Genomic DNA, 54,554 nt, shown 5'->3' on the forward strand with positions numbered 1-54,554 from the left:
CCACCACCGTCCGCGAGTTCCTCGAGGCCGACCTCGTCGACACCCTGCACGTGGCGGTCGCGGACGGCATCAAGCTCGGCTCCGGCTCCAAGCTCTGGGACTCCCCCGACGATCTGCTCGACCGCTTCCACCTCGATGTCGTACCGAGCCCGACGGGCGCGGTGCGACACCATCTGTTCTGGCGGAAGTGACACCCGGCGCGCGTGGGGTCACGTACTCACTGGCCGTAAGCCACGTACTCAGTGGCCGCGCGCGTGGAAGGGTTCCGGCTCGATCAGGACACAGCGCGTACCGGTGTAGATGGTGGGCATGCAGCGGTTGCAGTGGATGCACAGCGAGTGCGTGGGCCGGTCCGCGGCGCGGTCCTCGGCGAAGCGGTTGATGAGGTCGGGTTCGCGCAGGAGCGCGCGGCCCATCGCCACGAACTCGAAGCCCTCGGTCATGGCCTGTTCGGCGGTCTCGCGGTCCGCGATGCCGCCGAGCAGGATCAACGGCAGTTTCAGCGCGGCCCGGAACTGGCGTGCCGAGGGGAGCAGGAACGCCTCCTCGTAGGGGTAGGCGCGGATGAACTTCTTTCCGACGCGCTCGATGCCGAAGCGCTGGGGCTGGGGGAACGTCGCCGCGAACTGGCGCACGGGCGCGCCGCCGCGAAACAGGTACATGGGGTTCAGCAGGGAGCTGCCCGCGGTGAGTTCGAGGGCGTCGACGCTGCCGTCGGCCTCCAGCCAGGCGGCGGTGCGCAGGCTCTCGTCGAGCCAGATGCCGCCGGACACGCCGTCGTCCATGTTGAGCTTGGCGGTGATCGCGATCTCGTCGCCGACCTCGTCGCGGACCGCGCGGGCCACGCCCCGGGCGACCCTGGCCCGGTTCGCGAGGGTGCCGCCGTACTCGTCCTTGCGCTTGTTGAGCCTCGGGCTGAGGAAGGAGCTCGCGAAGTAGTTGTGGCCGAGGTGGATCTCCACCGCGTCGAATCCGGCCTCGACCGCGGTGCGGGCCGCGCGGGCGTGGGCGCGGGTGACGCGTGCGATGTCGTCGCGGGTGGCCGGGCGGGCGAAGCGGAAGGACTGCAGGTTCAGGAAGCGGCTGGGCGCGAGCGCGGGCAGCCCGTTGGATACGGGGTCGGCGACGGGTCCCGCGTGGCCGATCTGCGCCGAGATCGCGGCGCCCTCCGCGTGCACGGCCTCGGTGAGTCGGCGCAGGCCCGGAACAGCCTCCGGTCGCATGTGGATCTGGTCGCGTTCGGTACGTCCTTCGGGGGCGACGGCACAGTACGCGACGGTCGTCATGCCGACGCCGCCGGCAGCGGGTCGCCGGTGGTACTCGATGAGTCGGTCACTGACGAGCGCGTCGCGAGTGACCCCCTCGAAGGTGGCCGCCTTGATCACGCGGTTGCGGAGGGTCAGGGGGCCGAGGCGCGCGGGGGCGAGCAGGTCGGGCGTGGACCCGGTGGTGTCGCGGGTGGAGTCTGCTGTGCTCATGGCTGTGCAACTCCTCAACTGTCGGTTCACTGTGGGGCGTTCAGGCCCGCCGTGACGAAGGCAATGACCGCCTCCGCCGGAGGCCGGGGCGTGCCGCCCAACTCGGCGGTGGCCAACTGTGGCTCCCCGTAGAGCTGGAGCAGCAGGTCGAACGTCATGCGCAGGCGGTGCCCGGCCTGCGCCCGGGAGAGGTCGGGCCGCGCGGCACACAGCAGCTGGCGCCACGGCCGGTGCCCGAACCACCGCTCGTCGAAGGGAAGTTCACGGCGGCTCAGCAGGACGCGGGCGAGCAGGTGCAGCAGCATGCGGCCGTGCGGGGTCCGGGTCAGCTCGTCGAGCGGACGCACGAGTACGTCGACGAAATCCTCGACGCGCGGCGTCTCTCTGTCGGCCGTCCTGCGCTCCACGTCAGCGAGCGGCTGCGCCCACAGCGGGCCGAGCCGGCTCTGCAGCAGCGCGGCGACCAGGTCTTCCTTGGTGCCGAAGTGGTAGTGGACCGCGGCCGGGTTCATGCCCGCCGCCGCGTTGACCGCACGGACCGACACCTGCTCGTATCCCTTGTCGAGGAAGAGCCGTTCGGCGGCGTCGAGCAGTGCCGCCCGCGTGGTGTCGGTGGGCATGGGGCACAGGACAGCACGGCGCGGCACACTTTTCAATCAGTGATGGAGATGATGCGGCGCAACATGGGCGCACGCATCGCCGCATCCTCGGAGGTGACGTTCAAGGACCAGGGCTGAGGTGACCTTCGAGCACCAGGGCTCACGGCGGGCGAGATTGGCCATAGACATGGCGCGACCTGCTGTGATCTCATCCGTCTCGGCGGATCGGACACCCTCGACGCCGCTCGACGGGCGATCCCTGTACGCGGCAGGTGACCGGCCGCTCCGGTCGGCTTGTGACCAGGTGGCCGACTTGTGCCAGCCTCCCGTCCAGGCCCGAAAGACGATAGACCCCCCATGCAGAAGACCAAGGCCGCGCTCTGGGAGTTCCTCCAGAGCCTCGGCAAGACGTTCATGCTCCCCGTGGCGCTGCTCGCGTTCTGCGGCATCATGCTGGGCATCGGCTCCTCGCTCTCCAGCGACGCCGTCACCGGCAACCTGACCTTCCTTCAGGGCCAGGGCTTCCACCTGGTCTTCACGTGGATGGCCAACACCGGCCAGGTCGCCTTCCAGTTCCTGCCCGTGATGTTCGCGATGGCCATTCCCCTCGGGCTCGCCCGCGAGGACAAGGGCGTGGCCGCCTTCTCCGGCTTCGTCGGCTATGCCGCGATGAACCTGGCGGTGAACTTTTACCTCACCGCCAAGGGCGTGGACTTCGACGACGCGAAGGCGATCGCCCACTACGGCATCGCCGATGTCATCGGCATCCAGTCCATCGATACGGGGCTCCTCGGCGCGGTCGCCGTTGGCATCGTTGTCAGCCTGCTTCACCAGCGGTTCCGTACGCAGCGGATGCCCGACGCGCTGGCCTTCTTCGGTGGCCTTCGCTTCGTGCCGATCATCTCCGCGCTCACGCTGAGCGTGCTCGGTCTGCTCATCCCGCTGGTGTGGCCGACGTTCAACGGCTGGATCACCGACCTGGGCCGCGCGATCGGTCATGCGGGGGTCTTCGGACCGTTCTTCTTCGGCATGGGCGAGGTGCTGCTGCGCCCGGTGGGCCTGCACCACATCCTCGTCGCGATGTTCCGCTTCACGGACGTCGGCGGCTCGGGCGCGGTGTGCGGGGACCATGTCTCCGGCGCCCTGAACATGTTCTACGCGCAGCTGAACTGCTCCAAGCCGCCCACGGCCGCCGTCACCGACGCCACCCACTTCCTGTCGCAGGGCAAGATGGCGGCCTACCTCGGCGGTCTGCCGGGCGCCGCGCTCGCGATGTACCACTGCGCCCGCAAGAGCATGCGCCCCGAGATCAAGGCGCTCCTGGTCTCGGGTGTCGTGGCCTGTGTCGTCGGCGGCATCACCGAGCCGCTGGAGTTCCTGTTCCTGTTCATCGCGCCGTGGCTGTACCTCCTGCACGCCGTCCTCGTCGGTCTCGGCTTCCTCGCCGCCGCCGTCCTCGGGGTGTTCATCGGCAACACGGACGGCAATGTCATCGACTGGCTCGTCTTTGGTGTCCTTCAGGGCACGACCACCAAGTGGTATCTGGTGCCGGTCATCGCCGCCGTGTGGTTCGCCGTCTACTACTTCCTGTTCCGCTGGGCCATCGTGCGCTTCGACCTCAAGACGCCGGGGCGCGAGGAGGAGGCGGAGGAGGCGGAGCCCGCGGAAGAAGCGGACGAGTCCGGGGCCCCGCGTGAGCTGGTCGCCGGGAAGTACGACGCGGTGGCGATCCTCGACGCGATCGGCGGCGCCGACAACATCACGTCCCTCGACAACTGCATCACCCGGCTCCGGCTGACGGTCGAGGACGCGGAGCGCGTGAACGAGCCGCGCCTGAAGAAGCTGGGCGCCGTCGGCGTCGTGAAGCTCGACGCGCACACCGTGCAGGTGGTCATCGGCCCGCAGGTGCAGTCCGTGAAGGACGCCATCGCCACGATGGTCCCGGTGGGCTGAACCGTGCGACACACCTCACCGGACTCCCCCGGCTACGAGTTCGACACCGTCGTCGACCGGCACGGCACCTGGTGCACGCAGTGGGACTACGTCGAGGACCGTTTCGGCGTGCCGGACCTGCTGCCGTTCACGATCTCCGACATGGACTTCGAGACGGCTCCCGAGGTCCTGGCGGCGCTGCGAGCCCGGCTCGACCACGGCGTGCTCGGCTACTCCCGCTGGCGCCACGACGACTTCCTGTCCGCGATCGTCGACTGGTACGCCACCCGGCACGACACCCCCGTGGACCCGCAGTCGATCGTCTACGGCCCCTCCGTGATCTACCAGGTCGGTCAGCTGCTGCGCCTGTGGTCACGTCCCGGCGACGGCGTCGTCGCGCACGCTCCGACGTACGACGCGTTCCCGAAGACCGTGGCCGCGCACGAACGGCGGCTGCTCACCTGCGCGGTGGACGACTGGGCGGAGCTTGAGCGGCTGCTGTCGCTGCCGGACACCTCGGTGCTGCTGCTGTGCTCCCCGCACAATCCCACCGGTCACGTGTGGACGGCGGCGGAGCTCGACCGCATGGCCGAGCTGTGCGCGCGCCACGACGTGGCGGTCATCAGCGACGAGATCCACTCGGACCTCGCCCACCCGCCCGCCGTCCACCGGCCGTGGGCGCTGCACGCAGGCTCCGGCACCCGCTGGGCGGTCGTCACGTCCGCGTCGAAGTCCTTCAACATCCCGGCGCTGACCGGCAGTTACGGCATCGTCGGGGACCCCGACTCCCGGGACGCGTACCTGCGGCGGCTCAAGGAGGCCGACGGTCTGTCGTCCCCCGCGGTGCTGTCCGTGGTCGGCCATATCGCGGCCTACCGGGAGGGCGGCACCTGGCTGGACGCGCTCGGCACGTACCTGCGCGGCAATCTGTCCTACGTGGCGCAGCGCCTGGCAGAGGCGTTCCCCGAGCTGGGCTGGACGCCACCCGAAGCCGGCTATCTCGCCTGGATCGACCTGCGCCCCCTCGGTGTGGACGAGGAGGCGCTCCAGCGCGAGCTGGTCGAGCGGCAGCGGGTGGCGATCATGCCGGGTACGGCGTACGGCGCCGCCGGCCATGTGCGGCTCAATGTGGGCTGCCCGCGCTCCAAGGTGGAGCGCGGGGTGAGTGCCCTCATCGACGGTGTACGCGCGATCCGCTGAAGGTCAGGTCAGCGGACGAGGGCGTACACCAGCCAACCGAGGAGGAAAAGCACCACGATTCCTGTCAGGATCGCGGTGCCCTTCCCCGGCTCCGTCGAGCGCTTCATCGAGCGCTCCATCTCCTTCTCCTTGATGAAGGCCTTGGTGTCTTCCTCGGTGCGTGTGCGCACCCACCCGTTCCCAGGACCGAACATTCCCCTGTACCTCCCCGTTTTGGACTGATCTTGCGCCTAACCGAATCGGGCCGGATCAAACGCGCACCCGTACGAGCGGTTCAGGCCCCTGCGCCCCGCAGTTCGGCCAGCGCGGCCGCGTTCAGCGGGCGCGGCGCGGAGTCCGTGCCGGTGCCGACGAGGACGACCGTGCACGCGCAGGCGTGGGTGAGGGCGGTGGTGAAGCTGCCGTCGGCGAACTGGGTGAGCGGGCCGCGCGGCGAGTGCCCGACGGCCACGACGCGGGCGCCGACGTCCGCCGCGTGCCGGGCCAGCGCGCGGCCGGCGGCGGCATGGTCCCCGACGCTGTTCAGCACCTGCCCCGTGGCGGCCACCCCCGCACCCGCGAGCCGGTCGAGGTGGTCCCGCACGGCGGCGCGGGCCTGCGCGAGGTCCTCGGCATCGGCGGCCTGGTCGTCGACGACGGCGGTCTGCCGGACGTGCACGACCTCCAGCGGGCTGCCGGTGTCCCGGGCGAGGCGTGCGGCCGCGTCGACGATGGCGGGCGCCCGGTCGTGGTCCCCGACGGCGACGACGACGCGCGGGTCGCTACTCGGAGCCACGGCTCCCACAGGCGTGAGTGACGGCTGCACCGGCTCGCCCCCGCCCAGGTTCGCCTCGGCCTGCCGCAGCAGCCGGTGCCCGCTGGCGAGGACCGGGATGGCGAGGACGAAGGTGAGCGCGGCCAGGTAGAAGGGCACGCTCAGGTCCATGGCGTCGGCCAGCTTGCCCGCGACGTACGGCGCGAGGCCGCCGCCGATGAATCGCAGGAAGCCGTACGCGGACGAGGCGACGGGGCGTTCCACCGGCGAGACCAGCATGACGGCCTGCGTGGTGAGTGTGTTGTTGATGCCGATGAAGGCACCGCTGACGATGACCGCGACGATCACGACGGTCGGCGTCGAGACCCCGGCGGCGATGACCGCCATCACGACACCGAGGCAGAAGAGATTCGCGTACAGGACGGCCGCGGTGCCGTAGCGCGCCTGGAGGCGCGGCGCGAAGTACACGCTGAACAGGGCGACCAGAAGTCCCCAGCCGGTGAAGACGAGGCCGAGTTCGTGGGCGTCGAGCTCCATGGGGTACGGCGCGTACCCGAGCATCGTGAAGAAGCCCCAGTTGTAGAGCAGCGCCATGATGCCCATGGTCAGCAGGCCGCGGTGGCGCAGTGCCTTGAGCGGGGCGATCGGCGACGTGATCTTCTTCGGCCTGGGCAGATCGGGTACGAGGGCGATGGTGGCGACCAGTGCGACGGCCATCAGGACGGCGACGCCGAAGAAGGGACCGCGCCAGCTGATCGCCCCCAACTCGCCGCCGAGCAGCGGCCCGACGGCGATCCCGAGGCCGAGCGCGGTCTCGTAGAGGATGATCGCGCCGCCGAATCCGCCGCTCGCCGAGGCGACGATGACGGCCAGGGAGGTGGCGATGAACAGCGCGTTGCCGAGCCCCCAGCCGGCCCGGAACCCCACGATGCCGTTGATGGAGCCGGTGGCTCCGGCGAGCGCCGAGAAGACGACGATGACGCTCAGGCCTATGACGAGGGTGCGCTTGGCGCCGAAGCGGCTGGAGAACCATCCGACGACGAGCATCGCGACCGCGGTGACGATGAGATAGCTGCTGAACAGCAGGGACACCTGGCTGGGCGTGGCATGCAGGCTGTCGGCCAGGGCGGGCAGGATCGGGTCCACGAGACCGATGCCCATGAACGAGATGACGCAGGCGAACGCGACGGCCCAGACGGCCTTCGGCTGCTTGAAGGGGCTCGCTTTCGTCGCTACCCGCTGCTGCATGCCGCCATCATGCATTTACGTGTACATGGAAACAAGATGCGTGCGGGTGCCGCTCTCCGCCGAGCGGCACCCGGCCCGCCGAAATCAGGCGGCGCGCTTCGGCAGCTTCCAGTTCGGTCGCGGGAAGTGGCAGGTGTAGCCCTCCGGGTAGCGCTCCAGGTAGTCCTGGTGCTCCGGCTCGGCCTCCCAGAAGTCGCCGACCGGCTCGACCTCGGTCACGACCTTCCCGGGCCACAGACCGCTCGCCTCGACGTCCGCGATGGTGTCGACGGCGACCTGGCGCTGCGCGTCGTCCACGTAATAGATCGCGGACCGGTAGCTGCGCCCCAGGTCATTGCCCTGGCGGTCCTTCGTGGTCGGGTCGTGGACCTGGAAGAAGAACTCCAGCAGGTCCCGGTAGGTGACCACGGACGGGTCATGGACGATCTCGATGGCCTCGGCGTGGTCGCCGTGGTTACGGTACGTGGCGTTGGGCGTGTCACCGCCGGAGTACCCCACACGCGTCGACAGCACGCCGGGCCGCTGGCGGATCAGGTCCTGCATGCCCCAGAAGCAGCCACCCGCCAGCACTGCCCTCTCGGTTACCTCTGACATACGCCACTCCCTGCACTACCTGACACGACGAACAGATCCAATGAGTGCAACAGAGCGCGACCCACAGATCTTCCAGCTTAGGCCGAGCCCCTAAAGCGAAGCTATCGACCCCCATAAGGCAGCCTTATGTGCCCATAGACCGGACCCGCCTACTTTCTAAGGCTTGCCTTACTTTAGGCTTCCCTACAAGCACTCGTGGCCCGACCAGCACGTACGGACCGCGGGAACCACTCGAAGGGAACCTGAACCATGCCTCGCCCCCTGAGGGTCGCCATCGTCGGAGCCGGCCCCGCCGGCATCTACGCCGCCGACGCCCTGCTCAAGTCCGAAGCGGCCTCCGAGCCGGGGGTGTCCATCGACCTCTTCGAGCGCATGCCGGCGCCGTTCGGCCTGATCCGCTACGGCGTCGCGCCGGACCACCCGCGCATCAAGGGCATCGTGAAGGCCCTCCACCAGGTGCTCGACAAGCCGCAGATCCGACTGTTCGGCAACGTCGACTACCCGCGCGACATCGACCTCGACGACCTGCGCGCCTTCTACGACGCGATCGTCTTCTCCACCGGCGCGACTGCGGACCGGGCGCTCGACATCCCGGGCATCGAGCTCGAGGGCTCGTACGGCGCCGCGGACTTCGTGTCCTGGTACGACGGTCACCCCGACGTCCCGCGCACCTGGCCGCTGGAGGCCGAGAAGGTCGCCGTCCTCGGCGTCGGCAACGTCGCGCTCGACGTCGCGCGCGTGCTCGCGAAGACGGCGGACGAGCTGCTGCCGACCGAGATCCCGGCCAACGTCCACGAGGGCCTGAAGGCGAACAAGGCCCTGGAGGTCCACGTCTTCGGCCGTCGTGGCCCCGCGCAGGCCAAGTTCAGCCCGCTGGAGCTGCGCGAGCTGGACCACTCCCCGTCCATCGAGGTCATCGTCAACCCCGAGGACATCGACTACGACGAGGGCTCGATCGCCGCCCGCCGCAGCGAGAAGCAGACCGACATGGTCGCCAAGACGCTGGAGAACTGGGCGATCCGCGACGAGGGCGACCGCCCGCACAAGCTGTTCCTGCACTTCTTCGAGTCGCCGACCGAGATCCTCGGCGAGGACGGCCGCGTCGTCGGCCTGCGCACCGAGCGCACCGAGCTGGACGGCACGGGCAACGTCAAGGGCACCGGCAACTTCACCGACTGGGACCTCGGCGCCGTCTACCGCGCGGTGGGCTACCTCTCCGACGAACTGCCCAAGCTCCCCTGGGACATCAAGTCCGGCACCGTCCCGGACGAGGGCGGCCGCGTCATCCAGGAGAACGGCGAGCACCTTCAGTCGACGTACGTGACAGGCTGGATCCGGCGTGGCCCCGTGGGCCTCATCGGGCACACCAAGGGCGACGCCAACGAGGCGGTCGCGAACCTGCTCGCCGACCACGCGGAGGGCCGCCTGCAGACGCCGGTCTCGCCCACCCCGGAGTCCGTCGAGGAGTTCCTCGGCGAGCGCGGCGTCCGGTACACGACCTGGGACGGCTGGTACAAGCTGGACGCCGCTGAGAAGGCGCTCGGCGAGCCGCACGGCCGTGAGCGCGTGAAGATCGTGGAGCGCGCGGAGATGCTCGACGCCAGCGAGGCGTGACATGACGGGTGAGGGCCCGGTCGAACTCGGCCGGGCCCTCACCCGTACCCGCGCGTTCCCCTCAGCCGTACCCGCGCGTTCAAGGCGTGACGTGCGACGGGATAAAGTGGTCGACAGGTAGATGTAAAACCCACCCACCTAGCCCACTCGCCTTGTCCGCCGCGGAGGCGCCGTGCCTCAGATCACCGTCGACTACTCGCCCCGACTCACCGACACCCTCGACCGGGCCGCCCTCGCCACCGCGTTGCACGCCCTGGTCGTCGAGGGATCCGGCTCGCGCGGCACCTGCAAGACGTTCTTCCGCGCCGCCACGGAGACGTACGTCGTCGGCAGCGAGCACGACGACGTGCCGGTCGTGCACGTGGAGGTGGCGCTGCTCCCGGGGCGCAGCGAGCGGACCATGACGCGCCTGTCGCAGCGGATTCTGGCGCTGCTCCTGGAGCACGTGGGCGCGGGCGCCGGTGCCGACGTGGTGTGTTCGGCCGAGGTGCGCCCCCTCGCGGCGTACAGCCTGTATCCGACCCGCCGCGAGTTCAGCGCCACGACGGGGTCCCGTCCCGAGCGCCACGGGTGCACCCCCGCCGCCTAGTTCAGCGGTCGCGCCACCTTTCGGACGTCGAAGGACTCCATCTCTTTCCCCGAGCCGTCGACCACCCGCCAGGTGTTGCCCGAGGCCAGGACGAGTTCGTCGCGGCCGTCGCCGTCGACATCGGCGGCGTCCTTGATCCGGCCCGAGGGCCGCGGCAGCGAGTGCCACGGCCCGGAGCCCAGGCCCGGCGAGGAGCCGCCCCGCAGGATGTCGATCCGGTCGTGCCCGCCCACCCGGTCGTCGTCGCTGCGGACGGCGAGGTCGTCGCAGCCGTCGCCGTTGACGTCCGCGGCCATCAGGTCGATACCGAAGCCGCCCTTGCGGGCGCCGCCGTCGATGATGACCGGGGCCTCGGGCGCCTTGCCGTAACGGATGGTCACCTTGCCCTTGCGGTCGCGCGGTGCGAACTCGTCGTCCATGGGGACGCCACTGTCACCGAGGGCGATGTCGGGCCGTCCGTCGCCGTCGAAGTCGCCGACGGCGACGTTCTCGCCGCGCGGCAGCGGTGCGGGCCGCGCGGCGAGCCCGCTCGCGGTGTCCGCTCCCCCGGCCAACACCCGAAGCGCGTCCGGCGCTCCGGGTTTGTACACCAGCAGGTCGGTGGCCCGGTCGCCGGTCACCTCCGCCGCGATCAGCCGAAGGCCGGTGACGGTGTCGGCCGAGCCGCTGTAGGGGTCGGCGCGTTCGGTGATCCTCGCCGGCTTGCCGGTTCGGGCGAACGGGCCCTGAAGCACCACGAGGTGACGCTCGTGCAGGCCGGTGCGGTAGGTGGCCAGGTCGACCCGGCCGTCGCCGTCGAAGTCCCCTGCCACCGGCGGGTCCTCGTAGACGTCGTTGCCCTTGCTGATCCGTACCGGCTGTCCCTTGCCCATGTGCGGAAGCGGGATGCGCGCTGCCTTGTGGCCGGGGTCCGGGCCTTGTGCGCCGCCCCACTGCACATGGGCGCTGCCGCCCGCCACGAGGTCGAGGTGGCCGTCGCCGTCCAGGTCGGCGACGGTCGGACCGCTCTCCCCGTCGGTCATGGAGTCGTGCTCGGGCAGGTCGAAGTCCGTGGGCGTGAACACCGTGCGCTCGCCGGCCCGGGCACCGTGCAGCAGGGCGATGCGGCCGGTCTGGTAGACGTCACCGTTGCCGGCCGGGACACCGAGCGCCAGGTCCGGGCTGCCGCCGCCGTCGAAGTCGGGAGCGGGGGTGCCCGCGCTCTTCGCCTTCGCGGCCGACGCCGCGCAGGCGCTGTCCGGGACCTGCGGATAACCCTCCTGGTGGCGGGCGCCCGTGGCGGTGCCCAGGACCAGTGCGGTGGCGAGGAGGCCGATGCCCCGTCGCCACCATGGTCCGCGGCGCGGAGGTGCTGTCGGCTCGCATGTCATGTGGCCACTACAACGGATGCACTCGCCCGGTTTCCAGTGCCGAGATCACTCCGTTATGCCCACCCGTGTGTCCGAACCCCCGTCAGCCGAGGCGCTCTTGCAGCCGGGCCACGTTGGCCGCCACGTCGCCGCGCGTGAGGTCGCTGCCGATGCTCACCGAGAAGGCGCCCGCGGCGAGCCACTTGTCGGCGTCGTCCACGCTCACACCGCCCGTCGCCATGATCCGGGCGCCGGGCAGCACGGAGAGCACGGACTTCAGGTAGGCGATGCCTCCGACGTGCGCGGGGAACAGCTTGGCGACGCCCCGGTCCGCCGCGATGCGCAGCTCACTCGGGGTGAGACCGCCCTCGACGAGGAGCCGGCCCGCGGCATCGGCGACGGGACGCACCTCGGGCACCTGGAAAGGACTCACCAGGAAGTTCGCACCGGCCGCCAGGGCGCGTTCGGCGATCTCTGGCGAAGTGACGGTGCCGAGGCCGAGTGTCACCTCGGGGAACTCCTTCACCCAGGCCGCTACGAGGTCCTCCCAGCCGGGTGTGGTGGCGGTGAACTCGAAGGCGGTGAGGCCGCAGTTCACGAGGGTGCGGGCCACCGCGTCGGCGGTGTCGGCGTCGGCCTCGCGCACGGTCGGGGTGACGCGCGCGGCGCGCAGGGCGTCGATGACTTCGGCGTACATGGTGGACTCCGGTCGGGTACGGGCTGTGGTCATGCCGGGGCCGCGATCTCGGCGAGGGCGTCCAGGGTCGACTCGGCGTCGGCCCCGCGGGCGCGCAGCACGATGGCGTCGCCGCAGCGGATGTTGAGTGTCATCAGCGACAGGACGCTGCGGGCGGGGACCTCGTGGCCGTCCTCCCGCGCGACGGTCACGTCGGAGGAGGCGCGGGAGGCGGTCTGGGCGAAGGCGGCGGCGGGGCGGGCGTGCAGGCCGGCCTCCTCGGTGACCACCAGGCGTCGTTCGACGACGGTCATCGGTTGTTCTCTCCGTCCAGCAGTGCGGTCAGCCGGTCCACCAGCTGTTCCTCTTCGTCGGGGTTCATGGGGCGCGGGTCGATCGCGAGGCGTCCCGTGACGGCGTGATGATCCCTCAAGTAGACGCCGACCGCGGCGAGTTCTGCGGCGAGAGTTGCCGCGTCGCGGCCCGCCGTCCCGGGGTCCACGGTGAGTTCGGTGCGGTGGATGTCGCGTCCCGCCTCGTCGCTGACGACGCGGGTGGTGAGGCCCGGCAGGTCCGCGAGGCGCGCGGCGAGCTTCTCCATGCGCGGCCGGTGCCCGCCGCTCTGGGCGCTGCCGTACTCGCGCAGGGCCTGCACGAGGCCGAAGAGGGTCTCCTTGCCGACCTTCATCGGGCGGGCGATGCCGCCGTACTGGGCCCGGCACGCCGCCATGTGCGCGGCGCTGCCGCAGATCATCCCGGACGTCGGTCCGCCAACGGCCTTGCCGCCGCTGTAGATCACGAGGTCGGCGCCGGTGGCGGGCCAGCGGCGCAGTTCGCCCTCGGCCGCGGCGTCGACGATGACCGGGAGGTCGTGGGCGCGGGCCACCTCGATGGTCTCCGCCAGGGAGACCATGCCCTTCTGCACGGCGTGGTGGGACTGGACGTACAGCAGGGCCGCGGTGCGCGGGCCGATCGCGCCGGCCAGGTGGCCGGCGCTCACCTTGTTCGCGGAACCCACCTCGACGGGGCGGCCACCGCCGAGCGCGACCATCTGCCGTACGGGCGCGCCGAAGTGGACGGAGTGGCCGCGCGGCAGGATCACCTCGCAGGGGGCGTCGCCCGCGTCGGGCAGGGCTTCGATGCGGGACAGGTCGGTGCCCGCGACGACGGCGGCGACCGCGATGGCGATGCCGGAGGCGGCGCCGGTGGTGGGACAGCCGTCCTCGGTGCCGGTGGCACGGCCGATCTCGCGGCCGACGGCGGCCATCAGGTCGTCCATGACGACGTGATGGCGGGCGGCCTCGCCCATCGCGGCGACGACGCCGTCACTGAGGACACTGCCGCCGAGCGCCGTCATCTTGCCGCTGGCGTTGATGGCGGGGGGTGTGCCGAGGTCGTGGTGGAGAGATTGCACGGTGCTTCCTCAAGCTCTGAATGGCCCAGGAGGGCGGTCACTTGCCGGGGATCGGGAAGAAGAGGCCCGCGATCATCGCGCCGATGATGGCGCCACCGGTCAGCGGCTTCTGCCACTTGTAGAAGAGCGCGGCGCCGATGGTCGAGCCGATGCCGACGGGCAGCGACGCGGTGGCGGCGGAGATGATGACGAGCGGGCCCAGATAGCGTCCGGCGGAGTTGCCCGCGCCCATCATCACGTCGGCGCCGAACGTGGAGGTGCCGCCCGTCGAGTTCACGGTGGCGCGCCGGATCGCGAGGATCGCGATGCCGATGAGGCCGCCGAGGAGGGCGCCCACCGGGATGGCGAGCCAGAAGTGTTCGAGCGGGGCGGTGAATCCGGCGCCGAGCAGCATGGCGGGGATGCCGATGCCGACGCCGGTCTGGAGGGAGCCGCCGATGTCGAGGATGCCGACCATGGGCCCCTCGATGATGCGGGCGAACAGGAAGCCGGCGCCGAAGGCGGCCGCGGCGCCGTAACTGCCGTTCTCCATACCGGCTTTCAGCATGGAGGCGACCGCGACGTCGCTGAACACGCCGGTCCCGTACGTGTAGTAGAGCTGTGTGCCGGTGAAGATGCCGGCGGCCAGGCAGGCCACGAAGACGGGGAAGGCCCATTCGGAGAGCCAGAAGCTGCCCTCGCCCGGCACCTTGGTCAGGAAGCCGCCCTTGGCCCGCTCTTCGCCGGAACCGGAGCCTGAGTTCTGCGCCGGTATGCCGCCCGTGGCGGAGGTTGATGTGTCGGTCATGTCGGTGCCTGCCTCACTCGGGCTTGGTGCCGGTCACGTCGTGGAGGTGCGTGAGCCAGTGCGGGATGTCGACGTTCAACTGCTGGAGCAGGGTGACGTCGGCCCCGCGCAGGAAGGTGCTGGCCGCGAAGAGCGTGAGCACCACGGCCGCGAGGGACTTGGTGACCTTCGTCCAGCCCAGGTCGTCGACGCCCTTGCCGATGACGATGCCGAGCACGATGCCGGGCACGGCGTTGCCCATCACGAGGTGGCCGAGGCCGCCGAGGACGGTGCCCCAGGCGCCGGCCCGCCGGCCCGCGTCGACGGCGGCCATCCAGAAGATGATCGGCATCACGGGGTTGATCAGCCACTCCGACGCCGGCCCCAGCACCTTGGCCGCGACCTCCTGCAGGGAGTGCGGGATCGAGGCGGCGGTGGTGTTGAGGAGGGTGACCAGGACCATGCCGACGGCCGTGCCGGTGATGGCCATGCGCCGCGGGTTGTGCAGGGTCTCGGCGAGCTTACGGTTCTTGATCATCGCGACCGACGCGGTCCAGTGCGGCACGATGCGGTGGTCCACGTCGGAGGTGAGCGCACCGGTACCGACCGCACTCGACCAGGCGTTGAACAGAAAGCCGAGGCCGAACGAGAAGTGCGCGACCGGGTCGTTCTGACAGGCGTTCAGCTCGCCGAGCGTGCGGAAGGCGCCCATGCCCTGGACCTTCGGCGCGTGGAACATGCGGGCCACGCCCGCGGAGGCGCCGAAGCCGATGAGTCCGCCGATGACGAGGGACTCCAGCAGGACGGTGAGGGTCTCGTTCATCGGGTCACCTCATGTGCAGGGCGTGCTGGACCGGCGAGAGCCGCTCCTCGCGCACCGTGAAGTCGACGGTTTCCAGGTCGAGCGAGGCCACCTGCACCTCGACGCGCAGGGTGAGTTCGAAGCGCTGCCGGGTGCGGGGGAAGAGGAGCCCGAGGAAGCGTTCCGTCCAGCGGTTTTCCACGGCCGAGACGACCTCGAGTTCGAGGGGCTCGACGCGGAAGCACACGCCGTCGGTCACCTTGTCGACCGCGGACTGCACCTGCCCGATGGCGGTGGCGAACGCCTTGTCCCTGGTGGGCCCGGAGCCGGTGAGCCGCAAGGTGTGGCGGGTCTGCTTCACGAGGCGTCCTCCCCCAGCTTCTTGAGGAGCGCCTGGGTGACCTTGAAGCCCAGTTCCTCGCTGTCGAGGAAGCCGAAGCCGAGGACGGTGCGGCCCTGTTCCACGGCGGTCACCCCGGCCTGCGCCGAGCGCATCCCGAACTCGATGTCGTGGCCGTACTTGGCCTTGGCGGTGACCGCTCCGGCGCCACCGCTGCCGCAGAAGGAGATGCCGAGCGCGGCGCCCTCCGCGGCCATCACGTCGCCGACCTTCATGTCGGCGCCGGGGCCCGCGATGAGGACGGGTTCGCCGCCCGCCGCGCGTACGCCGTCGGCGACGGCCTGGCCCTTGCCGAGCCGGTGTCCGATCACGATCTTGACTGTCATGGCGGTGCTCCTTGGTGGGTGGGGTCAGGCCTGAGGGGTGGACTGGGTCTGGAGCTGTGCCGCCGCCTCGAAGTGCAGGGCGAGCAGCAGGACTTCGGTGTCTCCCGCGAGGAATTCGCGCGGGGCGCAGTAGGTGTCGATGAGGGTGCGGGCGGACACGATGCGTTCGGCGCGCAGTTCGGAGGCGAGTTCCGGGTCGAGCGGGTCGAGGTGTTCGGCGGTGCGCACCCGGCGGACGAAGGCGAGCGCGTGCACGGCGAGGGCGAGCACCCGTGTCTCGTCGAAGACGATCCCGGCGACCTGCGCGTGGGCCAGCGCGAGCGGAAGGAACTCCGCCAGGTCGGCCCTGTCCTCGTCCATGACGGGCTGCGTGGTGTCGTGGACGGCCGTCGCGAGCCGTTCGATCAGGGGCGTGCTCATTCACGGGCCTCTCGGTGGTTCGGTGGAGCGGTTGGTGGGTGGGACTCAGCCGGTGGGGGTCCCGGGGGTGTGGAGGCGTCCGGCGCGCACCGTCCGGGCCGCCTCCAGCTGGGTGTGGGTGGTACGTGTGTCGCCGTCGGCGTCGGTCAGTACGGCGGTGCGCTCGACGAGGCGCAGCAACGTCAGATCGGCGGCACCACCGACGCGCAGGGTGCCCAACTCGCCACCAAGGCCGAGTACTTGAGCGGGGTGCAGCGTCGCGCAGCGGATCACCTGGTGCGGGTCGAGGCCGAGCCCGAGCAGCTTGTTGAGCGTGGTGACGAGCGAGTGGACCGGTCCCTCGACATTGCCCACGTGTACGTCGGTACTGATGGTGTGCGGGAAGAAGCCGGCGGCGAGGGCCCGTTCGGCGGTGGCGAAGTTGAGGCTCGCGCTGCCGTGACCGACATCGAGCCGCACCCCGCGCGCCACGGCCCGGCGCGCGGCGTCCTCGCTGCCGAAGAGGCCGCCGGGCTTGCCATGGAAGGCGTGTGTGACGACGTCGCCCTCGCCGAGCAGGTCCAGTACATCGGCGAGGCGCGGCGGCTCGTTCCCGACGTGCACCATGACCGGCCGGCCCACTCGCGCGGCGACCCGCTTCGCGGCCCGCAGGGGTTCGAGGCCACTGTCACCGAGGACCGAGGAGCTCATCCGCACCTTGATGCCGCGCACCCGGTCGGGGTGCTCGCGCAGCAGCTTCTCGGTGGCCGCCTCGTCGATGTCGCCGGGGCCGCCCGCGAGTTCGGTGCGGCCGTGGACGAGGCCGTGCCGGGAGATGTTGAGCCAGCTCAGGACGCGGGTCGCGGCAACGGTGACAACGTTGCCTGCGAAGTCGTCCCAGTGGTCGCTGCCACAACTGCCCGCGTCCACCACGGTGGTGACACCTTGATCGACGCCGACCGTGTCCGCCGGCACACCGAGCGCGGTGCGGGGCGCGTAGACATGTGAGTGGAGGTCGATCAGGCCGGGTGCCACGAGCAGTCCCGTGGCGTCGACGCGCACCTGTCCGGCCAGCGTGCCGGGCTCCCCGATCGCGACGATGCGGCCATCCTGCACGGCGAGGTCACCGGCGAAGGGCTCCGCGCGCAGGGGGTCGGCCAACAGCCCACCCGAGACGACGAGATCGAATCGTTGCGGACCTGCGGAAGGAGCTGAGTGCACAGCCATGGACGGCGACCTTTCCCGGCATGAGAGTAGTGCGTACGACGACGGGCGCAGTGGAGCGCGGCTGGGCGCACCGCTGCTGGACACCCGAGTTGAGGACCCAAGAACGTTCCGTGGAGTAGAATGACGTTCCGTTCTGCGGATCGAGTGGAAACATAGCCCGCGTCTCCTCGGAGGGTCAATGGAAGCGAGCAAGCCCGCGAATTCCGTCGTCAAGGCGCTTCGAGTACTGCACGCGGTGGCGCGTGCGGACGGACCGCACCGGCTCGGCGACATCGCGGAGCGCTCCGGTGTCTCCAAGGCCAGCACGCACCGGGTCCTCGCCACACTCGTCGAGGAGGGATACGCCGCCGCCGACGGCGAGGGCCGCTACGGCTGCGGCAACCACCTGCGCGCGATGGCCGCGCAGGTGCTGGCCGACGACGCGGTCGGCATCGACGCCGTGCTGCGCGCGCTGCAGCAACGCCTGGGCCAGGCCGTGCACTTGGCGGTGCCGAGCGGGGACCACGCCACGTACACGCACAAGGTCGACCCGGGCCACGCCTACCGCATCGCCACCGACGTCGGGGCCCCGCTGCCGCTGCACGCGACCGCCGCGGGCAAGGCCCTGCTGGCCCATCTTCCGCCCGAGGAGGCCGCCGCCGTCCTGGACCGCACCGGACTGCCCGCCCGCACGCCCCACACGCACACCGATCGGGCAGCCCTCGTCAAGGAGTTGGCCGTGATCCGCGATGCCGGGTACGCCACCGACTACGAGGAGGCTGACGCGTCGATCTGCTCGATCGCGGCCCCGGTCCTCGAAGCGGACGGCACACCGGTCGGTGCCGTCTCGGTCTCCTCGCTCACCTTCCTCGTCACCGAGGAGCAACTGGGCGGGTTCGCCCCGGCGGTGCGGCAGGCGGCGGAGGACGTGTCCCGCCGTCTGTGATCAGGTCCCCGACGACACACCGGAGCCCCTCCACACCAGGTGTGGAGGGGCTCGTCCCGGTGGTGTCGCCACCCGGTGTCACGGCGGGACTCAGGCGGCGCACCCGCACTGGCCACAACACCCCAGCCAGCGGCGCAGGGTGGCGTGCACGGCGTCCGGGAGCGCGCTGAGCTGGTCGATCGCCTCCGTGTCGCCGGGCGAGGGCGCGATGCCCGACGCGGTGAGCACAGCGTTCAGTTCGAGGCGGCGCATGTCCTTCGGGTCGATCCGGGAGGGCAGGCGGTGCGCCGGGTTCGGCGGGGCCAGCAGCCAGTCGTCGGCCCAGTCGGTGGCGCAGATCTGCTCTCCGTCCAGCCCGGTCGTGATGGTGTGCATACCGGCCTCCTTCGTGGCGTACGCCGTTGTCTCGAAGGCAGAGAGCGACGGGGGCCGTGCGCCGGTTGCGGCCGGGGCCGAGGATCACACGAAGGGCTCAATGCGCGGGTTATCACGCATTCCCGGCCTCCCCGGGTCGGCCCCTCTCGTCGAGGAACAGTTCCAACTCCCGGTCCATCGCGCCCTGATCGGCCTCCGCCCCGAACGGGACGAGGGCGTGACTGCGCTCCAGATAAGTGAGCAGCGCCCGGTGCCCCATGACGAAGCGCGCCGGTTCGCCGGCGCGCGCGTCGCGGATCTCGATCTCCACGCCGAGGGGCTCGCCCTCCTGCGCCACGGGCCGCACCGTGACATCGCCGATACCGGCCGCGCCGGTGAGTCCCGCGGAGAGCAGATCGCGGGACAGCACCCAACTCCCGCCGCGCGCCGAGCCCTTGGGCACGACGATCCGGACGACCAAGGGGTCGTCCGCGCTGTACTGCAACTGGACCTCGCACGCGAGTCGCTCGCCGTCCGGGTAGGCGAGAACTCCCGTCGCCAGCGCCTCCAGGCGCCCATACGTGTGCCGTTCGTCAGGGCTCACCCTGACCCACCTCATCCCTGCTGTCGCACCTGTGCGGGAGCACTCATCACTCCTTGCCCCGCACCCGGCGGCACTGCCGGACACGTGGGTCGCCCGGCCCATCACCGCTCCCGCCGGACTGTGCTGTCGCCCGACAAGGGCGACATACCAAACCTTAGGCCAAGGGACATACAACCCGTGGCATATGCGCGAATGACCAGGCGGCCTTCACAACCAGTTCGACGTGAGAGGTAGACACCGCAGGAACGTTCGATCACACCGCTCCCCCGCGGCGTCGATCAGACGTCGTCCTCCGCACAGGGCAGGTGGGTGTCACCGTCCGACCAGTGGTTGATCCAGCCACAAGCGCCGCACGCATAGCGTCCGTTGATGCCTGCCACCACGGTTCCGCAGCCACCGCACTGCTTCTCGGTGACCTGCTGCCCGGAGAGGAAGGCGGCAGCGGCCACTGCCGTCTCCACGTTCTGGTCATGCGACACGTCCATGAGCCGCCCCTACCCAGCTTCCACCGGCTCAACATCCCTGGGGCACATTCTGTTCGGTACGACTTACTGTCCGGTATACGTGAACGGCACACGCGTCCACTGTCGAGCCCTGGGAGGCCCCATGCCCACGTCCGCCCGGATCCAAGCCGGATCCGTCGTCGAGGACTTCACCCTGCCCGACGAGACGGGGGCGCCCACTTCGCTGTCGTCCCTGCTCTCCGACGGGCCGGTCGTGCTCTTCTTCTACCCGGCCGCACTCACCCCCGGCTGCACCGCGGAGGCCTGCCACTTCCGGGACCTGGCGGCGGAGTTCGCGGCGGTCGGCGCGCGCCCCGTGGGGATCAGCTCCGACGCCGTCGAACGCCAGCGGGAGTTCACGCAACGGCACACGCTCGGGTTTCCGCTGCTGTCCGACCCGGAGGGCGAGGTGCGCGGCCGGTTCGGGGTGGCGCGCGGCTTCGGCCCGTTGCCGACCAAGCGCGCCACGTTCGTCATCGGCACCGACCGGCAGGTCCTCGAGGTGGTCCGCAGCGAGTTCAGGATGAGCGCGCACGCAGACCGGGCTCTCGAAGTGTTGCGTACGAAGGCGGGTTGAGGAGCTGTCCTCGCCAGGGCTCGTCGTCGAACTCCCGTCGTCCTACGAAGAGCAGACGGGAGTTCGACGACAGGTCCTAACGCCGCCCGCGGACCAGCAGGTACACGAAGTACGGCGTGCCGACGACGGCCGTCATCAGGCCCGCGCCCAGCTGCGCCGGGGCGATCACGGAGCGACCCAGCAGGTCCGCGACGCAGACCAGGGCCGCGCCCAGAAGCATCGCGACGGGCACGACGCGCACATGCCTGCGCCCCACCAGGGCGCGGGCCGCGTGCGGCGCGACGAGGCCCACGAAGCCGATCGTGCCCGCGGCGGCGACGGCCGTGGCGCTGAGCAGCACGCTGAGCACCAGGAAGCCGAGGCGGCCGCGCGCGAGGTCGAGGCCGAGGAGGCGGGGCGTGTCCGCGTCGAGGGAGACGAGGTCGAGCTCCTTGCGCCGGGCGACCGCGATGACGGCGCCGACGACGAGCACGGCCGCGACCGGCAGGACATCCGGGAGGCTGCGCCCGTACGTCGAACCGGACAGCCACACCAGGGCCTTGGTCGCGCTGAACCGGTCGGTGAGCACGATCAGGAGACTGATCAGGGCCGCCGTCCCCGACGCCGTGCCGATGCCGATCAGGACGAGCCGGCTCTGCTGGAACCCGCCCTTGGCCGCGAGACCGAAGACGACCGCGGAGGTGATGCCCGCGCCCACGAACGCCGCCGCGGCGATGGACCACGAACCGGCGCCGGGCACCGTGGTGACCAGCAGGACCGCACCGAGCGCCGCGCCGCCGGAGACGCCGAGGACGCCGGGTTCCGCGAGCGGGTTGCGGGTCACGGACTGCACGAGGGTGCCGGACAGGGCGAGCGCCGCGCCGGCGCACAGCGCGGCCAGGACGCGCGGCACCCGGGTGTCGAGGACGAACGTGATGGCCTGACCGGCCTGCCCGCCCGCCCAGTTGACGACGTCGCCGAGCAGCAGGGTGCTGTCGCCGAGGAGCACGCCCGCGACGGCCGTGCCGACCAGCACCGCCGCCAGGCCGACCACGGTGACCGCGAACACCCTGCGGCTCGGGATGCGCAGCCGGTCCGGGGGCGCGGCGGCCTCCCCGTCCCGCAGCCGCAGCGCCATCACGACCAGGAACACCGCGCCGACGACGCTGGTGACCACGCCCGTCGGCACGGTGACCGCCACCTGGGCGGAGGTCACGGCGCGCAGCAGCAGGTCCGAGCCGAGCACGAGCGCGGCGCCGACGAGGCCCGCGACGGGGATGCGCACCCGGTGCCGTACGAGCGAACGCACGCGGCGGGCCACCGGCCTGACCAGCGCCGGGGCGCACAGGCCCACGAAACCGATCGGTCCGGCCAGGGTGACGGCGGCCGCCGAGAGGAGCGCGGCGAGCACGACGGCGGTGACGCGGGTGCCGCGCACCGGGATGCCGAGGCCGCGCGCCGCGTCGTCCCCGAGCGCAAGACCGTCGACGCGGCGGGCGAGCAGCACCAGGCCGATGAGCGCGACGATCACGAGGGGCGCCATGCGGACCACGCCCGCGAAACCGTTCTGGGCGATGCTGCCCTGGTTCCACTGGTAGAGGCCCTCGGTCTGTTCCGGGAAGAGCAGGATCAGCGACTCGGTGACGGCGTTGAGGCCGAGGGCGAGGGCGCTGCCCGCGAGGACCAGGCGGACGGTGGTGGCGCCGCGTCCGGCGAGGCCGAGCACGACGGCGGCCGCGGCGAGTCCGCCGACGAGGGCGACCGCGGAGGACGCGAACACGGAGACGGTCGCGCCGGTGGCCGCGAGCACGCCGAGCGCGAGGTACGAACCGGCGTTGACGGCGAGGGTGTCGGGCGAGGCGAGCACGTTGCGGCTCACCGCCTGCAGGACGGCGCCGGCCGCGCCGAGCGCCACGCCGACGAGCAGTCCGGCCACCATGCGCGGCAGCCGGGAGGCGACGACGACGGAGGCGTCGCCCGCCTCGGCCTGCCCGGTGAGGGCCTGCCACACCTGGCGCGCGCCGACGTCGGCCGTGCCGTAGGTGATGTCGACGACGGCGAGCACGGCGACGAGCAGCACGAGCCCGGCCGTCACCCCGACGGCGCCGAAGGACGGCGCCGTCAGAGTGCGGGGAGGTGAGGTGACGGCCACGTGCCTACTTCTTCGTCAGGGCGGCGACGACGCCGTCGATGTAGTGCTCCATCGACTTCGGCCCGCCGAACAGCCAGGTGCCGTCGGCCAGTCGGTGCACGTCGCCGGCCTTCACGAAGGGCAGCGAGGTCCACACGGAGTTGTCGGCGAGGTCCTTGGTGAAGACGTCGGAGCCGCCGGCCTTCTTGTTGCCGATGTACGTGAACCGCACGTCGTCGCCGAGTCCGGTGAGGCCCTCGACGTCGGTGGTGGCCAGGCCGTAGTCCTTGTCGCCCTTGACCTTCCAGGCGTTCTTCAGGCCGAGGTCCTCGTTGACGGAGCCGAGCAGCGAGGTGCTGGTGAAGGCGCGCACGGAGACCTGGTTGGAGGCGGAGTAGCCGTCGGCGGTGGCGATCCTCGAGCCGTCGGCGCCCGCGTCCTTGAGCGCCTTCTTGCCCTCGGCGAGCTTCGACTCGTACGCCTTCTTGGCGGCCTTGGCCTCGTCCTCCTTGCCGGTGGCCTTCGCGATGGTGTCGAGGGTCTCGAACATCGTGCCGACCTGGTCGGCGCCGTCGGCCGACTTGACCGTGAGCACCGGGGCGATCTTCTTCATCTGCTTGATCGCGGACGCCGACAGGTCGTTCGTGGCGATGATGAGGTCCGGGGTGAGGCCCGCGATGCTGTCCATGCTGGGCTCGCCCCGAGTGCCGACGTCCTTGGGCGAGTTGGTGAGCGGCGCGGCGGTGTCCCACGCCTTGTAGCCCTTGACGTCGGCGACACCGGCCGGGTCGACGCCGAGCGTGACGAGGGACTCGACGACGTTCCACTCGGTGCCGACGATCTTGGTGGCCGGACCGTCCAGGCTCACCTTGGAGCCGTCTCCACCGGTCACGGTGATCTTCTCGGACTTGGCGTCGGAGCCGGTCTTGGCAGGCTCGGAGGTGCCACAGGCGGAGAGGACGAGGGCCGCTGCGGCGGCCGATGCGGCGACGATCAGGGGGCGTCTCATGAGGTGCTCTGGAGCCTTTCGCTTCTGCTGTGGTGACGGCCTATCGCGCGGGTGCGCAGCCGTCCGGTGAAGGGGTCGGTGTCGACATCGACGCGGATGCCGTACGTCTCGGTGAGGCGCTCGGAGCGCAGTACGTCCCCGGGGGCGCCGTCGGCGATGACGCGGCCGTCGCTGAGCAGCGCGATCCGGTCGGCGACGGCGGCGGCCTGGTCGAGGTCGTGCAGGACGACGCCGACGGCGATGCCGCCGTCGTCCGCCAGGTCCCGCATGAGGTCGAGGAGTTCGATCTGGTAGCGCAGGTCGAGGTAGGTGGTCGGCTCGTCGAGGAGGAGCACGCCGGTCTGCTGGGCGAGGCAGCTCGCCAGCCACACGCGCTGCAACTGCCCGCCGGAGAGCTGGTCGACGCCCCGGTCCGCGAGTGTCTCGACCCCGGTCATCGCGAGGACCTGCGCGACGACCTCGGCGCCGTCGGCGTCGGCCTGCCCCCACCGTCCGCGGTAGGGGTAGCGGCCGAACTCGACGACGTCGCGCACGGTGAGCCCGCCCGGCGTGGGCCGGCTCTGCGTCAACAGGGCGACGCGGCGGGCGAACTGGCGGGCGGTGAGGTCGAAGCCGTCGGCGGCATCGGATGTTCCCGCGTCGAGGCTCAGCGTGCCGTGCCGGGGCTTCTGAAGCCGTGCGATGGTCCGCAACAGCGTGGACTTGCCGCTGCCGTTGGGACCGACGAGGGCGGTCACTTCGCCAGGCTTGAGGACGAGGGCCGCGTCATGCACGACGTCGACTCCGTCATACGACACGGTCACATGCTCGGCCGACAGTTCGTGACCGCGCGGACGAGAGGCGCTACCTGCGCGTTCACCAGATCTCACGTTCTGAAGGTTAGCCTAACCTTACCCCTCGGGGAACCCCGGGTGTCGCCTCCCCGATCCGGGCCGATCATGAATGGATCTCGCATACGGGGTAGTCGGACAGCGCAGCTCATTCAGCCCGAAGTCCGAAGGGAGACACGCACCATGGCTCTGCGGAGCAACCCGAAGTACACCGTCCCCGGCCTCGACGTGACCGAGGCGGGCGAGCTCATCGACATCCTGCAGCTGCGCCTGCACGCGCTCAACGATCTGCACCTCACGCTCAAGCACATCCACTGGAACGTCGTCGGACCGCACTTCATCGCCGTGCACGAGATGGTCGACCCGCAGGTCGACAAGGTCCGCGCGATGGCGGACGAGGTGGCGGAGCGCGCCGCGGCGCTCGGCGGCGTCAGCCACGGCACACCCGGCGTGCTCGTCGCCGCGCGGACCTGGGAGGACTACAGCGTCGGCCGGGCGGACGCGATCGCCCATCTCGGCGCCCTCGACATCGTCTACACCGGCCTCCTCGAGGACGTCCGCAAGGCGGTCGAGCAGACCGGCAGGATCGACCTGGCCACCCAGGACCTGCTGATCGGACAGCTGCGCGAGCTCGAGAAGTTCCAGTGGTTCGTCCGCGCCCACCTCGAGACGGCGGGCGGCGCCCTGCGCACCGGTGACGCCGACACCGAGACGGAGGCGGCACACCAGGCCGTACGGTGAGGCCCACGAGCCCGAACGTGTGACTGCGCCCCGCCGGTGCACCCCGCGCACCACCGCGTGTGCCTACCGTAGGAGTTCGTCAATTGTTGAGTCGACGCGGCACAGCGCCGCGTCGACCGTGAGGAGCTCTCATGTCCGACGATCCCATGTCCGACGAAGAGCCGCAGCGCACACGGAAGTTGGGCGTCGAGATGCGGCAGGTGTCGCTGGATGACGGCAGCGTGATGACGATCGTGTGCGACGCGGGCCTGTCCGAGGCGGATGTGCGCTCGCGCGCCACACGGATCGCCGAGGACAACCGGCGGCAGTAGCGGGCCCGCCGCTTTCTTGAGCAGCGGGCCCGCCGCCTTCTTGCCTCAGAGGCAAGCAAAATGCCAGGGCTTCAACATTCTGTTTATGATCACCGGGCCCCCGCTTCCCCTGCCCGGAGATCGCATGTCCACGCCCCCGTCCGCCGTCCCCCGCCCCCATCCGCTGCACGCCCTGCGGGCGACCGTCTTCGCGATCGGCGCCCTGCTGGTGCTCGTCGGCGTCGGCGTGCTGCTGCGGCAGCCGCTCCTGATACCCCCGCTCGCCGCGAGCGCCGCCCTGGTGCACGGCGCGCCCGGACTGCCGATCTCGCAGCCGCGCAATCTCGTCGGGGGCCAGCTGATCTCCGCCGCCATCGGGTTCGGGACGCTCGCGGTGACGGGGAGCAACGGATGGGGCGCGGCCGTCGCCGCCGGGCTCTCGCTGGGGGCGATGATGCTCACGCACCTCTCCCACTCCCCCGCGGCCGCCACCTCGGTGATCGTCGTGCTGCAGGCCCCGCACCCCGTCCCCTTTCTCTCCCTCCTCGCGCTCGGCACCGCGCTGCTGGTCCTGATCGGACTGCTGCCGGGCCGGATCGGCGGACACCCCGTCCGCTACCCATTGAGCTGGTGACCGGGCGTCCGTAGCTGTTAGTGTTCTTGGACCTTTCGCCTCTTGAGGGGAACGAACATGGCGGTGGACGACGACATCTCCGGGTGAATACCCGGCTCTGACAGGCCAGTGGCCGGTGCGCTGACGCACCGCCTCGGTGGCCTCACAGTCGTCCCCCTTTCCTGTTCCGGGCAGCCGTATCGGCCTGCCCGTCTCCCACGCGAGGTCTGCTTCCGTGTCCGACGCTTCCGTCGTCTGCTCGAACCTGTCCTTCTCCTGGCCCGACGACACCCCGGTGTTCGACGGCCTGTCCTTCTCCGTGCCGTCCGGCCGCACCGGGCTCGTGGCCCCGAACGGCGCGGGCAAGAGCACCCTCCTCAAGCTGATCGCCGGTGAGCTGCGGCCCACCGGCGGCTCGGTGACCGTGCACGGTGTGCTCGGCCATCTCCCCCAGAACCTGCCGCTGGCCGGCTCGCTCACCGTGGCCCAGGTGCTCGGTGTCGCCGAGATCGTCCGGGCCCTGGACTCCGTCGAGTCGGGGGATGTGAGCGAGGAGCACTTCACCGTCATCGGCGACGACTGGGACATCGAGGAGCGCACCCGCGCCGAACTCGACTCCCTCGGCCTCGGCGCCCTCGATCTCGACCGGCGCCTCGACACGCTCAGCGGCGGGCAGATCGTCTCCCTGGGCCTGGCCGCCCAACTGCTGCGCCGGCCGGATGTGCTGCTCCTCGACGAGCCGACCAACAACCTCGACCTCGACGCCCGCCGCCACCTCTACGACGTGCTGGAGCGCTGGAACGGCTGCCTGCTGCTCGTCAGCCACGACCGTGCGCTCCTGGACCGGATGGAGCGGATCGCCGAACTGCACCACGGCGAACTGCGCTGGTACGGGGGCAACTTCACCGCGTACGAGGAGGCGGTGGGCGCGGAGCAGGACGTCGCCGAGAAGAACGTCCGCAACGCCGAGCAGGAGGTGAAGCGGGAGAAGCGGGAGATGCAGCAGGCCCGCGAGCGTGCCGAGCGCCGCGCGAGCAACGCCGCGCGCAACCTGAAGAGCGCCGGACTGCCCAAGATCTTCGCCGGGACCATGAAGCGCGGCGCCCAGGAGTCCGCGGGCCGGGCCGGTCAGACGCACGCGGCCCGCGTCGGCGACGCGAAGGCGCGCCTCGACGAGGCGGAGCGCGCCGTGCGCGACGATCCGCGCCTGGTCCTCGATCTGCCCGACACCAAGGTGCCCGCGGGCCGCACCCTCGTCCTCGCCGAGCACGCACAGGTCCTCCGGGGCGAGCAGGACCTGTTCGCCGCCGGGGGCGTCGACTTCTCGGTGCGGGGGCCTGAGCGCATCGCTCTGATGGGTCCCAACGGAGCGGGGAAGACCACCCTGTTGCGGCTCGTGAGCGGCGATCTCCGGCCGAGCGGCGGCAGCGTGAAGCGGGCCGACGGCCGGATCGCCTATCTGTCGCAGCGTCTGGACCTGCTCGACCCCGAGCGCACCGTCGCGGAGAACTTCGCCGCGTTCGCGCCGGGGCGCCCCGAGGCGGAGCGGATGAATCTGCTGGCCCGGTTCCTGTTCCGCGGCCCGCGCGCCCAGCTGCCGGTCGGGGTGCTCTCCGGTGGGGAGCTGCTGCGGGCCACCCTGGCCTGCGTGCTGTGCGCGGAGCCGGCCCCGCAGCTGCTGCTCCTCGACGAGCCGACGAACAACCTCGACCTGGTCGGCGTCGGCCAGCTGGAGAGCGCGCTCGCCTCCTACCAGGGCGCGTTCATCGTGGTAAGCCACGACGAGCGGTTCCTTGCCCGGATCGGAGTGGAGCGCGGACTGCGGCTCGCGGGCGGCGAGCTGACCGAGGTGGGGGCGCCCGAGATGTGACCCGTCGGCGTGACGACATGGCCCGTCCCGAGGCATACGCCCGACGGGCCCCAAGGGCTCACGTCGAACGGAACACACCTCATGCCCCAACCCGCCCTCATCGCCCACGACCTGACCCGCACCCTCGGCACCCGCCGCGTCCTCGACGGTGTGTCGCTCACCGCCGCTCCCGGTCGCCGCATCGGCCTGATCGGCGAGAACGGGGTCGGCAAGTCGACCCTGCTGCGCCTTCTCGCCGGCGACGACACCCCCGACTCGGGCAGCGTCGTCCGGCCGCCCGACCTCGGCTTCCTCGAGCAGGAGGCGCCGTACGACGTCACGACGACGATCACGGACGTGCTGGACGACGCGCTGCGCGAGACCCGGGCCGAACTCGCCGAGCTCGACCGGCTCGGCGATCAGCTCGCCAGGACTCCGGAGGACTCCGACACCTACGCCGAACTGCTCGACACCTATGGGCAGTTGCTCGAGCGCGCCCGGGAGCACGAGGCATGGGAAGCGGACCGGCGCGCCGAGATCACCCTCGCCGGTCTCGGCCTCGGGACGTTCGCGCACACCCGCACCCTGGGTTCGCTCTCCGGCGGCCAGCGCGGACGGCTCGCCCTGGCCGCGCTGCTCGTACGCCGTCCCACCGCGCTGCTGCTCGACGAGCCGACGAACCATCTCGACGACGACGCCGCGCTGTTCGTCGAGGAACAGGTGCGGGCGCTGCCCGGCGTGGTCGTCCTCGCCAGCCACGACCGGGCGTTCCTCGACGCCGTCTGCACGGACCTCGTCGACCTCGATCCGGCGGTGGACGGCCCCGTGCGGTTCGGCGGCAACTACAGCGCCTACCGCGCGGAGAAGCGGGCCGAGCGGGAGCGGTGGGAGCGGCGATTCGCCGAGGAGCAGGAGGAGTTGGCAGCGCTGCGGCACTCGGCCGGTGTCTCGGCGCGCCGCGTCGCCCCCGACCGCGGGCCGCGCGACAACGAGAAGATGGGCTACGGCAAGCGCGCCAACCGGGTGCAGAGCCAGATCTCGCGCCGGGTCCGCAATGCCACCCGCCGCCTCGAGGAACTGGAGCGCACGCAGGTCGCCGCGCCCCCGCCGCCGCTGCGCTTCCGGCCCGACCGCCTCGCCGACATGTCCGCCGAAGACATGTCGGTCGAGGACATCGACGCACCGCTCGTGTCCCTGCGGGCGGTCGAGGTCCCCGGGCGGCTGACCCTGGACCTGCTCGACGTGACACCCGAGGACCGCCTGCTGGTCACCGGCGCCAACGGCACAGGAAAGTCGACCCTGTTGGCGGTCCTCGCCGGGCAGTTGACGGCGCGGGGCGGCACACATCGACGCCCGGGCCTGTCGGTGGGGCTGCTCGCGCAGGACTCCGTGTTCGCGCGGCCCGAGCGCACCGCCCGGGACACGTACGCGCAGGAACTCGGGTTCGCGCAGGCCGAGACGAGGCCGCTGGCCGGGCTCGGGCTGCTGCGCACGGCCGACCTCGACCAGCCCGTGGGCCAGCTGTCGGTCGGCCAGCGGCGCCGGCTCGCGCTCGCGCTGCTCGTGGCGAACCCGCCGGAGCTGCTGCTGCTCGACGAGCCGACGAACCATCTGTCCCCCACGCTGTGCGACGAGTTGGAGGACGCGCTGGGCGCGGGCCCCGGCGCCATCGTCGTCGCCTGCCACGACCGCTGGCTGCGCGAGCGCTGGAAGGGCCGCGAGATCCGGCTCTCCCGCGAGGGGTGAGCGCGCGACCTACCAGCGGTTCCGGTGCAGCACCTCCTCGACCGGCCTGCGGCGCACCGGGCCGAAGCGGCCGAGCGGCCATCCGACCGGGATGGCCGCGAACGTCCGCATGTCGTCGGGGATGCCGAGCGCGGCCTTCCACTCGTCCTCCAGCATCAGGTGCCAGATGGTGATGTTGGCGGCGAGACCGAGGCCGCGCGCGGCGAGCAGCAGGTTCTGTACGCCGGGGTAGACGCAGGAGCCCTCCGCGAGTGCGGCGAAGCGCTCCTGCGTGCTCGCCAGCGCGGCGGCCGCCGTGGGGCCGAGCGCGGTGACCGAGGCCTGCAGGCCCTCCTCGTCGACGCGGGACGGCGGGAACTGGTAGCAGGGGATGACGAGCGCCGGTGTCTCGGCGAAGTGGTCGCGCTGGTACTCGATGGCTGCGACCATGCGCCCGTACGCCGCTTCGTCCATGCCCTCGGGCGCGTGCTTGCCGGTGGTCGCCAGATAGGCGTCCACACAACGTGTCCACAAAGGTGCCAGTTCCGCCATAACTGCCGGGTCGGTGACCACGACGTACTCGTAGCGCTGCATATTGCCGCCACTGGGCCCCCACACGGCTGCCTGAATCAGCCTTTCCAGCAGCTCGTCGGAAATTGGTTCCGGGCGCAGCCGGCGCATGGCGCGCATCGTGGCCATGGTGCCGAACAGGCTTGCGTCGTCGGCGATTTGGGGTGTCTCGGTGTCTGTGGTGACTTGATTCATGATCGCGAGTCTAGGGGTGTCATTCACGCCAAAACACCCCCATCTTTCGCCCATCCTTCGAGCCGAAACACTCAGTTAACCCACGAGCCACCTTTGCAGAGTTAACCTGGCTCTTGACCAGCAGTTGACCGTACGTTGGCGATCTCTTGGTGAGAGATGCGCGAGGGGGGAACATGTCCCGAGGTGGGAGGAAGCGCACGACGATGGCCTTTGTCATCGCCCTGCTGCTGTCGCTTCCCCTGCTCGCGTCCGGACATTCGTTCGCGTCCGCACATACCTCGGTCGCGACGCCCGCCGACACGAAGGCCTGTCACGGCGACGGGACGGAGCCCCAGGGGCCCGCCGAAGCGGTCCGCACCCGCGACCGTCATCGCACGGCGTCGGGCTCGAGCCAACTGCCCTGCCCCTGCGCCGAGTCACCCGTGCCGGACGTCACCTCCGCGTCGGCGACCGCGCCGCACGCCTCGTACGCCCGCCCGGACAGATCCATCGACGAGCTGACAGCGGCGTCCCTTCAGATCTTCCGCTGCTGATTCCCGACAGTTGCCGTTCCCACCTGTCCTGCCCGTCCGACGCGCCCCTGCCGGCGCGCCAGGAGGAATCACCACACATGCAGCCCCTCATCGACAACGCCCGCACGTTTGGCCAGCGCCCTGAGGAGTTCGCCAGTCACGCCGACGGCCAGTCCCCGCAGGTCCTCTTCATCACCTGCTCCGACTCTCGCGTCGTGCCGGCCCTGATCACGGGCGCGCGCCCCGGTGAGCTCTTCGAGCTCCGCACCGCGGGCAACATCGTGCCCCCGTACGCCGGCGGCACCCCCTGCGGGGAGACCGCCACCATCGAATACGCCGTGGAAGTCCTCGGCGTCCAGGACATCGTCGTGTGCGGGCACTCGCACTGCGGGGCGGTCGGCGCGCTGGTGCGCGGCGACGACCTCGAGGCCGTGCCCGCCGTCCGGGACTGGCTCGCGCACGCCGCGGACGAGCCCGGAGGCTGCGACCCGGCCGACGTCACGGTCTCCTCGGCCGTCCAACAGCACGTCCTCGCCCAGCTGCTGCGGCTGCGCTCCTACCCGTGTGTGGAGCGCCGGCTCGCCGACGGCCGCCTCACGCTGCGCGGCTGGTACTACGAGGTGCACACCGGCGGCGTCCGCGACCACCGTGTCGACACCGACACGTTCGAGACTCTGTGAGCGCCACCATGACTGAAACCACCCCCCACACCCCAACCCCCAAGTTCCCGCATCTCAAGGCGGACTTCACCGCCTCGCTCGTCGTGTTCCTCGTGGCACTTCCGCTGTGCGTCGGCGTGGCCGTCGCCTCCGGTGTGCCCGCGGAACTCGGCCTGATCACCGGCATCGTCGGCGGCATCGTCACCGGCCTGATGCGCGGCAGCAGTCTCCAAGTGTCGGGCCCGGCAGCCGGGTTGACCGTCCTCGTGTACGAAGCGGTGCAGGAGTTCGGCCTTCCGATACTCGGTGTCATCGTCCTGGCGACCGGCGTGCTCCAGATCGCCATGGGCGCTCTGAAGGTGGGCCGGTACTTCCGGGCCATCTCGGTCTCGGTCGTCGAGGGCATGCTCGCGGGCATCGGCCTGGTCCTGATCGCGGGCCAGATGTACTCGGTCCTCGACGCCAAGGCCCCGGAGTCGGGGCTCGGCAAGATAGCCGGGCTGCCGGAAGCCTTCATCGACACGCTCGGCAGCACCCGGGCTCTGGCCTCGCTCGCCCTCGGCGCCGGTACCGTCCTGATCCTGGTGTTCTGGAAGTACATGCCGCGCAAGGCGCGCGTCGTTCCGGGACCGCTCGCCGCGGTGGGCCTGGCGATGCTGGCGGCGTTCGTGTTCAACGCGCCCGTCGCCATGGTCGAGGTCAACGGCCTGATCGGTTCGATCCAGCCGCCGCCCCTCGGCTCGTTCGGCGAGCTCGCCACCGTCGGTGTGCTCGGCACGATCGTGGCGTTCACCCTGATCGCGTCCGCCGAGTCACTGTTCAGCGCGGCCGCCGTGGACCGGATGCACGACGGTCCGCGCACCCAGTACGACAAGGAACTGCTCGCGCAGGGCGCGGGCAACGCGGTGTGCGGCGTGCTCGGCGCGCTGCCGATGACCGCGGTGATCGTGCGCAGCTCGGCCAATGTGCAGGCGGGCGCCAAGACGAAGGCGTCGCGGGTCATGCACGGCGTCTGGCTGCTGCTGTTCGCGGCGCTGCTGCCGGCGCTGCTCGCCTACATCCCGATCCCGGCCCTCGCGGGCGTGCTGGTGCACGCCGGGGCGAAGCTGGTGCCCGTACGGGCCCTGGTGAAGCTCTGGCGCGACCATCGCGGTGAGGCGCTGATCCTGGTCGTCACCGCGGTGTCGATCGTGGCGATCAGCATGTTCGAGGGCGTGCTCATCGGCCTCGCCCTGTCGGTCATCAAGACCGCCTGGGACGCCTCGCACGTCAAGCTGGAGGTCATAGACAAGGGAGCGGGCCCGATCCAGGCACACCTGACGGGTAACGCGACCTTCCTGAAGCTGCCGAAGATCCTCGACAGCCTGGAGGCGCTCCCGCAGGACCGTCCGGTCGAACTGAACCTGAGCGGGGTCCACCACCTGGACCACGCGTGCCGCACGGCTCTGGAGAACTGGGCCGAACGGCACAGCTCCGCGGAGACGGAGCCGGTGAAGGTCACCTCGGCCTGATCCAATTCAGACGCATCGGCCCCGACTCCCGTGTTCCGCACGGGAGTCGGGGCCTTCGCGTGTCTCAGTCGACCACCGCGGCGACCGCCTCGACCTCGACGAGCTGGTCGGCGTAGCCGAGCACGGTGACACCCATCAAGGTGCTGGGTACGTCGTGGTCGCCCAAGGCGTCACGCACCACTTCCCAGGCCTTGACCAGGTCCTCCTGCCGCGTCGACGCGACGAGGACGCGGGTGCTGATGACGTCCTCGAGACCGGCGCCGGCCGCGTCGAGGGCGAGGCGCATGTTCGCGACACACTGGGCCGCCTGACCGGCGAAGTCGCCGACCGCGACGGTCGAGCCGTCCTTGTCCAACGGGCAGGAACCCGCGAGGAAGACGAGCCGCGCCTCGGCCGGCGCGGTGGCCGCGTAGGCGTACTCCGCGACATCGGAGAGGGCGTCGGAGCGGATCAGGGTGACGGCACGGGGCACGGGGTTCCCTTCGGACGGGTGCGGTGGTCGTCATCGTGCCACGGCACCCGCCCGTACGGTCAGCGCTGCGCGGGGAGTTCGCCACAGGTGGACGTGGCCGGCTCTCCCGAGAGGCGGTCGGTGAGCCAGTTGATGGCCGGTCCCTGGTCGGTGAGCAGCGGGGCGAAGTGGTTGATCAGGGCGCGGCCGACGTCCGGGATGTTCACCGCCTTGTACGTGACCTGGGCACCGCGGCCGCACCAGTCGACGGCCAACTGGCGTGCCTGGCCGTGCGGGACGAGGTTGTCGCTCACACCCGTGGCGACGCGCACCGGGCTCTGCGGCTCGATGGTGCCGATGCGCTGCTGGGCGAGGAACTCCTGGAGGCGCGGTTCGGCCTTGATGATGTCCTCGAGGCTCTCGCCGTCCTTCGTCCAGGTCGAACTCTTCTGGGACGAGTAGCCGAGGATGGCGTCGCCGACGCACGCCGTGGAGAGGTCCTTCAGGGCGGCCCGACCCTTGTCGTTCAGGTGCTTGTCGGCGATCGCCCGAAGCTCCGGGTCGGACTGCAGGAACCCGTTGAGCGACCAGCCGAGCGCCCCGACGAGGTCGGTGCCGTCGATGGCCTTGGTCGTCTCGGTCAGGTCGGCCGGCGGCGCCCCCGCGTACGTTCCGGAGAGCGTGACATCCGGTGCGTAGGTCGGCTGGAGTTCGGCGGCAGCGGCGGTGGCGCCGCCGCCCTGGCTGTAGCCGAAGAGACCGACCCGCGAACCGCTGGTGACGGTGGCGTCCTTGAGGGCGCGGGCGGCCCGCACGGCGTCGAGCACCGCGTGGGCCTCGTCCTGCCGGTTCACATAGGTGTGCAGGCGGTCGGTGGCGCCCAGGCCGATGTAGTCGGTGACGACGACGGCGACGCCCTTGGCGAGGAGCCGGTAGATCGCCAGGTCCTCGTAACCGGCCACCAGCGTCTGCCCGTTGAACACGATCGGGTGCTCGAGCCCCATCGACGCGGCGCACTGGTCGCCCTGCCCCTGCGTGCCGGGGGCGAGCGCGACGAGCGGACGAGGCCCGGAGCCGCGCCACTTGGCGCTGGGCTCGATGTACGCGCCCGTGGACGCCGCGGGCTTCCCGTTGGAGTCGGTGGTCTTGTACATGATGCGGGTCGCCTTGCCGGGCAGCGGTCCGTGCAGGCCGGGCAGGCTGAGGGCGAGCGGGAGGCCCTCGCTGCGCATCAACGTTCCGTTGGCGGCGGGCAGTTCGGCCGGCGGGTTGTAGAAGGCAGGGATCGTGACACCGCGCGAGACGGTGTCGCCGGAGGCGTCCGATCCGGTGGCCGCCGCGGCGGGCACGGCCTGGGCGCCGACACACGCGGCGACGGTGACGGCAGCGGCCAGCAGGCGGGTGGGAGCGGTGGGCATGGCGAACCTCCGGTCTACGGGCGGGGGTCGACCCCCCGCCTGGCGGCTGTCGGCCGGAACATCGGGCAGGCCGACGGCGCGTTCGGAGCGGTCGTCCCACCGCCACCACACGCCTTGCCGGACGCTATCCAGAACACCGTTACCGCGAGTAGCACCGGGAAGGTTACGGTTCAGTAACTTACGGCTGCACCGCGAGCCCGAGGAGGTCGCTCACCGTGCGGACGACACCGTTCTCGGTGTTGGCCGGGGCGCGCAGCCGGGCGCGGTCGAGGACGTCGGGGTGGGCGTTGGCCATGGCGTAGGACCAGTCGGCGGTGTCCAGCATCTCCAGGTCGTTGCGGTAGTCGCCGAACACCACGGTCTGCGCGGGCGTGACGCCCAGGGCGTCCTGGAGCCTGCGGACGGCGGCGCCCTTGTTCGCGGCCGGGTTCATGACGTCGATCCAGTGCCGGCTGGAGACGACGACCTGGTGCGAGTCGGTGAGCGGGGCGAGGAGCGGGGCGGTGGTGTCCTGCGCGTTGCCGAAGTCGAAGAGCGCGACCTTGACGAACTCGTCCTCGACGGCGGTGGCGTCGGCGACGATCTCGTGGGCGGCGTAGTACTTGCGGACCTGCTCCATGAACGCCTCGTCGGAGCGCTCCACGTAGGCGGACCGCTTCCCGCAGACGACGACGCCCGCGTCGGCCCCGCCCTCGTCGACGAGAGCGCGCACCGCCTTGACGATCCACTCGACGACGGCCGGCTCCAGCGGATCGGAGCTGATCTCGGCGCCGCCGCGCACGACGTAGGCGCCGTTCTCCGCGACGTAGACCATGCCGCCGTCGTCCACGGCGTCGAACTGGGCGGCGAGCGTGGCGTACTGCCGGCCGCTGGCGGGGCAGAAGGCGATGCCTCGGCGGTTCATTTCGGCCAAGAGCGGCCAGAGGGAATCCGGGATCTTCCCGTCGCCGTCCAGGAGCGTGCCGTCCATGTCGGTGACGACCAGGCGGATGTCGGGCGGGGTGGCGGCGGTCGCCTGGTGCTGGGTGTTCACGGTGGTTCCTGGTTCGGTGGTGCGGGCTGCGGGCCACGGGGCGAGGACGCAGCACCACCAGTCTAGAAGGGCCGTCCCGGCCGCTCTGACCGGCCAACACTCTTGATCATGCCCACGCCCGCGCCGTACGGTTCCGGCACTCACCCCGCGCGGGTCCGACCCAACCTGGAGCACTCCATGCCCCGATTCACGCAGGACGGCACCGTTTTGCGGTACGACGACCTCGGTCCCGCGGACGGTGTCGCGATCGTGCTGATCCACGGGCATCCGTTCAACCGGACCCTGTGGGCCACTCAGGCCGACGCGCTCACGGCGGCCGGGTACCGGGTGCTCCTGCCCGATCTGCGCGGGTACGGCGAGAGCGATGTCACTCCGGGGCAGGTGCTGCTCTCGCGCTTCGCGGACGACGTCGTCGCGCTCCTGGACGAGCTGGACATCGACACCGCCGTGGTCGGTGGTGTGTCCATGGGCGGCCAGATCGCCATGGAGTTCCACCTGCGGCACCCGGACCGCACCCGCGCGCTCGTCCTGTCCGACACCTCGGCGCCGCCCGAGACCCCCGAGGGCAAGGTCCACCGCAACCGGCTCGCGGTGCGGCTGCTCGCCGAGGGCATGAGCGCGTACGCGGACGAGGTCATCGACAAGATGCTCGCGCGGTACAACGTGGCCGCGCTGCCGGAGGTCGCCGCGCATGTCCTCGGCATGATGCAGGTCACCGACCCGCGCGGGGCCGCGGCGGCGCTGCGCGGGCGGGCCGAGCGCCCCGACTACCGCGACAGCCTCGCGGCGGCCCGGGTTCCCGCGCTCGTCGTGGTCGGCGCGGACGACGCGTACACGCCGGTCCCGGACTCCGAGGAGATCGTGAAGCTGGTGCCGGACTCGCTGCTGCGGGTGATCGACGGGGCCGGGCATCTGCCGGGCGTCGAGCAGCCCGAGCTGTTCAACTCCGTACTCCTGGACTTCCTCCGCGACCGCTGTCCGACCGGGTAGGGCGGGATCGTGACCCGCTCCGCGAGCGACCGGCTGCTCGACGCGCTCGGCGCCTTCGACCAGGACCACCCGTCGCTCACACTGACCCAGCTCGCGCATCGCGCCGAGCTTCCGCTGCCCACCGCGCACCGGCTCGTCGGCGCGCTCTCCCGCTGGGGCGCCCTGGAGCGCGACGAGGCGGGGAACTACCACGTGGGCCTGCGCCTGTGGGAGATCGCGGCGCTCGCCCCGCGCGGCCTCGGCCTGCGTCAGGCGGCCCTGCCGTTCCTCGAGGACCTGTACGAGGCCACGCACGAGAACGTGCACCTCGCGGTGCGCGACGGCCTGGAGGTCGTCTACATCGAGCGCCTGTCGGGCCGCTCGGCGGTGGGCGTGCACTCACGGGTCGGCGCGCGCTGGCCGCTGCACGCGACGGGCGTGGGTCTGGTGCTGCTCGCGCACGGCGACCTCGACCTCCAGGACCGCTACCCGCAGGGCGGGCTCGACCCGTTCACCCCCTACACCGTCACCGATCCGGTCCGGCTGCGCCGGATGCTGGCCGAAGTGCGGCGCAGCGGCGTCGCGGTGAGCGACCGTCAGATCACCGACGACGCACTGTCGGTGGCGGCTCCGGTGCGCGGGCCGCGCGGGGATGTCGTCGCCGCGGTCTCCGTCGTCGTACCGGTCGAGGGCGCGCGGACACCTGCGCTGATTCCGGCGGTGCAGCTGGCCGGGCGGGGCATTTCGCGCGCTCTGGGCTGGCAACCCGCCTCGACCGCACCCCCGGCTTCCGTCTGACGGAAGTGGCGTTGTGGGGCTGTGGTCCAGGTCACCAGGGTGGTCGGTGACGCGCGGCGACGGTGCCGCGCGGTGACTGGAGGGACACCCGTCATGACCGCCTACTCGGCCTTCGCCCGTAACCAGTGGTACGTCGCCGCGTGGTCGAAGGAGGTCGGCCGGGAGCTGCTCGGCCGCACGATCCTCGGTGAGCCGATCGCCTTCTACCGCACCGAGGCCGGGGAGCCGGTCGCGCTCGCGGACCGCTGTGTGCACCGCCGCTACCCGCTGTCGGCGAGCGGGCTCGACGGGGACCGGGTGGTGTGCGGGTACCACGGGTTCACCTACGACACGACGGGCACCTGCGTGTTCGTGCCGGGGCAGAAGCGGGTGCCGCGGACCGCGCGGGTGAGCTCGTACCCGGTCGCCGAGGTCGACGGGATGGTGTGGGTGTGGGTCGGTGACCCGGAGCAGGCCGACAAGGGTGTGATCCCGCGCGCCCCGCACCTGGTCGCGGACGGTTTCGTGACCGTGGAGGGCATGGAGCCGATCGACGCGGACTTCATGCTCCTGGTCGACAACCTCATGGACCTCTCCCACGAGACGTATCTGCACGGCGGTTACATCGGGACGCCCGAGGTCGCCGAGACACCCATCGCCACGGAGGTCGACGAGGAGTCCGGGATCGTGCGGGTGTCGCGGCACATGAAGGACGCCGAGTGCCCGCCGTTCTACGCCCGTTCCACCGGCATCGAGGGCCGCATCGACCGGCGCCAGGACATCGAGTACCACGCACCGTGCCTGTATCTGCTGCACAGCACGATCAGCCCGTCGGGGCAGGAGACCCCCGCGTTCCGCACGGAGATCACGTACGCGATCACCCCGTCCTCGCCCGGCAAGGTGTACGACTTCTGGGCGGTGTCGAGGAACTTCGCGACCGAGGACGCCGAAGTCACCACGTTCCTGCGGGACTTCAACCACAAGGTCGTCATGCAGGACGTGGACGCGCTCAATCTGCTGCAGCGCACCCTGGACACCGAGCCGGAGGGCTACCAGGAGCTCAGCATCAACATCGACACGGGCGGCCTGGCCGCGCGCCGCATCCTCGGGAAGCTGGCCGCCGGATGAACCGGCCCGTGTACCGCATCGAATGGCTCCCCGGCACCGACATCCTCGACGGCCACTGCTACTGCGGTGAGCGGCACACGAGCGAGGACCCGGTCGCCATGTGGGAGTGGATGCTCGCCCACCCGGACCACCCGCAGGCCTCCGACCAGAAGGACCGCACCCCGTGAGCGACCCGCTCGTCCCCCTCGACACGTACGACCTCGTCGTCGCCGAACGCCGCCAGGAGGCCGAAGGCGTCGTCTCCCTGCTCCTGCGCCGCCCGGACGGCGCGCCGCTGCCCGCGTGGGAGGCAGGCGCCCACATCGACCTGATCCTCTCCGAGGCCGCGGGCCTCGAACGGCAGTACTCGCTGTGCGGCGGGGACGCGCACTCCTGGCGGATCGCGGTGCTGCACGAGCGGGACGGGCGGGGCGGCTCGGCGCATGTGCACGGCGAGCTTCAGGAAGGCGCGGCGGTACGTGCCCGTGGGCCGCGCAACCACTTCCGGCTCGAACCGGCACCCGCCTACCGGTTCGTCGCGGGCGGCATCGGCATCACGCCGATCCTGCCGATGCTGGCCGCGGCGGCCGACCGGGGCGCGCAGTGGTCCCTGCATTACGGGGGCCGCTCCCGCGCGACGATGGCGTTCGCCGAGGAGTTGGCCGCACGGCACCCCGGCGGGCGGATCGAGCTCGTCGAGGGCCTGCTGGACCTCCCCGCGGTCCTCGCGGACCGGCGGCCCGGTGAACTCGTCTACGCCTGCGGCCCCGAGCCGCTGCTCGCCGCCGTCGAGGAGCTGGTGCCGGCCGAGGCGCTGCGCACGGAGCGGTTCACCCCGACGGCGACCGACACCAGCGGCGACACGGCCTTCGAGGTCGAACTCGCCTCTTGCGGCCGGACGTTGAAGGTCCCGGCGGACCGGACGATCCTCGCCACGCTGCAGGAGGCCGGGATCCAGGTGCTGTACTCCTGCACCGAGGGCACGTGCGGCACCTGCGAGACGGACGTGCTCGCCGGGGAGGTCGACCACCGCGACAGCGTGCTCACGGCCGCCGAGCGGGACGCGAACGAGACGATGATGGTGTGTGTCTCACGGGCGAAGGGCGAGCGGCTCACGCTCGATCTGTGACCGCCTCGTCCGTGACCGCCTCATCCGTGGCGGCCTCGGAGTCGGCCCCCGGCCGCGTCGCGTGTTCCGCGCGGCGCAGCAGCGTGGCCGCCACCAGGCCGCCAGTCAACACGGCGGCCGCGCCCACGAGTTGACCGGTCTCCAGGGCGGAGCCAAACGCCCGCGTCACCGTGTGGCGTTCGGCCGCCGAGTCGGTCGCGGCGAGGGCGGCGGGCAGTGAGGCCGCGGCCACCGGTACGAGCGCGGAGAACCGGGCGCTGAGCACGGCGCCCAGGACGGCGACGCCGAGGCCGCTGCCGAACTCGGTGACCGTGCCCTGGATGCCGGCGCCCGCGCCCGCCTTCTCTCGGGGGATCGAGCCCATCACGGCGACGGCCATCGCCGGGTTGGCGAACGCGCAGCCGACACCCATGAGGACGAGCCCGACGAGCAGGCCCCCGTACCCGTCCACGACCCGGCCGGCGAGGGCGACCGCGGCGAGTCCGCTCGCGAGCAGCGTCATGCCGACGGCCACGGACCCCGGAATGCCGAGCCGCTTGCTCAACCGGGCCGACAGGCCGGAGAAGTTGAGCAGCACGACGGTGAGCGCGAACGGGGCCGTGCGCAGCCCGGCCTCCAACGGACCGTAGCCCAGGACGAATTGGAGCTGCTGCGTGAGCAGGAAGAGCGCTCCCCCGCTGCCGAAGGTGATCAGCACGGCGCCGATCACGGCACCGGTGAACGTCCGGTTACGGAAGAAGCTCATGTCCAGCATCGGGTCGGTGACCCGCCGCTCCCACAGCACGAACCCGGTCAGCGCGCACCCTCCGAGTCCCGCGCCCGCGAGCACGTACGGGGAGGACCAGCCGTGGTCCGGGCCCGAAACGACGGCGTAGACGAGGGAGCCCATCGCGATCGTCGACAGGAGCGCGCCGAGCACGTCGGGGCGGTGGCTCTGCTCGGCCCTGCTCTCCGGCACGAGAACGCTCACGGCGCACAGGCCGAGCAGCACGACGGGCACGTTGACGATGAAGAGCGAGCCCCACCAGAAGTGCGCGAGGAGGACGCCGCCGACCAGCGGTCCCGCCGCGAAGCCGAGGGCGTTGACAGCGGCCCAGACGCCGATGGCGCGGACACGTTCGTCGTCGTCGAAAACCTGGACGGCCACCGCGAGGGTGGTGGTCAGCAGGAGTGCGCCGCCCACGCCCATCCCGGCGCGCGCGGCGATCAACTGGCCGGTGGTGTGGGAGAGCGCGGCGGCGAGCGAGCCCGCACCGAACAGCACGAGACCGGTCAGGAGCAGCTTCTTGCGGCCGTAGCGGTCGGCGGCGGCCCCGGCCGCGAGCAGCAGTCCCGCCTGCACCAGCACGTACGCGTTGATGATCCACTGGACGTCGGCGGTGTCTGCGCCGAGGTCGTCGGTGAGCGTGGGGACGGCGACGTTGAGGATCGTGTTGTCGAGGATGACGACGAGTTGGGCGAGGCAGATCACGCCGAGGATGAGCCAGCGGCGCGGGTCCCTCGGCCGGGCGGGCGTGGGTGCGGTCGGCTGTTCGGCGGCGGGCGTCGCCGTCATGCGGGCTCCTTGTAGGCAGGCGGAGAACACGGGGACCACCCCGCTGGTTAGGTAACCCTAACTCAACGGATGGCCCGCGTCCGCCCCACCCCACCAGGGCCTATAGGGCGCGGTGCATGATGTGCAGTCCGACCCTGCCGTGCCGCGGGTGGTCGTACGCCTCGGGCACCGTGCCGAGGATCGTGAAGCCGAGTGAAGTCCACAGCCGTACGGCCGGGTTGGTCTCGACGACGGCGTTGAAGACCATGGCGCGGTAGCCGTCCTGCTCGGCCACGGCCAGCACGTGTTCGGCGAGGGCGCGGCCGTAGCCGTGGCCGCCGTGGTCGGGGTCGACCATGAACCCGGCGTTCGCGGTGTCCCGCGCCGGGCCGCCGTAGTTGGGCTTCACGTAGGCCGTCGCGACGAGCGTGCCCGCGTCGTCCTCCATGACGAGGACGCGCTTGCCCGAGCCCTCGGTCCACAGGGCGCGGGCCTCGGGCTCGCTGGTGTCGGGATCCCAGGCATAGGTCTCGCCCTCGCGCACGATCCGCCGCCAGAACGGCCAGATCCGCTCCCAGTCCCCGTCCCGGATGTCTCTGATCTTCATGGGGCCGAGTCTGGCACGGGGTCCGGCCGCCCTGCCGGGGCGCCCAGTTGGTGAACTCGGGGCTGGTCAGCCGGTGAACGCCGCGCTCGGTGACCTGGCCCCACGGTCCTCGGATGCCGGCGGAGCCAGGAGCAGCATCGCGCCGAGCCCGAGGGCCGCGACGCCCGCGAAGAACCAGAAGCCCCAGGGGTGGGCGATGCCCGCCGTGACCAGGGCGCCGGTGACGAACGGTCCGGTGATCGAGCCGAGCCGGCCCACCGCGGAGGCGAGGCCGAGCGCGGTGCCGCGGGTGCGGGCCGGGAAGACATGGGCCACGTACCCGTAGATGAGGACCTGCGCGGAGAACACGAAGACGCCGGTGAGCAGCACCAGTGCGTTCAGCAGCAGGCTGCTTTCGATGCGCAGGCTCAGGACGGCGAGCAGCACGGCGCCCGCCGCGAACCAGATGCGGGCCACCCGCCGGATGCCGTACTTGTCGGCGACGATGCCCGCGACGACGAGCCCGATGACGGCGCCGACGTTGAGGACCAGCAGGAGCGCGATGGAGCGGGAGATGGGATAGCCCGCGCTGCGCATGAGTTGGGGCAGCCAGGTGTTGAGCCCGTAGACGAGCAGCAGGCCCATGAAGGAGCCGCCCCACACGGCGAGCGTGGTGCGGCGCACGCGCGGGCCGAGCAGGTCGCGCATGCCGATGCGTTCGGTCTCGGGCTGCTGTTTGGCGGCGAGGTACGCGGCGGACTCCGGCAGCTTCCACCACATCAGCGGGACGACGAGCAGCAGGCCCGCGACTCCCCCGCCGTAGAACAGCCAGTGCCAGTCACCGGCCACGGCGAGCGCGAGCACCGAGGTGAGCACCGCGCCGACGTGGTAGCCGGTCATGGTGAACGTGCTGGCGCTCGCGCGGCGGCGTTCGGGCAGGTTCTCCGACATGACGGTCAGGGCGACCGGCATGCAGGCGCCGAGGCCGAGCCCGGCGAGGAAGCGCAAGCCGCCGAACACGGCCACGTTCGGGGCGAGCGGTGTCACCAGGGTGAACACCGAGAACAGCAGCACCGAGCCGATGAGCATGCCGCGCCGGCCGAAGCGGTCGGTGAGCGGTCCGAGCCCCGCGGCGCCGACCGCGACCCCGACGAGGGACACGGTGGCGACCGCGGTGGCATCGGCCGCGGTGAAACCGAGGTGGTGCGTCTTGAGCAGGGTGGGGATGGTGGCGCCGAGCGCCACCAGGTCGTACCCCTCGAGCAGTACGGTCAGCCAGCACAGCACCGCCGTGCCGGCTGCCCGCTTGGGAGACGTCGTCATTGGCGTGCTCCTTGCCTGATGAGCGGATGGGGACGGGGACGCGCTGCTCCTGGACGACAGGGGATTTTTACGGCGGGGGACTTTGACGACAGGGGACTTTGACGGTGGGGGACTTTTACGGTGGGGCCGGATCCTCTGCGGGAATCAGAAGGGGTACGGCGCGATCTGCGGGCGCACGGTCACCCACTGCGTCTCGGTGAACGCCTCGATGTTGGCCTGCGCGCCGCCGAACCGGGATCCGTTTCCGGAGTCGCCGACACCGCCGAAGGGCGCGCCGGGCTCGTCCATGACGGTCTGTTCGTTGATGTGCACCTTGCCGGAGCGGATCCGGTCGGCGAGGGTCATCGCGGTGCCGACGTCGCCGAGGATGCCGACGGACAGGCCGTACGGCGAGGCGTCGACGATGCGGGCCGCCTCGTCGAGGTCGCGGTAGGTGCGCACGGGCGCGACGGGCCCGAAGATCTCCTCGCGCCAGGCCGGGCTGTCGTCGTCGAGGCCGGTGAGCACGGTCGCCGGATAGTACGGGGCGTCGGCCTTGCCGCCCGCGGCGACCTTCGCGCCCGCGGCGACCTTCGCGCCCGCGGCGACGCTGTCGGTCACCACCTTGTCGATGTGGGCGAGTTGCCGACTGTCGATGATCGGCCCGAGCGCGACGTCGCCGGCGGCGGGGTCACCGACGGGGAGGTGCGCGGCCTTCTCCGCGAGCAGCGCCACGTACTCCTCGGCCTGCGACTCGTGGACGAGGTGACGGCCGGTCGCCATGCAGATCTGGCCCTGGTGGAGGTACGAGCCGAACGCGCCGGCCGAGGCGGCCGCCGGGAGGTCCGCGCCGGGCAGCACGACGAGCGCGTTGTTGCCGCCGAGTTCGAGGTGGACCTTCTTGAGGTTCCGGGCGGCGGCCTCACCGACCTTACGCCCGGCGGCAGTTGACCCGGTGAAGGAGACGACGGAGACCTCGGGCGCCTCGACGACGGCGGCGCCGACACTCGCGTCGCCGGGCAGCAGGTGCAGCAGCCCCTCGGGCAGCCCGGCCTCCTCGAAGATACGGACGATGGTGACACCACCGCAGACCGCGGTGCGCGGGTCCGGCTTGAGGAGCACGGCGTTGCCGAGGGCGAGCGCGGGCGCGACGGAGCGGATGCCGAGGATCAGCGGGAAGTTGAACGGCGCGATGACCGATACGACGCCCGCGGGCACGCGGCGCGCGAACGACCAGCGGGGCTCGCCGCTGCTGAGCACGTCGCCGAGCGGGTGCGCGGGCAGGGCCGCGTCCTCGTAGCACTCGGCGGCGGCGAAGTCGGTCTCGACGGTCGCCTTGGCGCGCGTCGAGCCGGCCTCGCGGACGATCCAGTCCTTGATCTCCTCGGCGTGCTCGGCGAACAGGTCACCGGCCCGGCGCAGCACGGCGGCGCGCTCGGCGGGGGCGGTGCGGGCCCACTCCTGCTGCGCCTCGGCGGCGCGGGCCGCTGCGCGGGACACGTCGTCGGCGGTGGCGTTGCCGATCACACCGAGCCGCCGCCCGGTGGCGGGTTCGACGACGGCGGACGTGCCCCCACTTCCCGCGGTCCAGCCGTCGAGGTGGATGCGCTCGTGCCATACGGGGTCTTCGAGGAGAGTCATGTTCACTCCGGTGAGGTGGGGTGGGTGTCGACCTGGATGAGCCGGGGTCCTTCGGTCGCGTTCTTCTTCAACTGCTCGCGCAGGTCGGCGAGTTCGGTCACGGCGGTGGCGGGCACGCCGTACCCCGCGGCGAGCGCGGTGAAGTCGAGGCCGGGAATCTCGGTGCCCGGCACGTCGGGGGTGTCGAGCAGCGTCCCGAACCAGCGCAGCGCACCGTACGTGCCGTTGCGCAGGATGAGGAAGGTGACCGGTACCCGGTAGTGGGCGGCGCTCCACAGCGCCGTGATCCCGTAGTTGGCGGAGCCGTCGCCGACGACCGCGACGACCGGGCGGTCCGGGTCGCCCATCGCCGCGCCGACGGCGGCGGGCAGGCCGAAGCCGAGACCGCCGGAGGCCGGGAAGAAGTAGGAGCCGGGGCGCCGCAGGTCCATCTGCCGCCACCAGGCGCCGTTGGTGGAGGTCGACTCGACGACGTAGCGGGTGTCGGGCGGCTGGGTGTCGCGGAGGGCGGCGAAGACTTCCTCGGGGTGGAGGGCTCCGCCGGTGGCGGTGGCGGGTTCGGGCGGGGGTGTGAACTCCCTTGGCCCGCTTGCCCGTTGTGGCAGCCGGTCCAGCAGCGCCGTCAACACGGGACCCGGATCCGCGACCAGCGCCTCCCCCATCGGTGCGCGGGCCGCGGCGCCCGCGTCGTCGGTGACCTGGATCAGCCGGGCGCCGTCCGGCAGGTAGGGGCCCGCTACGTGCTGGTGGTAGCGGAAGACGGGCGCGCCGACGACGAGCACCAGGTCGTGCCCGGCCAGCGCCGACGACACGGAGCCGATTCCGGCGGGCAGCACACCACGCAGCAGCGGATGCCGGTTGGGGAACGGGAGGCGGTGCGGCGAGGGCGCCACCCACACCGGCAGGTCGAGGTGTTCGGCGCAGGCCACGGCCCGGTCGAAGTACCCGGCCGCGTCGATGTCACCGCCGAGGACGAGCACGGGATTGCGGGCGGCGCCCACTTCCCTTACGAGGTCGTCGAGTTGCTCCTCGTCCGGGGCGAGCCCGCGGCGCACTCGCCGCTCCAGGACCTCGCAGGCCCCCGGGTCGACGTCGGCGTCCCAGTCGTCGTACGGCACGGAGAGATAGGTCGGGCGGCGCTGCAACTCGGCTTCGAAGACCGTCTGGGCCAGCGAGCGCGGGACGTCGGCGGCGCAGGCGGGTTCGGCGGAGTGGCCGACGAGCGGGCGCATCAGCTGCGGGGCGTCGACGTTGGCGAGCATCGCCTCCAGGCCGACGGCGGAGCGCACCTGCTGGCCCGCCGTGAGCACCAGTGGCGAGCGCGCGTACACCGCGTTGGTGAGCGCGCCCATCGCGTTGCCGGAACCGGCGGCCGCGTGCAGATTGACCAGCGCGGGGCGGCCTGTGGCCTGGGCGTATCCGTCGGCCATGCCGGCGACGACGCCTTCGTGCAGACCGAGGACGTAGCGGAAGGACTCGGGGAGTCCCGCCAGGAAGGGCAGTTCGTTCGAGCCGGGGTTCCCGAAGATCGTGGTCAGGCCCTGTCGCTCGAGGAACGCGTGGGCGATCCGGCGTGCGGTCGGCATGCGCAGACTCCTCCTTGACCGGCGGTGATGTGGTTGAGCCTAGAAATAAAGCCGACCGTGATCCAATCAATGTTGCCTACCCGCTTCATAGACAGCATCGATAATGGGGGCAACAGACGGGAGCGATCATGCGGGACTTCGACCTCAACCTCGTACGGACCTTCGTGCTGCTCTACGAGACCCGGAGCGTGACGGCGACCGCCGAGGCCCTGCACGTGACCCAGCCGACCGTGAGCTATGGGCTGCAGAAGCTGCGCCGCCGCTTCGACGACGAGCTCTTCCGCCGCACAGGCGCGGGGCTCGCCCCGACGACCACGGCCCGCGCCCTGTACGAGCCGCTGCACCGCGCCCTCTCGGAGATCGATACGACCGTGAGCGGCTCCCGCTCCTTCGACCCGGCGACGGCGCGCGCCGCGTTCACCGTGTGCCTGTCCGACCTGGGCGAGGTGGCCCTGCTGCCGCGCCTGATGGCCGCGCTGCCGCGGCAGGCGCCGGGCGCCACGCTCACGGTGCGGCCGCTCGACATCCGTGGCGCCGCCGACCAGTTGGGCCGCGGGGAGATCGACGCGTTCATCGCCTCGCCGCTGCTCGGCTCGGCGCGGGTGGCACGGATCCCGCTGTTCTCCGAGGGATACGTCGCCGTGGTGGCCCGCGACCACCCACGGCTGCGCGGCCGCTCCGTGGACCTGGCCGCGCTCGGCGCCGAGCAGCATGTGACGGTCTCAGGACCCGCCGGGCACGAGGGGCCGCGCCGCGCCCTGGAGGCGCACGGTCTGCTGCACCGCGTGGTGTTGGACGTGACCCGGTTCGCGGGCCTGCCGTACCTCATCCAGGACAGCGAGCTCGTCGCGGTGGCGCCCCGGTTGGTGGCCCGCATGTTCGCCGCCGACCACCGGGTGCGGCTCCTTGAGCTTCCGATCGACATCGAACCGGCGCAGGTCTCCGTCTACGCCCGCCACGCGCACGCCCGCACTCCGGCGCAGCACTGGCTGGTGGACTTCATGCGGGACACGCTGGTCGACGCGACGCAGGCGTGAAGCGCGGCGCCCGCCGTGAGGGGCGGGCGCCGTGGTGTTGTCAGTCGTTGCGCGCCGTCTCCGGTCCGGTGATCCGCCGCAGCAGCGGCAACGTGGAGGCGATGACGGCGAGCGAGACGACCATCCCGGCGAGGGTCAGGCCGTAGTAGCCCGGCCCCGGCGCTCGTATCGAGTAGTCGAACTGCGCCTGGAGGAACAGTTGGGCGGTCAGGAAGCCCAACCCGATGGCAAGCGCCGCGACGATCAGCAGCGGCGCGGCGCTCTCCAGGAGCACCACCCGGCGCAGGGTGCTCAGCGGCACTCCGCTCAGCCGCAACAGGGCGAAGGGGCGCTTGCGTTCGTTCAGTCCCCCGGCGACGGCGACCGCCAGGCTGCATCCGGCGATCGGGAAGCTGATCACGATGACGACGGTGGCCAGCTGCCGGTACGCCGCGATGTCGCCCCACCGCTGCCCATAGTCCTCCTCGACCGTGTACGGCGGCAGTTCGTCCGGGTACGCCGCGGTGAGGAGCGTGCGAACGCGCTCGACCGCCGCGGTGGAGCCGTCCGTCGTCACCATGATCTCGCTCACCGGCAGGGACTCGAGGCGCTGCGGTTCGATCTTCGCCGCGGGCCAGACTGCGGGCAGGGCCGCCTGGTCCTCGTGCATGCCGAGGCGGGAGAAGTCCGGTGGGATCGCGGCGGCCCGGGCCCCCTCCGGGCACCTGTTGTGTGCGGGCATCCGTGCCAACTCGGCGCAGGGGACCAGGCCCGCCAGGATCGGCGGCTCCCCCTTCGGCGGGTGCGGCTCGGCGGGATCCGGTATGCGGAGCGGATTCGTGCGGACCACCATGACGCTCTGGACACCGGGCACGGACTCCAGCTCCGACCGGGTCGCGGCTGGCAGCGCTGCCGGGGGGTTCCGCGGGGACCCGGACTGCCAGTCGTAATCGCCGACCACCGAGCTGCCGAACGCCACCTTGTTCTCGGGCACTCCGCTCTCCGCGACCACCGCGGTGATGATTCCGACCGCCGTACTGGTGACACAGAGCGCGAGGACGAGGCCGCTGACCGCGCGGAACCCGGCCTTCGGGTCGTCCGCGAGGCGCCGCCCCGCGACGAGCAGCGCCGGTCGGCCGGTGAACCGGACAAGCAGCCGCGCCCCGGCCATCGTCAGCCACGGGCCCGCGAGGACGATGCCGACCAGGATCAGCAGGATGCCGGGGACGAAGGCGAGTATCTGGCCCGAACTGCCGTCGGGAACGCGCCCGATGACCCACCACAGCTGACCGAGGCCGAGCGCCGCAGGGATGAGCCGCCAGGCCCGTGGCGGCCGGGGCGTGGTCCGGCGGGTCACACCGAGCGGCGATACCCGCACGCGGCGCAGTGCCACGCGCGACGCGACCGCCGCGGCCACCGGCACACCCACGGCGACGAGCAGCACTTCGGCCGCGCCGAGCGACATGTCCCCGGTGAAGAACGGGGTACCGGTCAGGTCGGCGCGCGCCACCAGGGGACGCAGGGCGTACCAGAGGACGAAGCCCACCGCCGTACCGGCGACGGCGGCGACCGCGGACTCGACCGTGGAGATCAGCGACACCTGTCCTGGTGTCGCGCCGACCAGGCGCATCGCGGCGAAGCGCTGCTCGCGGCGGGCGGCGGCGAGGCGGCTGGCCGTACCGGTCAGGATCAGCACGGGGAAGATCAGTGCCAGGGCGACCACCGAGAGGATGAGCGCCATGCCCTCGGCGTTGATGCCGGTGGCGACGTCACAGTTGGGACCGCTGCAGCTGCTGGGTGAGTGGGTCTCGATGGTCGTGACGCGCCGGGCGCCCTCCTTCCCCGCAAGGTCGCCGGGGCGGTGTCCGACCACGACGACGAGCGAGTCGGGTCCGGGCAGCGCGGACTTCCCGATCGTGCCCGCCCGGCGGCCGGGATAGCGGTCCGCCAGCTCCCCGGCGGGCGTGGCGCGCAGCAGCTCGGCGAGCGCCGGGGAGACGTAGTACTCGCCGGGGCCCGGGAGGCGTGGCAGGCCCGGTGGCACCGGCGCGTTCGGCCCCGTGGCCGCCACGTCGACACGGCCGATGAGCCCGCCGTCGTAGTGGTCGGCCCGCAGCAGCCACCACAGCGGGTCGGCGCCCGCGGCCCGCGCGCTCCTGCTCTGGGTGAACTCGGCGCCGGTGTTGAGCCAGGCGTTGCGGTCGTTCTGGGTCCGGGTGGCCTGGATGGCGGCGAGTGTGGACAGCAGCAGCGCGACTCCCACCGCCACCGCGGCGGCGATCACGGTCAGCCGCATCAGCGCCTCGCGGCCGCCCGCGACGGTGAGGCGGAGCGCGAGCCTGATCATGAGACCGCCCGTTCGATGGAGAGCGGTGTCACCCTGCCGTCGCGAACGATGACCTCCCGGTCGGCGAAGGCGGCGACGCGCGGCTCGTGGGTGACGAGGACGACGGTGGTGCCCTGCTCGCGGGCGGAGCCGACCAGCAGGTCCATCACCTGTTCACCGGTGAGCGAGTCGAGGGCGCCGGTGGGCTCGTCGGCGAAGAGCACTCGCGGCCTGGCGACCAACGCCCGCGCCAGCGCGACCCGTTGCGCCTGTCCGCCCGACAACTCACCGGACCTGCGTCCTTCGAGACCGGCCAGACCGAGCCGCTCGAACCAGCCGCGGGCCTCGCGCAGCGCGGTGGAACGCCGGCCACGCGCGAGGAGCAGCGGCAGCGCCACGTTCTCCTCGGCCGTCAACTCGGGTACGAGCTGGCCGAACTGGAAGACGAAGCCGAAGCGGTCGCGGCGCAGCGCGCTGCGTTCGGCCTCCCGCATGGCGTCGATGCGCCGCCCGTCATAGAGGATCTCGCCCTCGTCGGGCACCAGGATTCCCGCGAGGCAGTGCAACAGCGTCGACTTGCCGGAGCCGCTCGGCCCCGTCACGGCGACGATCTCGCCCTGCGCCAAGGCCAGTTCGGCGCCCCGCAGTGCGGGGGTGCTACCGAACGAGAGCACCACGTCGCGTGCTTCGACCAGGCTCGTCACCGCACTCATGAGCGCACCTCCGCCGCGAGCGCGCCGAGCCGCGCCACGGTCATGTCGATCCAGCGCAGGTCGGCTTCGAGGTGGAAGAGACCGTGGTCGGCGAGCAGCCTGTCGACGAGTTCCCCGGTGCGGCGCATCTCGGTCAGCTCGCGCATCCGGTACATGTGGGCGGCCCGCTGGGTGTCGAGGTACGCCTGGGCGTCCCGCTCCAGGAGCAGAGCGAGGACGACCTTGGTGAACAGCACGGTCTGCAGGTGCTGTTCGGGGGCGACCGGCTCGACGAGCCAGGCCTCCACCTGCGTGACCCCGCTGTCGGTGATCACATACCGCTTGCGGTCCGGCCCCTCCCCCGGCTCGGACTCGCCGACCGCCACCTTCCCGTCCCGGGCGAGGCGGCGCAGCGTCGAGTAGACCTGGCCGTAGGGCAGTGGCTTGCCCCGACCGAAGTACGTGTCGTAGTTCCGCTTGAGGTCATAGCCGTGGCTCGACTCACGTTCGAGGAGCCCGAGGAGCGCCAATGGAACGGTCATACCTTGGTGTATACGCCGGGTGTATACGCCCGGTCAATACGCCAATGAGCGTGACGCGCCTGCGTCCAACTAACTGATCTTGATGGGAAGTTGAGCGTCCTCAGGCCTCTCGGACCGTGTACGGCAGCGCGTCCACGAGTCCGGCCAGATCCGCCTCGGTCGGCGCGCTCTCGAGAAAGACCACGCGGTACAGCGCGTAGCCGAGCCAGCTGTCGATCACCGCTCCGGTGTCGAGGCCGGCGGGCAGCTCGCCCCGCGCGATACCGCGCCGCAGCAGTGCGGCCCCCGGTTCGCTCCAGGCCTTGAGGAGGTCCCGCAGCTCCGCGCGTCCCGCCTCGCCGCGCTCGACGAGCGCACCGGCCACGACGCTCGGGTCACCGAGCAGCGTCAGCGTTCGGACGAGGTCGGCGACGTGCGCCCGCGCGTCCTCGCGCACGGAGCCGGTGTCCGGCTGCGGGACCGGCGCCAGCTGATCGGTGACGGCCTCGGTGATCACCGCCGCCTTGTTCGGCCACCAGCGGTAGAGCGTCATCTTGGCGACGCCGGCGCGGGCGGCGATCCGCTCCATCGTGACCTTGTGATACCCGAGCTCGGCGACGAGTTCCCGCGCGGCACGCAGTACCGCCGCGTGCGCCTGCGGGTCGCGGTAGCGCCCGCGCCTGGGCCGGGGAGCCGTCGACTCGTCCATGCCTCACTCCGATCCCGCATGTGGGAATTTCTAGACAGTACGTATCGTCTAAGAATAGTGACAGGCCCGTCGGGCGACGGCGGACCGCGACACAGTCCCCTCAGGAGGTCCGCGATGAACAACAGGTTCGACGGCAAGGTCGTCCTCATCACCGGTGGCGGCTCTGGCCTCGGCAGGTCCGCCGCGCTGCGGGTCGCGGCCGAGGGCGCGAAGCTGGCGCTCGTCGACGTGAACGCGGAAGGGCTCGCGCAGAGCGCGGCCGATATCGAGACGGCCACGCCGGGCGCCGAGGTGCTGACGCTCACCGCCGATGTCAGCGACGAGGCGGAGGTCACGCGCTACGTGGCCGAGACCACACGGGCCTACGGCCGGATCGACGCCTTCTTCAACAACGCGGGCATCGAGGGCAAGCAGAACCTCACCGAGGAGTTCGGCAGCGACGAGTTCCAGCGCGTCGTCGACATCAACCTGCGGGGCGTCTTCCTCGGCCTCAAGCACGTCCTCGCCGTCATGCGCGAGCAGGGCAGCGGCACCGTCGTGAACACCGCCTCGGTGGGCGGCATCCGCGGTGTGGGCAACCAGTCCGGTTACGCGGCCGCCAAGCACGGCGTCGTCGGCCTGACCCGCAATTCGGGAGTGGAGTACGGCCGCTTCGGCATCACGGTGAAGGCCATCGCGCCCGGCGCGATCATGACGCCCATGGTCGAGGGCTCGCTCAAGCAGCTCGACCCGGTGAACTGGGAGGAGGCCGGCCGCCAGTTCGTCAGCACCAACCCGATGAAGCGCTTCGGGCGCCCCGAGGAGGTCGCCAACCTGGTGGCCTTCCTCCTCTCCGACGAGGCGCCCTTCATCAACGCCACGGTCGTCCCGATCGACGGCGGCCAGTCCGAGCAGTACTGACGGGGCCTCCCTGCGTCACATACCGGCGGATCGGCGCCGCCGTCCACGTCGGCCGGCACCGGTCCGCGGGTACAGCGCCCGCGAGTGGCGAAAGTCTCCGGCTCCTCAACCCCACCCCGGATGTACCCACGTCACCTGATCGACGTAGGGTCCCCTTTTGTTCACCCGCAGGGTGACATCAAGACCTCGACGACCAGGAGCTCTTCCCGTGCCCGCACCGTCCACTGCCCCGGCGCCCATCTACGACCGACTCGTCGACGAGCACGGTGATGTGCTCGCCGACGCGCGTGAGGCCGCGCACAAGGCCGAGCGCACCGCGGAAGGCGTGCTCGACTTCGGGCACGCGGAGGCCCCCCAGACCCACCAGGCTCCCCAGGCCCCGCAGTCCTTCCAGGGCTCGCAGTCCCTCCAGGGCCAGCAGGCCCCCCAGGCCGCCGCCCTCGACCAGGCGCAGGCGCCGCAGGGTCAGCAGTCCCCGCAGGGTCAGCAGGCACAGCACGGTCAGCAGAACCCGCAGGGTCAGCAGGCCCAGCACGGTCAGCAGAACCCGCAGGGTCGGCAGAACCCGCAGGCCCCCCAGGGCCAGCACGCACCCCAGGGCCAGCAGGCACCGCAGGGACAGCACGCACCCCAGGCACCGCACTTCCCCCAGGCCCCTCAGGCCCAGCAGTCCCCCGCCCCGACGCAGGAGGGCTGACCGCGACCGCGGCCGGTCAGGACCCTCCCGGTCGGTCGGCGGCGCCCGGTCAGGCCCCCACGTACTGCGCCAGGTGCTCGCCGGTGAGAGTGGAGCTGTCGGCGACGAGGTCGGCGGGGGTTCCCTCGAAGACGACCTTGCCGCCTTCGTGTCCCGCACCGGGGCCCAGGTCGATGATCCAGTCGGCGTGCGCCATCACGGCCTGGTGGTGCTCGATGACGATGACCGACTTGCCGGAGTCCACGAGCCGGTCGAGCAGCGCGAGCAGCTGTTCGACGTCCGCCAGGTGCAGACCCGTGGTCGGCTCGTCCAGGACGTAGACACCCCCCTTGTCGGCCATGTGCACGGCGAGCTTGAGCCGCTGCCGCTCGCCGCCGGAGAGCGTCGTCAGCGGCTGCCCGAGGGTGAGGTAGCCGAGCCCGACGTCCTCGAGCCGCTCGAGGATCTTGTGCGCGGCCGGCGTGCGCGCCTCCCCCGCGCCGAAGAACTCCACCGCCTCGGTCACCGGCATCGCGAGCACCTCGCTGATGTCCTTGCCCCCGAAGTGGTAGTCGAGCACCGAGGCCTCGAACCGCTTGCCGTCGCACTCCTCGCAGGTCGCGGCCGCGGTCGCCATGATCCCGAGGTCGGTGTAGACGACTCCCGCGCCGTTGCAGGTCGGGCAGGCGCCCTCCGAGTTGGCGCTGAACAGCGCGGGCTTCACGCCGTTGGCCTTCGCGAACGCCTTGCGGATGGGCTCGAGGAGCCCGGTGTACGTGGCCGGGTTGCTGCGCCGTGAGCCGCGGATCGGGGTCTGGTCGACCGCCACCACGCCGTCGTCGGCGGGGATGGAGCCGTGCACGAGCGAGCTCTTGCCCGAACCAGCGACACCGGTGACCACCGTGAGCACCCCGAGTGGAATGTCGACGTCGACGTCCCTCAGGTTGTGCGCGTTCGCCCCGCGGATCGCGAGCTTGCCGGTGGGCTCGCGCACGGTGTCCTTGACCGCGGCCCGGTCGTCGAGGTGCCGCCCGGTGATGGTGTCACTGGCGCGCAGCTCCTCGACGGTGCCCTCGAAGCAGACGCTGCCGCCGCCCGTGCCTGCGCCGGGGCCGAGGTCCACGACGTGGTCGGCGATGGCGATGGCCTCCGGCTTGTGCTCCACGACCAGCACGGTGTTGCCCTTGTCCCGCAGCCGGAGCAGCAGCTTGTTCATCCGCTGAATGTCGTGCGGGTG

Annotated in this window: 58 protein-coding genes (2 of these 58 only partly in view); 23 read left to right on the forward strand and 35 right to left on the reverse strand. The window is 71.4% G+C overall.

Translation table 11 applies throughout. From position 1 onward, the window contains the following. On the forward strand, positions 1-191 hold the final stretch of the coding sequence (locus OHA73_RS00540) for a dihydrofolate reductase family protein (protein WP_266718437.1). 463 nt of this gene lie to the left of the window's left edge; the window shows 191 of its 654 coding nt (coding positions 464-654); its start codon lies off the left edge, out of view; the stop codon is at positions 189-191. A 48-nt stretch (positions 192-239) separates the two neighbouring features. Here OHA73_RS00540 and OHA73_RS00545 read toward each other — a convergent pair whose 3' ends face one another. Next, positions 240-1,478, reverse strand: a complete 1,239-nt coding sequence (locus tag OHA73_RS00545) for an NADH:flavin oxidoreductase (RefSeq protein ID WP_327653767.1) — start codon at positions 1,476-1,478, stop codon at positions 240-242. Between the two features lie 26 nt (positions 1,479-1,504). Continuing rightward, positions 1,505-2,098, reverse strand: a complete 594-nt coding sequence (locus OHA73_RS00550; protein WP_327653768.1) for a TetR/AcrR family transcriptional regulator — start codon at positions 2,096-2,098, stop codon at positions 1,505-1,507. Between the two features lie 336 nt (positions 2,099-2,434). On the opposite strand from OHA73_RS00550, the gene malX reads away from it, so the two are divergent. Then, complete coding sequence (malX, locus tag OHA73_RS00555) at positions 2,435-4,030, forward strand: maltose/glucose-specific PTS transporter subunit IIBC (protein WP_327653769.1); 1,596 nt, start codon at positions 2,435-2,437, stop codon at positions 4,028-4,030. 3 nt (positions 4,031-4,033) lie between these two features. Beyond that, positions 4,034-5,209 carry a MalY/PatB family protein gene (locus OHA73_RS00560; RefSeq protein ID WP_327653770.1) on the forward strand — a complete coding sequence of 392 codons (1,176 nt, stop codon included), beginning with the start codon at positions 4,034-4,036 and terminating at the stop codon, positions 5,207-5,209. An 8-nt stretch (positions 5,210-5,217) separates the two neighbouring features. Here OHA73_RS00560 and OHA73_RS00565 read toward each other — a convergent pair whose 3' ends face one another. The 3 genes from OHA73_RS00565 to msrA all read right to left on the reverse strand — a co-directional run bounded on the left by OHA73_RS00565 (position 5,218) and on the right by msrA (position 7,805). Further along, the gene (locus tag OHA73_RS00565) at positions 5,218-5,379 is read right to left on the reverse strand and encodes a hypothetical protein (RefSeq protein WP_267072604.1); all 162 of its coding nucleotides are present in this window, start codon (positions 5,377-5,379) and stop codon (positions 5,218-5,220) included. Between the two features lie 104 nt (positions 5,380-5,483). Then, a complete protein-coding gene (locus OHA73_RS00570; protein ID WP_267072603.1) occupies positions 5,484-7,211 on the reverse strand; it encodes an MFS transporter in 1,728 nt (575 codons plus the stop codon). Between the two features lie 84 nt (positions 7,212-7,295). After that, complete coding sequence (msrA, locus tag OHA73_RS00575; RefSeq protein WP_327653771.1) at positions 7,296-7,805, reverse strand: peptide-methionine (S)-S-oxide reductase MsrA; 510 nt, start codon at positions 7,803-7,805, stop codon at positions 7,296-7,298. Positions 7,806-8,054: 249 nt separating this feature from the next. Between msrA and OHA73_RS00580 the strand changes: the two genes are divergently transcribed. Further along, on the forward strand, positions 8,055-9,419 hold the full coding sequence (locus tag OHA73_RS00580) for an FAD-dependent oxidoreductase (RefSeq protein WP_267072601.1): 1,365 nt from the start codon (positions 8,055-8,057) through the stop codon (positions 9,417-9,419). 172 nt (positions 9,420-9,591) lie between these two features. After that, a complete protein-coding gene (locus OHA73_RS00585) occupies positions 9,592-10,008 on the forward strand; it encodes a 5-carboxymethyl-2-hydroxymuconate delta isomerase (RefSeq protein ID WP_266718425.1) in 417 nt (138 codons plus the stop codon). On the opposite strand, the gene OHA73_RS00590 is transcribed toward OHA73_RS00585, so the two are convergent. The 10 genes from OHA73_RS00590 to OHA73_RS00635 form a co-directional block, all read right to left on the reverse strand. After that, positions 10,005-11,378, reverse strand: a complete 1,374-nt coding sequence (locus OHA73_RS00590; RefSeq protein WP_327653772.1) for an FG-GAP repeat domain-containing protein — start codon at positions 11,376-11,378, stop codon at positions 10,005-10,007. The two genes, OHA73_RS00585 and OHA73_RS00590, sit on opposite strands and share 4 nt — an antisense overlap. Before the next feature lie 82 nt (positions 11,379-11,460). Next, positions 11,461-12,087: a bifunctional 4-hydroxy-2-oxoglutarate aldolase/2-dehydro-3-deoxy-phosphogluconate aldolase gene (locus tag OHA73_RS00595; protein WP_327653773.1), complete on the reverse strand. Its 627-nt coding sequence runs from the start codon at positions 12,085-12,087 to the stop codon at positions 11,461-11,463. Then, positions 12,084-12,347 (reverse strand): HPr family phosphocarrier protein, encoded by a 264-nt coding sequence (locus OHA73_RS00600; protein WP_266718422.1) that lies wholly within the window; start codon positions 12,345-12,347, stop codon positions 12,084-12,086. Before OHA73_RS00600 ends, OHA73_RS00595 begins: the two co-directional genes overlap by 4 nt. Further along, positions 12,344-13,447 (reverse strand): DgaE family pyridoxal phosphate-dependent ammonia lyase, encoded by a 1,104-nt coding sequence (locus tag OHA73_RS00605; RefSeq protein WP_267072599.1) that lies wholly within the window; start codon positions 13,445-13,447, stop codon positions 12,344-12,346. The genes OHA73_RS00600 and OHA73_RS00605 overlap by 4 nt, the downstream gene beginning before the upstream one ends. 37 nt (positions 13,448-13,484) lie before the next feature. After that, a complete protein-coding gene (locus tag OHA73_RS00610) occupies positions 13,485-14,234 on the reverse strand; it encodes a DUF4310 family protein (protein WP_267072598.1) in 750 nt (249 codons plus the stop codon). 13 nt (positions 14,235-14,247) lie between these two features. Further along, entirely contained in the window at positions 14,248-15,036 is a 789-nt protein-coding gene (locus OHA73_RS00615; protein ID WP_266718419.1) for a DUF4311 domain-containing protein, read from the reverse strand. A 4-nt stretch (positions 15,037-15,040) separates the two neighbouring features. Next, positions 15,041-15,376: a DUF4312 family protein gene (locus OHA73_RS00620; RefSeq protein WP_327653774.1), complete on the reverse strand. Its 336-nt coding sequence runs from the start codon at positions 15,374-15,376 to the stop codon at positions 15,041-15,043. Beyond that, on the reverse strand, positions 15,373-15,741 hold the full coding sequence (locus tag OHA73_RS00625) for an SFCGS family glycine-rich protein (RefSeq protein ID WP_266718416.1): 369 nt from the start codon (positions 15,739-15,741) through the stop codon (positions 15,373-15,375). Before OHA73_RS00625 ends, OHA73_RS00620 begins: the two co-directional genes overlap by 4 nt. A gap of 24 nt (positions 15,742-15,765) precedes the next feature. Next, complete coding sequence (locus tag OHA73_RS00630; RefSeq protein ID WP_266718414.1) at positions 15,766-16,161, reverse strand: hypothetical protein; 396 nt, start codon at positions 16,159-16,161, stop codon at positions 15,766-15,768. A gap of 45 nt (positions 16,162-16,206) precedes the next feature. After that, positions 16,207-17,367, reverse strand: a complete 1,161-nt coding sequence (locus OHA73_RS00635; RefSeq protein WP_327653775.1) for an amidohydrolase/deacetylase family metallohydrolase — start codon at positions 17,365-17,367, stop codon at positions 16,207-16,209. A gap of 178 nt (positions 17,368-17,545) precedes the next feature. On the opposite strand from OHA73_RS00635, the gene OHA73_RS00640 reads away from it, so the two are divergent. After that, complete coding sequence (locus OHA73_RS00640; RefSeq protein WP_327653776.1) at positions 17,546-18,292, forward strand: IclR family transcriptional regulator; 747 nt, start codon at positions 17,546-17,548, stop codon at positions 18,290-18,292. A gap of 90 nt (positions 18,293-18,382) precedes the next feature. Here the strand turns inward: OHA73_RS00640 and OHA73_RS00645 are convergent, their stop codons facing one another. From OHA73_RS00645 to OHA73_RS00655, 3 genes are all read right to left on the reverse strand, one after another. Next, positions 18,383-18,667, reverse strand: coding sequence for a hypothetical protein (locus OHA73_RS00645; RefSeq protein WP_327653777.1), 285 nt, complete (start codon positions 18,665-18,667; stop codon positions 18,383-18,385). A 112-nt stretch (positions 18,668-18,779) separates the two neighbouring features. After that, positions 18,780-19,250, reverse strand: coding sequence for an SsgA family sporulation/cell division regulator (locus OHA73_RS00650; RefSeq protein ID WP_327653778.1), 471 nt, complete (start codon positions 19,248-19,250; stop codon positions 18,780-18,782). A 278-nt stretch (positions 19,251-19,528) separates the two neighbouring features. After that, the gene (locus tag OHA73_RS00655; RefSeq protein WP_266718406.1) at positions 19,529-19,735 is read right to left on the reverse strand and encodes a hypothetical protein; all 207 of its coding nucleotides are present in this window, start codon (positions 19,733-19,735) and stop codon (positions 19,529-19,531) included. Positions 19,736-19,856: 121 nt separating this feature from the next. Here OHA73_RS00655 and OHA73_RS00660 point away from each other — a divergent pair, with 121 nt between their 5' ends. After that, positions 19,857-20,330 carry a peroxiredoxin gene (locus OHA73_RS00660; protein WP_323179659.1) on the forward strand — a complete coding sequence of 158 codons (474 nt, stop codon included), beginning with the start codon at positions 19,857-19,859 and terminating at the stop codon, positions 20,328-20,330. Positions 20,331-20,406: 76 nt separating this feature from the next. On the opposite strand, the gene OHA73_RS00665 is transcribed toward OHA73_RS00660, so the two are convergent. From OHA73_RS00665 to OHA73_RS00675, 3 genes are read right to left on the reverse strand one after another with little or no spacing between them, the layout of a single operon-like run. Further along, on the reverse strand, positions 20,407-22,461 hold the full coding sequence (locus tag OHA73_RS00665) for an iron ABC transporter permease (protein WP_327653779.1): 2,055 nt from the start codon (positions 22,459-22,461) through the stop codon (positions 20,407-20,409). A 4-nt stretch (positions 22,462-22,465) separates the two neighbouring features. Then, positions 22,466-23,449 carry an ABC transporter substrate-binding protein gene (locus tag OHA73_RS00670; RefSeq protein ID WP_266718402.1) on the reverse strand — a complete coding sequence of 328 codons (984 nt, stop codon included), beginning with the start codon at positions 23,447-23,449 and terminating at the stop codon, positions 22,466-22,468. Then, positions 23,446-24,318 (reverse strand): ABC transporter ATP-binding protein, encoded by an 873-nt coding sequence (locus OHA73_RS00675; protein WP_327653780.1) that lies wholly within the window; start codon positions 24,316-24,318, stop codon positions 23,446-23,448. Before OHA73_RS00675 ends, OHA73_RS00670 begins: the two co-directional genes overlap by 4 nt. A gap of 144 nt (positions 24,319-24,462) precedes the next feature. Here OHA73_RS00675 and OHA73_RS00680 point away from each other — a divergent pair, with 144 nt between their 5' ends. The 5 genes from OHA73_RS00680 to OHA73_RS00700 all read left to right on the forward strand — a co-directional run bounded on the left by OHA73_RS00680 (position 24,463) and on the right by OHA73_RS00700 (position 29,518). Then, complete coding sequence (locus tag OHA73_RS00680; protein ID WP_267072590.1) at positions 24,463-25,020, forward strand: Dps family protein; 558 nt, start codon at positions 24,463-24,465, stop codon at positions 25,018-25,020. 131 nt (positions 25,021-25,151) lie between these two features. Further along, the gene (locus OHA73_RS00685; RefSeq protein WP_267072589.1) at positions 25,152-25,331 is read left to right on the forward strand and encodes a hypothetical protein; all 180 of its coding nucleotides are present in this window, start codon (positions 25,152-25,154) and stop codon (positions 25,329-25,331) included. Positions 25,332-25,455: 124 nt separating this feature from the next. Continuing rightward, a complete protein-coding gene (locus OHA73_RS00690; protein WP_266718395.1) occupies positions 25,456-25,944 on the forward strand; it encodes an HPP family protein in 489 nt (162 codons plus the stop codon). Between the two features lie 214 nt (positions 25,945-26,158). Then, positions 26,159-27,793 carry a ribosomal protection-like ABC-F family protein gene (gene abc-f / locus OHA73_RS00695; RefSeq protein ID WP_327653781.1) on the forward strand — a complete coding sequence of 545 codons (1,635 nt, stop codon included), beginning with the start codon at positions 26,159-26,161 and terminating at the stop codon, positions 27,791-27,793. A gap of 81 nt (positions 27,794-27,874) precedes the next feature. Continuing rightward, complete coding sequence (locus OHA73_RS00700) at positions 27,875-29,518, forward strand: ABC-F family ATP-binding cassette domain-containing protein (RefSeq protein WP_327653782.1); 1,644 nt, start codon at positions 27,875-27,877, stop codon at positions 29,516-29,518. Positions 29,519-29,527: 9 nt separating this feature from the next. On the opposite strand, the gene OHA73_RS00705 is transcribed toward OHA73_RS00700, so the two are convergent. Continuing rightward, positions 29,528-30,262: a nitroreductase family protein gene (locus OHA73_RS00705; protein WP_267072587.1), complete on the reverse strand. Its 735-nt coding sequence runs from the start codon at positions 30,260-30,262 to the stop codon at positions 29,528-29,530. 203 nt (positions 30,263-30,465) lie between these two features. On the opposite strand from OHA73_RS00705, the gene OHA73_RS00710 reads away from it, so the two are divergent. The 3 genes from OHA73_RS00710 to OHA73_RS00720 all read left to right on the forward strand — a co-directional run bounded on the left by OHA73_RS00710 (position 30,466) and on the right by OHA73_RS00720 (position 32,944). Beyond that, the gene (locus tag OHA73_RS00710; RefSeq protein WP_267072586.1) at positions 30,466-30,795 is read left to right on the forward strand and encodes a hypothetical protein; all 330 of its coding nucleotides are present in this window, start codon (positions 30,466-30,468) and stop codon (positions 30,793-30,795) included. A 77-nt stretch (positions 30,796-30,872) separates the two neighbouring features. Then, positions 30,873-31,454 carry a carbonic anhydrase gene (locus OHA73_RS00715; protein ID WP_327653783.1) on the forward strand — a complete coding sequence of 194 codons (582 nt, stop codon included), beginning with the start codon at positions 30,873-30,875 and terminating at the stop codon, positions 31,452-31,454. Between the two features lie 8 nt (positions 31,455-31,462). After that, entirely contained in the window at positions 31,463-32,944 is a 1,482-nt protein-coding gene (locus OHA73_RS00720) for a SulP family inorganic anion transporter (RefSeq protein WP_327653784.1), read from the forward strand. 64 nt (positions 32,945-33,008) lie between these two features. Here OHA73_RS00720 and OHA73_RS00725 read toward each other — a convergent pair whose 3' ends face one another. From OHA73_RS00725 to OHA73_RS00735, 3 genes are all read right to left on the reverse strand, one after another. Continuing rightward, positions 33,009-33,416, reverse strand: a complete 408-nt coding sequence (locus tag OHA73_RS00725; RefSeq protein WP_266718384.1) for a RidA family protein — start codon at positions 33,414-33,416, stop codon at positions 33,009-33,011. Between the two features lie 59 nt (positions 33,417-33,475). Continuing rightward, positions 33,476-34,813, reverse strand: coding sequence for a lipase family protein (locus OHA73_RS00730; RefSeq protein WP_327653785.1), 1,338 nt, complete (start codon positions 34,811-34,813; stop codon positions 33,476-33,478). Positions 34,814-34,991: 178 nt separating this feature from the next. After that, a complete protein-coding gene (locus OHA73_RS00735; RefSeq protein WP_327653786.1) occupies positions 34,992-35,846 on the reverse strand; it encodes a Cof-type HAD-IIB family hydrolase in 855 nt (284 codons plus the stop codon). A gap of 177 nt (positions 35,847-36,023) precedes the next feature. Between OHA73_RS00735 and OHA73_RS00740 the strand changes: the two genes are divergently transcribed. From OHA73_RS00740 to OHA73_RS00760, 5 genes are all read left to right on the forward strand, one after another. Next, positions 36,024-36,836, forward strand: a complete 813-nt coding sequence (locus tag OHA73_RS00740; RefSeq protein WP_266718380.1) for an alpha/beta fold hydrolase — start codon at positions 36,024-36,026, stop codon at positions 36,834-36,836. A 6-nt stretch (positions 36,837-36,842) separates the two neighbouring features. After that, positions 36,843-37,613, forward strand: coding sequence for an IclR family transcriptional regulator (locus OHA73_RS00745; RefSeq protein ID WP_266719200.1), 771 nt, complete (start codon positions 36,843-36,845; stop codon positions 37,611-37,613). Positions 37,614-37,706: 93 nt separating this feature from the next. Beyond that, the gene (locus OHA73_RS00750; protein WP_266718378.1) at positions 37,707-38,720 is read left to right on the forward strand and encodes an aromatic ring-hydroxylating dioxygenase subunit alpha; all 1,014 of its coding nucleotides are present in this window, start codon (positions 37,707-37,709) and stop codon (positions 38,718-38,720) included. Next, positions 38,717-38,887, forward strand: a complete 171-nt coding sequence (locus OHA73_RS00755) for a hypothetical protein (RefSeq protein WP_266718376.1) — start codon at positions 38,717-38,719, stop codon at positions 38,885-38,887. The genes OHA73_RS00750 and OHA73_RS00755 overlap by 4 nt, the downstream gene beginning before the upstream one ends. Beyond that, a complete protein-coding gene (locus tag OHA73_RS00760; RefSeq protein ID WP_327653787.1) occupies positions 38,884-39,828 on the forward strand; it encodes a PDR/VanB family oxidoreductase in 945 nt (314 codons plus the stop codon). Before OHA73_RS00755 ends, OHA73_RS00760 begins: the two co-directional genes overlap by 4 nt. On the opposite strand, the gene OHA73_RS00765 is transcribed toward OHA73_RS00760, so the two are convergent. The 5 genes from OHA73_RS00765 to mdlC form a co-directional block, all read right to left on the reverse strand. Next, positions 39,812-41,383 (reverse strand): MFS transporter, encoded by a 1,572-nt coding sequence (locus OHA73_RS00765; protein WP_327653788.1) that lies wholly within the window; start codon positions 41,381-41,383, stop codon positions 39,812-39,814. The two genes, OHA73_RS00760 and OHA73_RS00765, sit on opposite strands and share 17 nt — an antisense overlap. Before the next feature lie 100 nt (positions 41,384-41,483). After that, positions 41,484-41,969 (reverse strand): GNAT family N-acetyltransferase, encoded by a 486-nt coding sequence (locus OHA73_RS00770; RefSeq protein WP_327653789.1) that lies wholly within the window; start codon positions 41,967-41,969, stop codon positions 41,484-41,486. Between the two features lie 66 nt (positions 41,970-42,035). After that, complete coding sequence (locus OHA73_RS00775; protein ID WP_327653790.1) at positions 42,036-43,271, reverse strand: MFS transporter; 1,236 nt, start codon at positions 43,269-43,271, stop codon at positions 42,036-42,038. Between the two features lie 144 nt (positions 43,272-43,415). After that, entirely contained in the window at positions 43,416-44,891 is a 1,476-nt protein-coding gene (locus tag OHA73_RS00780) for an aldehyde dehydrogenase family protein (RefSeq protein WP_327653791.1), read from the reverse strand. 2 nt (positions 44,892-44,893) lie between these two features. Then, positions 44,894-46,477 (reverse strand): benzoylformate decarboxylase, encoded by a 1,584-nt coding sequence (gene mdlC / locus OHA73_RS00785; protein WP_327653792.1) that lies wholly within the window; start codon positions 46,475-46,477, stop codon positions 44,894-44,896. Between the two features lie 128 nt (positions 46,478-46,605). Between mdlC and OHA73_RS00790 the strand changes: the two genes are divergently transcribed. Further along, positions 46,606-47,514 (forward strand): LysR family transcriptional regulator, encoded by a 909-nt coding sequence (locus OHA73_RS00790; RefSeq protein WP_267072575.1) that lies wholly within the window; start codon positions 46,606-46,608, stop codon positions 47,512-47,514. 40 nt (positions 47,515-47,554) lie between these two features. Here OHA73_RS00790 and OHA73_RS00795 read toward each other — a convergent pair whose 3' ends face one another. The 4 genes from OHA73_RS00795 to OHA73_RS00810 all read right to left on the reverse strand — a co-directional run bounded on the left by OHA73_RS00795 (position 47,555) and on the right by OHA73_RS00810 (position 51,741). Then, positions 47,555-49,840, reverse strand: coding sequence for an FtsX-like permease family protein (locus OHA73_RS00795; protein WP_327653793.1), 2,286 nt, complete (start codon positions 49,838-49,840; stop codon positions 47,555-47,557). Next, positions 49,837-50,532, reverse strand: a complete 696-nt coding sequence (locus OHA73_RS00800) for an ABC transporter ATP-binding protein (RefSeq protein ID WP_327653794.1) — start codon at positions 50,530-50,532, stop codon at positions 49,837-49,839. The genes OHA73_RS00795 and OHA73_RS00800 overlap by 4 nt, the downstream gene beginning before the upstream one ends. Continuing rightward, entirely contained in the window at positions 50,529-51,053 is a 525-nt protein-coding gene (locus OHA73_RS00805; protein ID WP_266718363.1) for a PadR family transcriptional regulator, read from the reverse strand. Before OHA73_RS00805 ends, OHA73_RS00800 begins: the two co-directional genes overlap by 4 nt. Before the next feature lie 100 nt (positions 51,054-51,153). Then, positions 51,154-51,741, reverse strand: coding sequence for a TetR/AcrR family transcriptional regulator (locus OHA73_RS00810; protein ID WP_327653795.1), 588 nt, complete (start codon positions 51,739-51,741; stop codon positions 51,154-51,156). A gap of 114 nt (positions 51,742-51,855) precedes the next feature. Between OHA73_RS00810 and OHA73_RS00815 the strand changes: the two genes are divergently transcribed. Further along, complete coding sequence (locus tag OHA73_RS00815; protein WP_327653796.1) at positions 51,856-52,641, forward strand: SDR family oxidoreductase; 786 nt, start codon at positions 51,856-51,858, stop codon at positions 52,639-52,641. 208 nt (positions 52,642-52,849) lie between these two features. Continuing rightward, entirely contained in the window at positions 52,850-53,338 is a 489-nt protein-coding gene (locus tag OHA73_RS00820) for a hypothetical protein (protein ID WP_327653797.1), read from the forward strand. Between the two features lie 49 nt (positions 53,339-53,387). Here the strand turns inward: OHA73_RS00820 and OHA73_RS00825 are convergent, their stop codons facing one another. Further along, on the reverse strand, positions 53,388-54,554 hold the final stretch of the coding sequence (locus OHA73_RS00825) for an excinuclease ABC subunit UvrA (protein ID WP_327658375.1). It continues 1,227 nt past the right edge of the window; 1,167 of the gene's 2,394 nt are visible here — the last part of the coding sequence; its start codon lies beyond the right edge, outside the window; the stop codon is at positions 53,388-53,390.

Source organism: Streptomyces sp. NBC_00483, from assembly GCF_036013745.1.
Taxonomy (GTDB): Bacteria; Actinomycetota; Actinomycetes; order Streptomycetales; family Streptomycetaceae; genus Streptomyces.

What these genes read in the sequence shown, in the direction of transcription:
- OHA73_RS00545 (WP_327653767.1), bottom strand. Translation starts at nt 1,478, where the DNA reads ATGAGCACAGCAGACTCCACCCGCGACACCACCGGGTCCACGCCCGAC.
- OHA73_RS00550 (WP_327653768.1), bottom strand. Translation starts at nt 2,098, where the DNA reads ATGCCCACCGACACCACGCGGGCGGCACTGCTCGACGCCGCCGAACGG.
- malX (WP_327653769.1), top strand. Translation starts at nt 2,435, where the DNA reads ATGCAGAAGACCAAGGCCGCGCTCTGGGAGTTCCTCCAGAGCCTCGGC.
- OHA73_RS00570 (WP_267072603.1), bottom strand. Translation starts at nt 7,211, where the DNA reads ATGCAGCAGCGGGTAGCGACGAAAGCGAGCCCCTTCAAGCAGCCGAAG.
- msrA (WP_327653771.1), bottom strand. Translation starts at nt 7,805, where the DNA reads ATGTCAGAGGTAACCGAGAGGGCAGTGCTGGCGGGTGGCTGCTTCTGG.
- OHA73_RS00580 (WP_267072601.1), top strand. Translation starts at nt 8,055, where the DNA reads ATGCCTCGCCCCCTGAGGGTCGCCATCGTCGGAGCCGGCCCCGCCGGC.
- OHA73_RS00590 (WP_327653772.1), bottom strand. Translation starts at nt 11,378, where the DNA reads ATGACATGCGAGCCGACAGCACCTCCGCGCCGCGGACCATGGTGGCGA.
- OHA73_RS00595 (WP_327653773.1), bottom strand. Translation starts at nt 12,087, where the DNA reads ATGACCACAGCCCGTACCCGACCGGAGTCCACCATGTACGCCGAAGTC.
- OHA73_RS00600 (WP_266718422.1), bottom strand. Translation starts at nt 12,347, where the DNA reads ATGACCGTCGTCGAACGACGCCTGGTGGTCACCGAGGAGGCCGGCCTG.
- OHA73_RS00610 (WP_267072598.1), bottom strand. Translation starts at nt 14,234, where the DNA reads ATGACCGACACATCAACCTCCGCCACGGGCGGCATACCGGCGCAGAAC.
- OHA73_RS00615 (WP_266718419.1), bottom strand. Translation starts at nt 15,036, where the DNA reads ATGAACGAGACCCTCACCGTCCTGCTGGAGTCCCTCGTCATCGGCGGA.
- OHA73_RS00625 (WP_266718416.1), bottom strand. Translation starts at nt 15,741, where the DNA reads ATGACAGTCAAGATCGTGATCGGACACCGGCTCGGCAAGGGCCAGGCC.
- OHA73_RS00630 (WP_266718414.1), bottom strand. Translation starts at nt 16,161, where the DNA reads ATGAGCACGCCCCTGATCGAACGGCTCGCGACGGCCGTCCACGACACC.
- OHA73_RS00635 (WP_327653775.1), bottom strand. Translation starts at nt 17,367, where the DNA reads ATGGCTGTGCACTCAGCTCCTTCCGCAGGTCCGCAACGATTCGATCTC.
- OHA73_RS00640 (WP_327653776.1), top strand. Translation starts at nt 17,546, where the DNA reads ATGGAAGCGAGCAAGCCCGCGAATTCCGTCGTCAAGGCGCTTCGAGTA.
- OHA73_RS00645 (WP_327653777.1), bottom strand. Translation starts at nt 18,667, where the DNA reads ATGCACACCATCACGACCGGGCTGGACGGAGAGCAGATCTGCGCCACC.
- OHA73_RS00655 (WP_266718406.1), bottom strand. Translation starts at nt 19,735, where the DNA reads ATGGACGTGTCGCATGACCAGAACGTGGAGACGGCAGTGGCCGCTGCC.
- OHA73_RS00660 (WP_323179659.1), top strand. Translation starts at nt 19,857, where the DNA reads ATGCCCACGTCCGCCCGGATCCAAGCCGGATCCGTCGTCGAGGACTTC.
- OHA73_RS00670 (WP_266718402.1), bottom strand. Translation starts at nt 23,449, where the DNA reads ATGAGACGCCCCCTGATCGTCGCCGCATCGGCCGCCGCAGCGGCCCTC.
- OHA73_RS00680 (WP_267072590.1), top strand. Translation starts at nt 24,463, where the DNA reads ATGGCTCTGCGGAGCAACCCGAAGTACACCGTCCCCGGCCTCGACGTG.
- OHA73_RS00685 (WP_267072589.1), top strand. Translation starts at nt 25,152, where the DNA reads ATGTCCGACGATCCCATGTCCGACGAAGAGCCGCAGCGCACACGGAAG.
- OHA73_RS00690 (WP_266718395.1), top strand. Translation starts at nt 25,456, where the DNA reads ATGTCCACGCCCCCGTCCGCCGTCCCCCGCCCCCATCCGCTGCACGCC.
- OHA73_RS00700 (WP_327653782.1), top strand. Translation starts at nt 27,875, where the DNA reads ATGCCCCAACCCGCCCTCATCGCCCACGACCTGACCCGCACCCTCGGC.
- OHA73_RS00705 (WP_267072587.1), bottom strand. Translation starts at nt 30,262, where the DNA reads ATGAATCAAGTCACCACAGACACCGAGACACCCCAAATCGCCGACGAC.
- OHA73_RS00710 (WP_267072586.1), top strand. Translation starts at nt 30,466, where the DNA reads ATGGCCTTTGTCATCGCCCTGCTGCTGTCGCTTCCCCTGCTCGCGTCC.
- OHA73_RS00715 (WP_327653783.1), top strand. Translation starts at nt 30,873, where the DNA reads ATGCAGCCCCTCATCGACAACGCCCGCACGTTTGGCCAGCGCCCTGAG.
- OHA73_RS00720 (WP_327653784.1), top strand. Translation starts at nt 31,463, where the DNA reads ATGACTGAAACCACCCCCCACACCCCAACCCCCAAGTTCCCGCATCTC.
- OHA73_RS00730 (WP_327653785.1), bottom strand. Translation starts at nt 34,813, where the DNA reads ATGCCCACCGCTCCCACCCGCCTGCTGGCCGCTGCCGTCACCGTCGCC.
- OHA73_RS00740 (WP_266718380.1), top strand. Translation starts at nt 36,024, where the DNA reads ATGCCCCGATTCACGCAGGACGGCACCGTTTTGCGGTACGACGACCTC.
- OHA73_RS00750 (WP_266718378.1), top strand. Translation starts at nt 37,707, where the DNA reads ATGACCGCCTACTCGGCCTTCGCCCGTAACCAGTGGTACGTCGCCGCG.
- OHA73_RS00755 (WP_266718376.1), top strand. Translation starts at nt 38,717, where the DNA reads ATGAACCGGCCCGTGTACCGCATCGAATGGCTCCCCGGCACCGACATC.
- OHA73_RS00765 (WP_327653788.1), bottom strand. Translation starts at nt 41,383, where the DNA reads ATGACGGCGACGCCCGCCGCCGAACAGCCGACCGCACCCACGCCCGCC.
- OHA73_RS00770 (WP_327653789.1), bottom strand. Translation starts at nt 41,969, where the DNA reads ATGAAGATCAGAGACATCCGGGACGGGGACTGGGAGCGGATCTGGCCG.
- OHA73_RS00775 (WP_327653790.1), bottom strand. Translation starts at nt 43,271, where the DNA reads ATGACGACGTCTCCCAAGCGGGCAGCCGGCACGGCGGTGCTGTGCTGG.
- OHA73_RS00780 (WP_327653791.1), bottom strand. Translation starts at nt 44,891, where the DNA reads ATGACTCTCCTCGAAGACCCCGTATGGCACGAGCGCATCCACCTCGAC.
- mdlC (WP_327653792.1), bottom strand. Translation starts at nt 46,477, where the DNA reads ATGCCGACCGCACGCCGGATCGCCCACGCGTTCCTCGAGCGACAGGGC.
- OHA73_RS00790 (WP_267072575.1), top strand. Translation starts at nt 46,606, where the DNA reads ATGCGGGACTTCGACCTCAACCTCGTACGGACCTTCGTGCTGCTCTAC.
- OHA73_RS00795 (WP_327653793.1), bottom strand. Translation starts at nt 49,840, where the DNA reads ATGATCAGGCTCGCGCTCCGCCTCACCGTCGCGGGCGGCCGCGAGGCG.
- OHA73_RS00800 (WP_327653794.1), bottom strand. Translation starts at nt 50,532, where the DNA reads ATGAGTGCGGTGACGAGCCTGGTCGAAGCACGCGACGTGGTGCTCTCG.
- OHA73_RS00805 (WP_266718363.1), bottom strand. Translation starts at nt 51,053, where the DNA reads ATGACCGTTCCATTGGCGCTCCTCGGGCTCCTCGAACGTGAGTCGAGC.
- OHA73_RS00810 (WP_327653795.1), bottom strand. Translation starts at nt 51,741, where the DNA reads ATGGACGAGTCGACGGCTCCCCGGCCCAGGCGCGGGCGCTACCGCGAC.
- OHA73_RS00815 (WP_327653796.1), top strand. Translation starts at nt 51,856, where the DNA reads ATGAACAACAGGTTCGACGGCAAGGTCGTCCTCATCACCGGTGGCGGC.